The sequence below is a fragment of the Flavobacterium hercynium genome (assembly GCF_002217285.1).
Lineage (GTDB): Bacteria > Bacteroidota > Bacteroidia > Flavobacteriales > Flavobacteriaceae > Flavobacterium > Flavobacterium hercynium.
This window is the reverse complement of record NZ_MUGW01000029.1, coordinates 115,343-161,382: the sequence shown is the minus strand read 5'-3', so window position 1 is coordinate 161,382 and position 46,040 is coordinate 115,343. Positions and strand designations below refer to the sequence as shown.

Genomic DNA, 46,040 nt, shown 5'->3' with positions numbered 1-46,040 from the left:
GGAGTAGCAGTTACAGCAGCTAATACAGATGTAACACCAATCACAACAGGTCCATTAAGTATCAATGCAAATGGAGTTCTTACTCTTGCAGCCAATACAGCAAGTGGAACATATAGCATTACTTATGAAATTTGCGAAGCAGGTGCAAATCCATCAAACTGTAAAACAGCTTCAGCAGAAGTAACAGTTGAAAATGCTTTAGTAGCAAATGCAGATAACACTTACGCAACTCAAACATCAGGAAACACAGCGGTAAATGTTGGTAATGTAACAACAAACGATACTTTAAACGGAGTAGCAGTTACAGCAACAAATACAGATGTAACACCAATCACAACAGGTCCACTAAGTATCAATGCAAATGGAGTTTTAACTCTTGCAGCTAATACAGCAAGTGGAACATATAGCATTACTTATGAAATTTGCGAAGCAGGTGCAAATCCATCAAATTGTAAAACAGCTTCGGCTGAAGTTACAGTTGAAAATGCTTTAGTAGCAAACAACGATAATGCTTACGGAACTCAGACTTCAGGAAACACAGCAGTAAATGTTGGAAATGTAACGACAAATGATACTTTAAACGGAGTAGCAGTTACATCAGCAAATACAGATGTAACACCAATCACAACAGGTCCATTGAGTATCAATGCAAATGGAGTTTTAACTCTTGCAGCCAATACAGCAAGCGGAACATATAGCATTACGTATGAAATTTGTGAAGCAGGAGCTAATCCATCAAACTGTAAAACAGCTTCGGCAGAAGTAACTGTTGAAAATGCTTTAGTAGCAAACAACGATAACGCTTTTGCATCTCAAACATCAGGAAACACAGCGGTAAATGTTGGTAATGTAACAACAAACGATACTTTAAACGGAGTAGCGGTTACAGCAGCAAATACAGATGTAACACCAATTACAACAGGTCCTTTGAGCATCAATGCAAACGGAGTTTTAACTCTTGCAGCCAATACAGCAAGTGGAACATATAGCATTACGTATGAAATTTGTGAAGCAGGAGCTAATCCATCAAACTGTAAAACAGCATCAGCAGAAGTAACAGTTGAAAATGCTTTAGTAGCAAACAACGATAATGCTTTTGCAACTCAAACATCAGGAAACACAGCGGTAAATGTTGGTAATGTAACAACAAACGATACTTTAAACGGAGTAGCAGTTACAGCAACAAATACAGATGTAACACCAATCACAACAGGTCCATTGAGCATCAATGCAAATGGAGTTTTAACTCTTGCAGCTAATACAGTAAGTGGAACATATAGCATTACTTATGAAATATGTGAAGCAGGTGCTAATCCATCAAACTGTAAAACAGCAACAGCAGAAGTTACAGTTGCAAATGAAATTAAAGCTGTAGTTGATACACTAACTCCAATTAATGGAAATACTGGTGGTTCGACTATATCATTAACAGCAAATGATACTTTAAAAGGAAGTCCAGTTGTTATTGGAACTAATCCAGGAGAAGTTACTTTGAATATTGTAGGTACTCTTCCAACTGGATTAACATTAAATACAAATGGAACGATTACAGTAAATGCAGGAACTCCGCAAGGAAATTATAATATAGAATATAGAATCTGTGAAGTAGGAAGTACTCCAGCGAATTGTGATTCAGTGATTTCAGTTTTATCAGTTACAGGAGGGAATCTTGTAGCGAATACAGATATATTAGAAACTATCAATGCTAATCAAGGAGGAACAACAATCACTTCACTTGTAAGCAACGATACGTTAAATGGCAACCCAGTTGTAATTGGAACAAATCCAGGTCAGGTTAGTTTAAGTTTAGTTGGAACATTACCAACAGGATTAACACTAAACGCTAACGGAACTATTACAGTTGCTCCAAACACACCGGCAGCAACCTACCCAATTGAATACAGAATTTGTGAGATCACGAATCCATCAAACTGTGCTTCTGTTCAATCAGAAATCACGGTTACGGCAAGTTCATTAATCGCAAATGCTGATACAATTTCGGGAGCAATTGCTTCAAACGGAACACAAACGTTAGGAAACGCATTTGATAATGATACTAAAAATGGAGTTGCGTTAGTACCTTCAGATGTAAACATTACCATTGTTGCGGATCCAAAAGGATACTTAGTATTGAACCCTGACGGAACAATCACCCTTGGAGCTAATGCACCAGCGGGAGATTATGAAGTTGGATATACTATCTGTGAGAAACTGAACCCAACCAACTGTAGTTCAAATACAGTTAAAGTAACAGTAGCTGCAGGCGTACTTGTAGTTAATACAGATGTCTTAGAAACAATCAATGCAAACCAAGGAGGAACAACAATTACGTCACTTGTAAGCAACGATACATTAAACGGCAATCCAGTTGTAATTGGAACAAATCCAGGTCAGGTTAGTTTAAGTTTAGTTGGAACATTACCAACAGGATTAACATTAAATGCTAACGGAACTATTACAGTTGCTCCAAACACACCGGCAGCAACTTATCCAATCGAATACAGAATTTGTGAGATTACGAATCCATCAAACTGTGCTTCTGTTCAATCAGAAATTACCGTTACAGCAAGTTCATTAATTGCAAATGCTGATACATTCACAGGTGTTATTGCATCAGGTAATACACCTCAAACTTTAGGAAATGCTTTTGATAATGATACTAAAAACGGAGTTGCGTTAGTTCCTTCAGATGTAAACATTACCATTGTTGCGGATCCAAAAGGATACTTAGTATTGAACCCAGACGGAACAATCACCCTTGGAGCTAATGCACCAGCAGGAGATTATGAAGTTGGCTATACGATCTGTGAGAAACTGAACCCATCAAACTGTAGTTCAAATACAGTTAAAGTAACGGTTGCAGCAGGCGTATTAGTTGTAAATACAGATATTTTAGAAACTATCAATGCTAATCAAGGAGGAACAACAATCACTTCACTTGTAAGCAACGATACGTTAAATGGCAACCCAGTTGTAATAGGTACAAACCCAGGTCAGGTTAGTTTAAGTTTAGTTGGAACATTACCAACAGGATTAACATTAAACGCAAACGGAACTATTACAGTTGCACCAAACACACCGGCAGCAACTTATCCAATCGAATACAGAATCTGTGAGATTACGAACCCATCAAACTGTAAATCTGTTCAATCAGAAATCACGGTTACGGCAAGTTCATTAATCGCTAATACAGATACATTCACAGGTGTTATTGCATCAGGTAATACACCTCAAACTTTAGGAAATGCTTTTGATAATGATACGAAGAATGGAGTAGCGTTAGTTCCTTCAGATGTAAACATTACCATTGTTGCAGATCCAAAAGGATATTTAGTATTGAACCCTGACGGAACAATCACACTTGGAGCTAATGCACCAGCAGGAGATTACGAAGTTGGCTATACGATCTGTGAGAAACTGAATCCATCAAACTGTAGTTCAAACACAGTTAAAGTTACGGTTACAGCAGGAGTATTAGTTGTAAATACTGATGTTTTAGAAACAAACAATGCTAATCAAGGCGGAACAACAATTACGTCACTTGTAAGCAACGATACATTAAACGGAAATCCAGTTGTAATTGGAACTAGTGCAGGTCAGGTTAGTTTAAGTTTAGTTGGAACATTACCAACAGGATTAACATTAAACGCAAACGGAACTATTACAGTTGCACCAAACACACCGGCAGCAACTTACCCAATCGAATACAGAATTTGTGAGATTACGAACCCATCAAACTGTGCTTCTGTTCAATCAGAAATTACCGTTACAGCAAGTTCATTAATTGCAAATGCTGATACTTTTACAGGAACAATTGCTTCTAACACGACACAAACTTTAGGAAATGCTTTTGATAATGATACGAAGAATGGAGTGGCGTTAGTTCCTTCAGATGTAAACATTACCATTGTTGCGGATCCAAAAGGATACTTAGTATTAAATCCTGACGGAACAATCACTCTTGGCGCAAATGCACCGGCAGGAGATTACGAAGTTGGCTATACTATCTGTGAGAAACTGAATCCATCAAACTGTAGTTCGAATACAATTAAAGTAACAGTTACAGCAGGAGTATTAGTTGTAAATACAGATGTTTTAGAAACCATAAATGCAAACCAAGGTGGAACAACAATTACGTCACTTGTAAGCAATGATACATTAAACGGAAATCCAGTTGTAATTGGAACTAGTGCAGGTCAGGTTAGTTTAAGTCTAGTTGGAACATTACCAACAGGATTAACATTAAATGCAAACGGAACAATTACGGTTGCACCAAACACACCGGCAGCAACTTATCCAATCGAATACAGAATTTGTGAGATTACGAATCCATCAAACTGTGCTTCTGTTCAATCAGAAATCACCGTTACAGCAAGTTCACTAATTGCAAATGCTGATACTTTTACAGGAACAATTGCTTCTAACACGACACAAACTTTAGGAAATGCTTTTGATAATGATACTAAAAATGGAGTTGCTTTAGTACCTTCAGATGTAAACATTACCATTGTAGCAGATCCAAAAGGATACTTAGTATTGAATCCTGACGGAACAATTACCCTTGGAGCAAATGCACCAGCAGGAGATTACGAAGTTGGCTATACGATCTGTGAGAAACTGAACCCATCAAACTGTAGTTCGAATACAATTAAAGTAACAGTTACAGCAGGAGTACTTGTAGTTAATACAGATGTCTTAGAAACGATCAATGCAAACCAAGGCGGAACAACAATCACGTCACTTGTAAGCAACGATACATTAAACGGAAATCCGGTTGTAATTGGAACAAACCCAGGTCAGGTTAGTTTAAGCCTTGTTGGAACATTGCCAACAGGATTAACACTAAACGCAAACGGAACAATTACGGTTGCTCCAAATACACCGGCAGCAACATATCCAATTGAATACAGAATCTGTGAGATTACGAACCCATCAAACTGTAAATCTGTTCAATCAGAAATCACGGTTACGGCAAGTTCATTAATCGCTAATACAGATACATTCACAGGTGTTGTAGCATCAGGAAATACACCTCAAACTTTAGGAAATGCATTTGATAATGATACTAAAAATGGAGTTGCGTTAGTTCCTTCAGATGTAAACATTACCATTGTTGCGGATCCAAAAGGATACTTAGTATTGAATCCTGACGGAACAATCACACTTGGAGCTAATGCACCAGCAGGAGATTATGAAGTTGGCTATACAATCTGTGAGAAACTGAATCCATCAAACTGTAGTTCAAATACAGTTAAAGTTACGGTTGCAGCAGGAGTATTGGTTGTAAACACTGATGTTTTAGAAACAATCAATGCAAACCAAGGCGGAACAACAATTACGTCACTTGTAAGCAACGATACATTAAACGGAAATCCAGTTGTAATTGGAACTAGTGCAGGTCAGGTTAGTTTAAGTTTAGTTGGAACATTACCAACAGGATTATCATTAAACGCAAACGGAACAATTACGGTTGCACCAAACACACCGGCAGCAACATACACAATCGAATACAGAATTTGTGAGATCACGAACCCATCGAACTGTGCTTCTGTTCAATCAGAAATCACGGTTACGGCAAGTTCATTAATCGCTAATACAGATACATTCACAGGTGTTGTAGCATCAGGAAATACACCTCAAACTTTAGGAAATGCATTTGATAATGATACTAAAAATGGAGTTGCATTAGTACCTTCAGATGTAAACATTACCATTGTAGCAGATCCAAAGGGATACTTAGTATTGAATCCTGACGGAACAATCACTCTTGGAGCAAATGCACCAGCAGGAGATTATGAAGTTGGTTATACGATCTGTGATAAGTTGAATCCATCAAACTGTAGTTCAAGCACGATCAAAGTAACCGTTACAGCAGGAGCGGCAACAATTAAAGCAAACGATGATATACCTGGTTCTGTGAATCCACAAGTAGATTTAGATGCTAAAATAAACATATTTGATAACGACTTACTGAATGGAGTAAAACCAACAGCATCGAATGTAATTTTAACGATTTTAGTTCCAAATGCAAATCTGATTATAGATGCTAATGGTGCGGTAAGTGTAAAAGCGCAAACACCATCAGGACTTTACGAACTGACTTACCAAATCTGTAATCTGTCTAATACAGTTTGTAGCCAGGCAGTAGTAAGAGTTACTGTTAATAATAGTGGAACAACGGCACCAAATCTAATTTCAGCTGTAGATGATGGACCGATAAATGTAGACGGTATTAACGGAGCGCTTGAATTCATCAATATTTTAGATAATGATTTATTACTTGGAGTACCGGTTAATTCAAATGATGTAATAATTACGAGCACATCAGGTAACGCTAATTTCGAGTTTAACACTGATGGAACTGTAAATATCAGACCAAATACACCGGGTGGTACTTATGCATTAAGTTATCAGATTTGTGAAAAAGCAAATACATCTAATTGTACATCAGCAGTACTAAATGTCTTTGTAGAAGCACCGGCGGTAGCACTTATTAAGACAGCCGTATTTAATGATGAGAACGAAAACGGTTTTGCTAATGCGGGAGAAACGATTACGTATAAATTTACAGTAACCAATACAGGAAATGTTCCTTTAAGAGGTGTTACGATTTCAGATCCTTTACCTGGAGTTGTAGTTTCAGGTCAGGCAATTGATTTAGAAGTAAACGAATCTAACGAGTTCAATTTTACAGCTGTCTACAGAATTACACAAGCTGACATCAATAAAGGAAGCATAAGTAATCAGGCAATGGTACAAGCTCGAACTGCAAAAGGTGTAGTAGTAGAAGATCAGTCAGATGATCTAGGAGTAGAAGGCAATCGCCCAACAGTTACCAATTTAGAAGGTTGTGTAATTAAAGTCTTTAACGCGTTTTCGCCTAACGGAGAGCAAAACACAAGATTCTACATTAAAGGCTTAGAATGCTATCCTGATAATACGGTTGAGATTTACAACCGATGGGGAGTTCTGGTATTTGATATTGATCGTTATGACAATGAAGAAAGAGCGTTTAGAGGAGTTTCTCAAGGACGTACCACGATCAAACAAACAGACGGACTTCCGGCTGGAACTTATTTCTACATCGTGAGATACAAAGACAACGATTCGAATATGCACGAATTATCAGGATACTTATACATCAACAAATAAAAATGATATACGGCTTAGTCAAAAAGCTAAGCCGTTTAAAAAATATACTACATGAAAAAATTACTTCTAATTTGTATGTTGTTTTCGATTGTTTGCGAAGCGCAACAAGATTCGCAGTTTACACAGTACATGTATAATACAATAGAAATAAATCCGGCTTATGCAGGTTCTCGTGGAGCATTGAGTGTTTTTGGTTTGTATAGAACACAATGGGTTGGACTTGACGGAGCACCAGAGACAAGTACATTCTCTGTAAATACACCATTGAGAAATAGCAATCTTGGTTTAGGAGTTTCTCTTGTAAACGACAAGATAGGACCAACGAACGAAAATACATTGTCTGCTGATGTTTCTTATAGTGTACCAACATCAGAATCTTTTAAGCTGTCTTTTGGTTTAAAAGCGACAGCTAACATTTTTAATTTAGATGCTTCAAAGTTAAATTTTGAGAATCAGGAGAATAACCAGTTTCAGGATTTGAACAACAAATTTACACCCAACATAGGAGCTGGTGTGTACTGGCATTCAGATCGCTCGTATATAGGTTTGTCAGTTCCAAATTTTATTGAAACCAATCGTTATAATGACAATGATACAGCGATTCGTAAAGAAAAAATCAACTATTACTTAATGGGAGGTTATGTCTTTAATCTGGATCGTTTAGAATACATCAAATTCAAACCAGCCGTACTGGCTAAAATGGTAGAAGGAGCACCGTTGCAGGTTGATTTGTCAGGAAACTTTATGTTTAATGATAAGTTTGTAATAGGAGCAGCATATCGCTGGAGTGCTTCAGTAAGTGCTTTGGCCGGTTTTCAGATCACTAAAAACATGTATATAGGATACGGCTACGATCATGAAACAAGCAATTTAAGAAGATACAATTCAGGATCACATGAAATCTTTTTAAGATATGACTTCTTCAAGAATTATAACAAAATGACCTCTCCAAGATTTTTCTAATTTATATTAACTATGAGAATTAAAAGTTTAAGCTGCATAGCTTTATTATGTTGCTTTGTTTTCAACGCAACTGCACAGACATCATTAATTAAAAACGCGGACAAAAAGTACGATGAATATGCCTATGTAGATGCTATAAAAAGTTATGAAAGAATTGTAAGCAAAGGAAACAAAGAGGAAAGGATATTACAGCGCCTTGGAAATTCCTATTACTTTATAGGAGAATTTGTAAAAGCCCTAAAATGGTATGACAGGTTGTTTCGAGAACATCGTGAGCAAGAAGCAGAATATTTGTACCGCTACGCACAATGTTTAAAAACCAATGGGAATTATAAAAAAGCCGATGAAGTTTTACAGAAATACGAAGAAAAAGCAGCTGTAGAAAAAAGAGCAGTTTTAAGTAAAAAGGATAAAAATTATTTAGCATCAATAAAATTAAATTCAGGTCGTTTTCTTATTGCTGATGCCGGAATCAATACTGTTTATTCAGAATACGGAACGACAATTTTTGATAATAAAATAATTTTCACTTCTGCTCGTGACACGGGTGGCGTATTTCAGAGTAGTTTTAAATGGACGAATAAATCTTTTTCAAAACTATACAAGGCAGACTTAAATTCAGATGGAAGCGTTGGTATTCCGACATTGTTTAATAAAAAGAACAATCAAAAGTATAATGAGTCTACGCCAGTATTTACAAAAGATGGCAAGACGATGTACTTTACCAGAAATAATGTTAATGATGGAAAAAAAGGAAGCAACGATAAAGATATTACGCTTCTGAAAATATACAAAGCAGAGTGGCAAGATGGTGAATGGAAAAATGTAAAAGAACTTCCATTTAATAGCGATCAATATAGCGCAGCGCATCCGGCATTAAGCATTGATGAGAAAATTTTATATTTCGCATCAGATATGCCAGGAACACTTGGACAGTCAGATATCTATAAAGTGTCGATCAATGAAGACGGTACTTTTGGAACGCCTCAGAATTTAGGATCTGAAATTAATACAGAAGGAAGAGAAACTTTCCCTTTTGTTTCCGGAGATAACGAACTCTTTTTTGCATCAGACGGTCGTCCGGGACTTGGAGGTCTTGATATTTATGTATCAAAAATTAAAGAAGACGGTAGTTTTGAAGAAGTTGAAAATGTCGGTGAACCGGTCAACAGTAAAGACGATGATTTTGCTTTTATAATTAATGATAAAACTAGAAATGGTTTTTTTACCTCTAACAGAAAAGGAGTTGGTTTTGATGATATTTACCGTTTCAACGAAATAAAAAGATTGGTTTGCGAACAGCAATTAGTGGGCGTTGTAGTCGACGAAGAAACCAAAGAAGTACTTTCTGAAGTAAGTTTGATTTTATTTGATGAAACCCGCAACAATGCAGTTGAAGTGATCACAAATCAAAAAGGTGAATTTACTTTTCCGGGTGTAAAATGTGGTAAAAAATACTTTATAAAAACTTCAAAAACGGATTATGAGTTTAAAGAAGTTTCGGTTGAGATTAAAAGAGGTACTGATAAAACTAGTTTATCAATAGAGCTGGAAAAGAAATCAAAACCGATTTTGGTAAAAAACATAGAGATCAAAACATCGAAGATTAGTGCAGTAAAAGTAAAACCAATTAGTATGGGAACAGACTTAATAAAACTGCTTAATATTCCACTGAACTTTTTTGATTTAGGAAAATCTACCATCAAAAAAACATCAGAACCACAATTGCAGAAAGTGGTCGATATTTTAAAACAATATCCGAGTTTGTCACTGGATATACGTTCTCATACAGACAGTAGATCATCAGCAGAAAGTAATATGATTTTGTCTGAAAAAAGAGCGGAATCTACAAAAAACTGGTTAGTACAAAAGGGAATCGATGCAAGTCGTTTGACAGCCAAAGGTTTTGGAGAAACGCAATTAGTAAACAATTGTGCTGACGGAGTAAAATGCAGTGAGAAGCAACATCAGATGAACAGAAGAAGCGAATTTATTATTACAAGCTTGTAAAAAATACCATTTCGTTTTTCAGAAGATAAAAAAAGAAGCAGTCTAATTTTTTAGACTGCTTCTTCATTTTTAATAATAGTAAATGCCAATTATTTTAAAGCATAATTTAGATAACCACCATCAACTACCAGTTCTGTTCCGGTAATAAAACTTGCATCATCAGAAGCAAGAAATAACACTGCTTTTGCAACTTCTGAAGCATTTCCAATTCTTTGCATTGCTGTAGCAGCAGCTAAATGATGTCTGGCTTCTTCAGGAATCACACCTTCTAGCCCAGGGGTAGTAATTGGCCCAGGGCTAACAATATTGACACGGATTTTTCTGCCTATTAATTCATTTGCTGCAATCTGAGCAATTTTGTTTAATGCTCCTTTAGTAGACGAATAAATACTTGTGCCCAAATTGGTTGCTGTAGCTACTGTTGAAGAAGTAAATATAACTGATGATCCTTCAGCTAAATGAGGTATTAATTTTTGAAGCGTAAAGAAATGACCTTTAACATTGGTATTAAATTGAGCATCAAAATCAACTTCTGTTACTTCTTCTATAGAGGCAAATTTCGCTATTCCTGCATTCAGATAAAGAACATCTATTTTAGTATTTCCTTCTGAGAAAGTTTTTTCTAAAAGCGTCAGATCAGATAAATTAGCTGTATCTGCAACAATAGTTTTTAATTTTGAACTTCCGATTTCGGTAGCTGCTTTTTCAAGATTTGCAGTATTTCTGCCCGTGATCCAAACGTTGGCGCCAGCAGTAATAAATTCTTTGGCTGTAGCTAATCCAATTCCGGTAGTTCCGCCTGCAATCAGGACATTTTTATTTGTAAAATTCATTTTGTAAATGTTTATAGTTTATGAGGCAAAGCTAGTTTAGTTTTGTTTATTTTTGTTACTTTGTAACTAAAAGTAACAGTAACATTGGAGAAACAAAGTAACCTATGAGTAACGAGTGTAATATTGAACACAGAAAAGAAATCATGGCTGTACATGATACAATGGACATATTGAATGGAAAATGGAAAATTTCTGTTATATCGTCTATTTGTTTTCATAATAAAAGAAGATTCTCGGATATCTTAAATGATGTTAGCGGGATATCGAACAAAATGCTGAGCAAAGAATTAAAAGAACTGGAGATGAATAAACTGATCACGCGTACTGTTCTGAATACACAGCCCGTGTCCATTCATTATCAGCTAACAGATTACGGACTTACGTTAAAGACCATTATAAACGATCTTGCTGATTGGGGAATAAAACACCGACAGGTAATTATCGAAAGTGACTAAAATAGAATTGTGTGGGTTCCGTAAAAATGGATAAGTCTTCCTGACTTTTGGGTAAGCCTGTGCAATACTCGTTGTCTAATTTTGTACTAATAAATTAATATAAGTAACAAAAATAGACATGACAAAAACAGTTTTTATTACCGGAGCCTCTCGTGGTTTTGGTAAATTATGGACAACGGCTTTATTACAAAAAGGATACAATGTAGCAGCGACAGCCCGAAACATTGGCGTCTTAGATGAATTGGTTAAAGAGTATAAAGATCAAATATTACCATTGCAGCTGGATGTTACCAATCGAAATAGTGTTTTCGAAACAATAAAAAAAGCAAAAACACATTTCGGAAGCATTGACGTATTAATCAATAATGCAGGCTACGGTTTGTTTGGTGCTTTAGAAGAAAATACAGAAGAAGAAGTACGCCAGCAAATGGAAACGAATTTCTTTGGTTTAGTTTGGGTTACGCAAGCCGTATTGCCTATTATGCGCGAGCAGGGAAGCGGTCATATTATTCAACTATCAAGTGCTTTGGGATTGGTTTCTTTTCCAACATTAGGTTTATACAGTGCTTCTAAGTTTGCAGTAGAAGGATTAAGTGAAAGTTTAGCCGCTGAAGTAAAAGGTTTCGGAATCAATGTTACAATTGTGGAGCCAAATGAATTCTCGACCGATTGGGGAGGAGCATCAGCACAATCATCATCAGCATTAGCTGCTTATGATACTGTCAGAACCAATTTTTATGCAATGTTATCTGATGATATTGTTGGATTACCAGAAGCGACAGTTCCTGCTATGATTAAACTTATAGAAAGCGAAAATCCGCCACTTCGTTTGTTGCTTGGTAAAGCAGGACTTCCAATGGCGAAATATGGCTTTGAAACACGTTTAGCAACTTGGGAATCCTGGATAGATGTTTCTAATGCAGCGCACGGTAAATAAGCCAAAAGAAGTAAGCAAGAAGTAAGCAAGGAGAGAAATAGTAAAATAAAGTTTTAGTGAATCAGACTACGCCAGAGATGGCGTAGTTTTATAACATTTAAAAAATATGGAACATTTTAAGCATTTAGCAGATATGCACCGTCATCTCGGATTTCCTTTGCCGGAAGATCCTCTATTTAGTTTATTGCATTGTAACACGGTATGCACAATCTTTGCAAAAGAGTTTACAACAGATTTTTACATGATCGGACTTAAAGATCTTAAGGCAGGCGAAATTCTTTATGGACGAACCAAATATGATCATGATACAGGCAGTATGATGTTTTCAAAACCCAGACAGATTATCCAGTTCAATGAGGTAGAGCATGAAAAGGATGCGTTTTTGTTATTCATACATGAAGATTATTTTTTGGGGCATCATTTGCACAAAGAGATAAAAAACTATTCTTATTTTGATTATGAAACTAGTGAAGCTTTGTTTCTTTCACCAAAAGAAGAGAGCGTCATTTGGGATATTTTTCATAAAATGGAAATGGAATACCACGACAATGTCGATGATTACAGCAAAGATATTATCCTCACCTATATTGAATCGATGCTAAAATTTGCACAGAGATTCTACAAGCGCCAGTTTATAAACCGAAAAGAAATTTCAGGAAAAACAGTTTCGAAGTTTAACGAGATCTTAAGCTCTTACAAAAACAATAATCTTCTCAATTCAAAAGGATTGCCTACCGTGAGTGCTATTTCCGCCGCTTTAAATTTATCACCACGCTACATGAGTGATTTATTAAAACAAGAAACAGGTAAAACAGCAATAGAGCTTATTCATATCTATTTAATCAATGAAGCTAAAAATCAATTAAAAGCAAATGAAGAACTGACTGTCTCCGAGATAGCTTATGATTTAGGATTTGAAAGTTTACCTTCCTTTTCAAGATTATTCAAAAAAGAAACGGGTCTCAGCCCTAATGAATTCAAGAAGAGTTTTTTAAATTAATTTTATTTTGGGTTTTTCTTTAAAAATTTATTCAATTTTGTTTTTTAAAATAAACTTTTTGGTATATTTGTACTCTAATTTTGAATGCAATGCTGACAAAAGCCGAAAAGACCAAACAATTTATATTAGAAACTGCTATGCCTCTTTACAATGAAAAGGGCATATCAGGCGTGCATATAGATGATGTCTTGGCGGCTACAAAGCTTACCAAAGGCTGTCTTTATGGTCATTTTGAAAATAAAGAAGACCTTTCAGAACAAGTTATTGACTTGTCTCTGAAATTAATTTCGGATAAAATAAGGTTAGCAGTTTCCAAAGGCAAATCGGTTAAAGGTAAAATTTTTGCCTTTATGGATTTTTATAAGAATCCGATCCAGACTCAAATTCCAGGAGGATGTCCTATATTCAATAATGCAGTAGAATCCGATGATAATTATCCTCTTGTAAAACAAAAAATTGCTAAAATATTCAGAGCAGGTCAGGAAGAACTTACCGCATTGCTTCAGGAAGGAATTGATAACGGAGAATTTACCAGTAAACTCGAACCTGCTGTTTTCGCTTTTAAAATGGTAGCCGCAATAGAAGGCGGTATCGTCATGTGCAGGGTTATGGATACTGCAAAGCCTTTGCAAAGTCTTATAAAAAGTCTAAAGTCTGAAATAGACCAATATTCAACATGATTTTTTTTTGAATATAAATATACCAAAAAGTTTATTTTAAAATATACTAAAAAGTATAATTGTTAAAATAATAAATAAGAAAAACACATTTTTAATTTAAATATAAACGACAATGAAAACAACTGGAAATACAATATTTATTAGCGGTGGAAGTGCCGGAATAGGATTAGCTATTGCTAAAAAACTTAGTGAAGCAGGCAATAAAATAATCATTAACGGGCGTAGTGAAGAGCGTTTGCAAAAAGCATTATCAGAATTGAAGAATACTGTTGCCATACAAGGTGATTTATCAATCGAGGCAGACAGAATTCGTATTGCTCAGGAGCTGAAAGAGAATCACCCGGAAGTAAACGTGATCATTAATAATGCCGGACTTGCTTTTACGTATTTGCTTAATGAAACTTTAAATGCACATGAAAAAGCAGCAATCGAAATGAATACCAACTATTTTAGTGTGATTCATTTTACAGAACTCTTACTACCACATTTACAACAAAAAACAGAAGCCGCTATTGTAAATGTTTCCTCAATTGTAGTTTTTGGAAGTTATAAGGTATTACCAACTTATGGAGCTGCAAAAGCGGCATTGCATAGTTATACGACAGCATTACGTTCTACGTATGAAGAGGAAAAAAATCTTCAGATTTATGAAGTATATCCACCATTAGTTAATACTGAATTTTCAGCAGAAATAGGAGGTGAAAATGGTATTCCGCCACAAGAAGTTGCGGATGAGTTGTTTTTGGCATTAGAGAAAAATCAGTTTGATGTTCCGGTTGGTGATTCAAAACAATTTTTCAAATAATTAGTACTACTTAAAAGGTCAAAACAAAATGAATATAAAAGGTAAAACAATACTAATTACCGGAGGCGCTTCGGGTATTGGGTTAGAATCTGCCAGACAATTTTTAGCAGAAGGGGCAAAAGTGATTATTACAGGCAGAAATCAGACTAAATTAGATTTAGCTAAAAAAAACTTTCCAACACTAATTGCCATAAAAAGCGATGTGGAAAAGGAAGAAGATGCCGTGGCGCTTTTTGAAAAAGTTACTTTTTTAGGCGGAATTGATATTCTCTATAATAATGCCGGGGTTGGAAGCCCGGCACTAAATCTTGGCATAGGAAATAATCAGATTATAAATAATGCAGTCTATGAAATGAACGTTAATTATATAGGAGTTATTAGACTTAATACTCTTTTTATTGAAATGCTGAAATCAAGAAAGGAAAGTGCTATTATCAATACAACATCTCTGTTGAGTTTGGTTCCAGCCTTAGAAGAACCAACCTATTCTGCATCCAAAGCAGCTATTAGCTTTTATACCAAAATACTTAGGAAAAATTTAGAAATATTGGGTAGTACTGTAAAAGTGTTTGAACTATTACCACCTCTTGTAGCAACAGAAATGACAGCAAAAAGAAACGATAAAAAAATCACAACCGAAGATTTAGTAAAAGCACTAATTAGCGGAATAAAAAAAGATAAGTTTACGATTAGGGTAGGAGATACAAAAGTGATTTATTTTTTGAGTCGATTTTTTCCAAAAGTGGCTTTTAGTTTAGTTAATCCTAAAAAGATTTATGCGAGTTTACAATCCTAATTAGAATATAAAAGATGAAAGCATTCACAATTAATAAATATAGTAAAACAGAAAATTTACAGCTAGTGGAATTGTCTGTACCACAAATAAACAATTATGATGTTTTAGTTGAAGTGCATGCAGCAGGCGTTAATCTTCTGGATTCTAAAATAAAATCCGGAGAGTTTAAACTAATGCTGCCGTATAAACTTCCTTTAATTTTAGGACACGACGTTGCAGGAGTAGTTGTAAAAACAGGTAAAAATGTAACAAGGTTTAAAGTTGGCGATGAAGTGTATGCAAGACCTTCTGATCATCGTATTGGTACATTTGCAGAATTTATTGCAATAGATGAAAAAGATACCGCTCTCAAACCTAAGAATCTTTCTATGGAAGAAGCCGCATCTATTCCTTTGGTTGCGCTTACGGCATGGCAGGTGTTTGTTGAGAAAGGACAGACTAAAAGAGGAGATAAAGTTTTTATTCAGGCGGGCTCGGGAGGTGTAGGAACGGTTGCAATTCAATTGGCGAAATACTTAGGTGCTAATGTTGCCACTACTGCAAGTCCAAAAAGTTTTGATTTGCTTAAGAACTTAGGAGCTGATATTGTTGTCGATTATAAAAACAGTGATTTTGAAATCCAATTAAAAGAATATGATTTGGTTGTAAATAGTCAGGATAAAAAGACGCTCGAAAAATCTGTGAATGTGTTAAAATCAGGAGGTAAGCTTATCTCCATTTCAGGGCCTCCAACCCCTGATTTTGCAAAAGAAATAGGAGCTTCCTGGCTGATAAAAACGATTTTGTCTTTACTAAGTTCAGGAATTCGTAAGAAAGCAAAATCTAAAAATGTCGAGTATTCTTTTCTATTTATGAGAGCTGAAGGACATCAGTTAGGCGAAATTACAAAACTTATTGAAGCCGAAATAATTAAACCGGTCATAGATAAAATTTTCCCTTTTAACGAAATCAACGAAGCATTAGCTTATGTAGAGGGAGGTCGTGCTAAGGGCAAAGTAGTTATTAAAATAAAATAATAGCTTTATAAGAAAGCAGTTATTCCCTTTTACTTCAGGCAAGCACTTCTATTACTAAAAAAATCGCGATGTATTTTATACAATGCAATTTTGTAAAGTAATTTTAACGAAGACAATTTATTCTAATTTGAATTCGATAATAGCATTTAATTAATTAAAAACCAGTGCTTGTTTTGAAGTATTAATTCATAAACTTGTAATACTTTCAATAATTAGTTTCGATCCCTGATCGATAGCCTGCAATACAATTTCTTCAGGTGATCCCTTAAAGAAAAATTGGTGATTAGTTTTTTTTGTTGGTGTTATGATACAAAAGAAGATAGTTCCAACAGGTTTTTCCGGAGTTTCACTTCCTCCGGGAGTGGCAAGACCTGTAACGGCTAAAGTAATTTTTGCAATCTTTAACATGGAGAATGATATACTTTTTTCTCAGTCTGCAATTTTAAAAAAGTTAATTACAAAGTCTAAAATGCTATTGTTATTTTTAAAATTAATCTGTGCTTTTTCTATCGCTTTTATATAATTCGGCTCCGGTATTCTGTTACCGCTTTTATCCAGATCCCAAATACCACAATCGTAATAGCGTGAAACATCATCCCAGTCAGGTCTGTCCGTAACGGGATAAATACAGATGCCATTTAAATCGACTCCTCTTTTTTTTGCAATAACACATTCGGCAGTAATTTCTTCAATCCATTGTACTCTTCCGGAACCAAAATGTCCCGTTTCAGATAGAAAAATAGGTTTCTGATATCGTTCGTATGCCATTTGCAGTAAGTCGGCAAGAGGTGTTCTCTGTTTATAAATTTCAGGCCAGTCCAGTGTTGCACCGTTAAGCTGCCATTGACAGTTCCAATAATAATTAAAACCCAGAATATCCAGATAATCTTCGTTACCACCCAATTCAGGACACATTCTGCCGGCAATAATATCCATCGCCTGGAACTGATGCTCATTTGAGTTATACAGGTGATCGGCATCATCATCTTCACTTCCGTGAATTTTTATTAAAGGCTCAACCAAAATAATAACGCAATCCGGATCTGCTTCTTTTAAAGTTTTAATGCCCAAAATGGCTGCTTTACAAAGATGGTATTTAATATCCCATCCGCTGTTGACAGCAAAAGGTACAGTTCCTCTGACATCACCGGAATGCCATGATAAAAAACTAATTTCATTAATAGGAACCACATACAATTCCTGTTCTGAATTGGCATCGTAAAATAGAGCAAAGGCATTGCATAATGCAACAAATCGATCACAAAAATTAGGATGCGTTGGATAAATTCCGTCAGGATACCCAAAATGAATCAGATCCCAAATTTGCTGAATTCCAAATTCCTCCGCAGCCAGCATTCGGTTATAGACCTCTGAAAAGTCAAAAATGCCTGGAGAAGTTTCTACAGCGCTCCAGCAAATACCTTCACGAACTGTTGTAATGCCTATTTTTTCCAATGCTTCATAATCTTCTCTAATCCGAACATCGTGCTGAGTTTCTTTCAGGAGGTTGATGCGGTCGCCGGATCTGTTAATATGATCAGCACATTCAAAACCCCCGATAAAAAAAGAATTAAATATTTTCATTTTACCCTGCAGTCTTATAAGTTATGGTAGCATTCTTTTCCAAAGAATCAAATAAATCTAAGGCATTTTTAAAAGCCTGATCCATATTGAAATATTTGTAATTCGCCAGTCTGCCTACAAAATGAACATCCAGTAATTTTTCGGCTTCAGCTTTGTATTTTTTATAAATTTCTTCGTTTCGCGGATTAGGAACCGGATAGTAAGGTTCGCCTTCATCAACGGTGAATTCCCGCACAATAGTAGTTTTATCTGATTTTTGATTACCAAAATGTTTGTATTCAATTATTCGGGTAAAATCGACTTCGGTGCCAGGATAATTTATTACTGAGTTTTCCTGAAAAAAGGGAGCATCAATAGTATCACTAACAAAATTGATAGATCGGTATTCCAGTTTTTCCGTCAGGCTATGTTTAAAATCAAAAAAGCGGTCTACAGGACCTGTATAAAATAATTTTTCATATCCTGTATATTCTTCTTTAACATCAAAGTAATCTGTTTCGAGTAAAATTTCGATGTTAGGGTTCTTGACAATATTTTCAAATAACTGCGTATATCCTCCCTTTGGCAAAGCCTGAAAAGTATCTGAAAAATAACGGTCATCATAATTGTAGCGCACTGGAATACGATTCAGTACAGAAGCATCTAATTCGGCCGGGTATTTATCCCATTGTTTTTTTGTATAATGCTTGAACATTTTTTCATATAATACATTTCCAACCCGGTTTAACACTGCTTCTTCACCATTAGCCGGATTTTCAAAAGGAATGCGGTTTTCTTCCAGCCAGTTTTTCATTTCCTGTTCAGAAGTAATATTGGTTGAGAATAATTCGTTTACAGTTGTAATGTTTACAGGAATCGGAACCATTTTATCATCAACTCTTGCCATAACTTTATGTTCCCACGGATACCATTCTGAAAACTGATTTACATATTTCCAGACCGCTTCTTCATTAGTATGAAACAAATGTGCGCCATATTTTGAGACAAGTATGTTATTTTCATCAATAAAATCGTAACAGTTTCCTGCGATATGATTTCGTTTTTCAATGATGAGTACTTTTTTGCCTATTGAGGCATATCGTTCTGCTAATACTGATCCGGAGATTCCGGCGCCAATAATTAAAATATCTATTTGTTTCATTTTGAAAATTCTTTAATTATGGATAACATCTTATTTGCAGTAGCGTCCCACGAAGTATTTTTTAGAATATCAGTATATTTTCCAGCTGTAGAGGAAGCAGATCTTTTATCGAATAACAAAGTAATGGCATCGCAAAATTCGTCAGCAGTTTCAACAAGTTTTACACAGTTACTGTAATCCCGAACTACATCTTTAATTTTTGTTGAAATAATGGGTTTTCCTGCCGCCATATATTCCAGCGTTTTTGTTGGACTGATAAACTTTGTTGCATCGTTTATAGCAAATGGCATCATAGCAATATCAAAACCTTTTAGATAATGAGGCAGTTCAGTATAAGATTTCATTCCCAGATAATGAATGTTTTCTTCTTTCGGAAGATCGCTTTCGTCGATTTTCGCCAGAGGACCAATCATTACAAAATATACTTTGGGTAGTTTTAAAGCTGTTTCATGCAGTAATTTTAAATCAATTCGTTCATCAATTACGCCAAAATAGCCTACTACAGGAGCTTGAAGATTGGCAATATCTGCAGGAATTTCAATTCCGTTTAAAGCCTGTGCAAAATGAGATTCATCGACAGAACTCGGAAAACAGTAAACATTAGAATGATCTTGCTTTTTGGATTCGTACAAAGATTTCCCACCTGTAAAAACAATATCGGCATTGGCAATTAAATATTTTTCCTGATGAATTAAGTGTTCGGGAGCGCCCTTAAACAGCGTTAATTCATCCATACAATCATATACGATAGTTTCAAATTTGAATAAATCTAAAAGCGGAGTAAAGGAAGCAGAATAAAACCATCCAATCGATGCTTCTTTATTTGTAATATAATGTGGCAATAGTGCAGCAATAGACTCGATGTCTTTCACACGTGGCTGCAAAATGTGTAAAGTGTCAGAAATAACAAGAAGTTGAGCTGTGTTTTCCTGTTGTTCTTCATAACCTATTGGTTCTTCTATTAATAATACTTTCATGTTTTGAGACATTCGGCTGATCAGATGCTGCGGACGCTGATAAACAAACTGCCATCTTAAATGACAAAATACAATCATATCATAGCTTTGTGGTGGTTGGTTTTTTGGAGCAGAAACAGGAGTTTCTGCAGATCTTACTTTAGACCCGTGTAAATTTGTCTGCATGGAAATTTGTGTTTGAAGTGATTATTGAGTGCAATTAATTTACTGGATTTTGTAAATTTTTACTGACTCAAATGTACCTCTTAATCCAGAACGTAAATTATACAATTAGACGGCTTTGTTATACAATTAAAGGATTTTATTATCTGATTATCAGATATTTGAATATTACAACAATGAGAGGTAATTGTATAAGCAGAGTGCTTCATTCTCGGTCTACATTTGACTACACAATTATTAAAGAACTATTTATTATGAAAAATTCAAATACAAAGACAGCGGCAAAAAAAGAAACCGCTGCAAAATCATCATCAAGCACTTCTAAGTCAAAAACGACTGCGGCTAAAACACCAGCTTCTAAAGCACCGCTAAAAGCTAAATCATCTGCAGCAGATGGATTGAGAGCCTTATTTGTAGATTCCTTAAAAGATATTTACTGGGCAGAGAAAGCGCTGACGAAAGCATTGCCAAAAATGGCTAAAAATGCTACGTCACAAAATCTTATTGATGCCATAAATGACCATCTTGAAGTAACAAAAAATCAGGTTACCAGATTAGAAGAAGTTTTTGCATCAGTTGGAGAAAAAGCAGCTGCAAAAAAATGTGATGCTATGGAAGGTTTGATCAAAGAGGGAGAAGGAATTATGGAAGAAACGGAACTTGGAGCAGTTCGTGATGCCGGAATTATTGCTGCGTCGCAAAAGATTGAACATTATGAGATTGCTACCTACGGAACACTTGCAGCTTTTGCAAAAACATTGGGTGAAGACGAAGCGGTTTCTCTTTTAGTTCAAACGCTGAACGAAGAAAAAGAAGCTGACATTACCTTGACGGAAGCAGCTTACAATACCATCAATTTTGATGCTGTTGAAGAAGAAAAATAACAGTAACGTTTAGAGTTCTGATTTAACCGATACAAACTATTAAAAGCAATCATTTAATTAAACATCTGCAAGACTAATTTGCAGGTGTTTTTTTATGTATTAAAGTTTTAGTATGTAATGAAACTAAAGAAATAATTTGTAGATCAAAAATGCGGTAATTGAAAATATAATATGGGCAACAAAAAGCTGTAAATAATAGCCAATGAAATCTATATTAGGCTTTTTAGGAATTATTTTAAATAAGATGATCCAGCCAATGATTCCTATGATACCACTGATTACGCCCAGCAAAAAACTGGCAGACCAGGAGATCTCCAATAATTCATGAAACCATAAAAAATGATAGCCAATAACAAATCCAAAACCTATTAAAAAGTGTAATACCCAGCCTAAAATAATTTTTAGATTTTTTGTTGCTTCCAGATGAAATGAACTTAGTATATAGGCAAGCAATACAGGTTCTTTGTAAACTTCTCTGGCACTTGTTGATACAGCATAACTAAAAAGAGTCATTGCAGAAGTTGCTATAATAGAGTATATTAAAATTTGAAGTAGCGTGTAAAAGTCCATAAACATGATTTTAATTCGTAAGCAAAATGAAAATAAATAAGTAACATGCTCTGCTAAAGTTGTATTCTGTCCAGAGCAATAAGTAGTTTTAATATAAAGTCCTAAATACGCTAATAGATTCACGTATTTAGGACTTTATTATTTTCAAATGAAAATCATTATACAGCTGCTACAATATTTACAGCGTTTAGCGCAATATCATTTAGTAAACAGTCCGCTTCTTTTTCTTCAGCAAGCGTCTGTGTTAATAATTTTGCCGCATCATTTTCACCCAGCGTTTTGGCAAAAGCCACAAGCGTTCCGTAAGTTGCAATTTCATAGTGCTCAATTTTTTGGGATGCCGCAATAATTCCGGCATCACGAACAGCTCCGGGTTCTGTTTCTTCCACAATGCTGTCTCCTTCTTTTAGAAGTCCGGTCATGGCTTCGCACTTTTTACCTTCTGCATTTTCTCCCAAAAGATTAAAAACTTTTTCTAAACGCGCTACCTGATTTTTTGTTACGTCAAGATGTTCTTTAATAGCCGAAGCCAGAGCAGGAGAAGTAGCATTAGCAACCATTTTTGGCAAAGCACTTACCAAGGCATTTTCGGCCCAGTAAATGTCTTTAAGACTGTCAATAAATAATTCTTTTAATTCTTTAGCAGCACCATCAACGGGCTGAACTACAGCTTCTTTACTAACAGAAGCTTTTATATCGTTTGGTTTTTCTGAATTTTTCATAAAAATTATATTTAAAAATTAATTGTATAGGTTGGGTTCGCGATCCCAGAATCTGTGTTTGCCCATAGCAGCGATAAATGCTGTAGCAAAACTTTCGCTTGATACTTCACTTTCTACAATTAGACCCTGATCATCATTGGTGATTTTTGATGCAAAAGGTGCTGTGTCTAATAGGGCAGAAGCGGCTCCATCTACACCAATCACTTTGCAGTGTTTATAGGCATCGTTTAAAAATTCATTTACATCATCGCTTTCAGCAAGAATACTTATTCCTAATCCGTCAGGTACATATACAGCATCAAATAATACGGAAGATGCCGTTAAAAAACTAAAATCGACATGCAGTTCACCATCGGCATCGGTAAGGATTGTTCCTAAATTCGGAGCGATAATAAAACCTTTTGCATCTTCCTTCAATAAAGCATTTTTAATATTGGCGACCGCATTTTCAGAAACTCCGTCAGCCGCTAAGATGGCGACTTTTCGGGAGGCAATAGTAGGCGAGTTGGTAGGATTGTTTAGCATCGTCAAAGCATCTGATGAAGACACGGATGATTCAACTGTTTTAGGTTCCTGATTGCCATTTTCGTTTTCCGGAGAAACACCATGATTGATAGGAGTTTCTAAAACTGTCGGCACCGTCATTCCCAAACCAATCGCTACTTTTTCAGCCAGATCCTGTTCCACCTGAGACAATAAGCCAAGCATTCTAAGTCGGATTGCAGCAGTGTCAACCTTTCCAAGTTCAAAACGCAAAGCTTTGACAATATGACTTTTTTCTGTTTCGGTCTGACTGTTAAAAAACAATTTAGCCTGTCCGAAGTGATCCGCAAAACTTTCGCTTCTGCCTCGTACTTTATGAGCATCTACGCGTTCTTCAAAACTTGAGAATCCGCCTTCAGCTATTTTAGCCTGATAGGGACAGCCGCCTCCAAGCGAATTAGGATGATAACTTACACGACCTTTGTTGATTTCCTGACGCATGTGTCCGTCACGCTGATTGTTATGTACGGGAGCAATACTGCGGTTAATTGGAATTTCGTGAAAATTTGGACTTCCTAATCTTGATAATTGCGTATCAGTATACGAGAACAAACGTCCTTGTAAAAGGGGATCATTAGAAAAATCGATCCCGGGAACAACATGTCCGGGATGAAATGCAATTTGTTCTGTTTCTGCAAAGAAATTATCCGGATTTTTATTCAAAACCATTCGGCCAACAATAGTTACCGGAACAAGTTCTTCCGGAACCAGTTTTGTGGGATCCAGCAAATCAAATTCGTATTTTTCCTCATCTTCTGACGGAATAATTTGTACTCCCAATTCCCATTCCGGAAAATTTCCATTTTCAATGGCTTCCCAAAGATCTTGTCTGTGAAAGTCAGGGTTTTTTCCTGAAATTTTTTGAGCTTCATCCCAAGCCACAGCATGTGTTCCTAATTTAGGTTTCCAGTGAAATTTTACAAAAGAAGATTCTCCTGCTTCATTAATTAATCTAAAAGTATGAACACCAAATCCTTCCATCATACGATAACTTCTGGGAATCGCGCGATCAGACATTACCCACATAATCATGTGCATCGATTCCGGCATTAAAGAAATAAAATCCCAAAAGGTATCATGTGCTGATGCGGCCTGAGGAATTTCATTATGAGGTTCAGGTTTAACCGCATGAATGAGATCCGGAAACTTAGCCGCATCCTGAATAAAAAAGACCGGAACATTATTTCCTACCAGATCATAGATACCTTCCTGCGTGTAGAATTTTACCGAAAAGCCACGCACATCGCGTGCTAAATCTGTAGATCCACGTGATCCTGCTACAGTTGAGAATCGTGTAAAAACTGGAGTTTTAAGTCCTGACTCCTGTAGAAAACCGGCTTTGGTTAATTCCGGAATTGGGTTTGTTACTTCAAAAAAACCATGAGCTCCTGAACCTCTTGCGTGCACAATTCTTTCCGGGATTCTTTCGTGGTCAAAATGTGTAATTTTTTCTCTTAGTATAAAATCCTCTAATAATGACGGACCTCTTTCACCTGCCTTTAGAGAATTATTATCATCATTAATTCTGACACCCTGATCCGTTGTTAAAAACTTATTGGTGCCGTCAGATTTGTTGATAGACAGATCTCTCTGTTTTTCATCCTGCAAATTTTCCATAATGTGTAGTTATTAATAGTTATAAAAAAAAACCTGAAATAGAAGTTCCTTTAAAACTTTGCTTGTTGGGGCAATGGAAGTTAAAACCTCATACAATAATCAGGGTGGTCAAATGTAGTCTTACTTAGAGCGTTGGAGTTATACGATTCAGTTCGTGAATTATACAATTGCCAGTATTTTGTAATTACCTGTTTTTTAGTTTGTTAAGTTTGTTTTTTTACTATAAAAAAACAATTAATAATATAATAAAAGTGGATAATGATGTAAATAATCTGATACAGATCCAATTACTTTTAGTGTACAAAAATGCCACTTCAAGAATCCTTTATGGTTGCCCTAATATTGGTGTTTAATTATAGAAATGAATTTTAATAAATAACGAATAAGTATAAAGTTATGTTTACAATTGGTCAGCAAGTACAGCAGGAATTCGGAACTCAGGTAATGAAAATTATTGATTTTGAACCCGATTTAATAGAAAATGTAATTACACAATGGGAAGATGAAGAAGGTACAATTGTAACCGGAAAATTTATGGAATCACAGCTTTTGCCTGCAGAAGAATAGTATTTAGGTCTACACTTTTTTGGGAATTATTTTCAGTAAATCTTTCATATTATTAGGGATAATATGCAATTCGAGGTTAGTAGCATTTGAGGGTAAACCCTCAAATGCTATGGCGCCTAAATAGTGCTCATCAAGATCAAAACTGCGTACCTGCCAGTTTTGAGTATTTTTTATAAGTTTAAAATCTACAGTATGCTGTCCATCTGTACAGGGAATACATTTAAAATCCTTGTCAATACCTTTTCCTAGTGCCTTAACAAAGGCTTCTTTGCGTGTCCATAAAGTATAAAAAGCGTTTTTTTTATCTGTGGCATTTTGAATGATTAACCTTTGATCGTCTTCAAATACATCTGGAAGAAGGTCGCTGAATTTAAAATCTTCAGAAAGATGTTCGATATCAATACCCACTTTTTTGCGTGATATGGCAATAGCAGCAAAGTTTTCAGAATGTGAAATATTGAAATGCAGCCAGGGATGCGAAACTAAATAAGGTTTTTTATTGAAGTCATAATCAAGAAGGATATTTTTTACCTTTAATTTTGTGTAAGCTCCTAAAATAACTTTTAAAACAGATCGGTGTATAATGAACCTGTTTCTGTCTATTTCTTTGTAAAAACGTTTTACTTTTTTTATTTCAATAGAATTAAGAAATAGGTACAAATCAGATTTTAAGTCCATAAAATGGGGAATGTATACACTATAAATGATAATGTCATTAGTATTTAATACATATTCGTTACCAGCAAATTGTGAAATCCTCTTGATATTGGAAAAAGAAATAAAGAGTTTAGATATTTTCATGTTTTTCATCTAGGATATCTTGAATTAATCGCGCTAATATCTTGTCATTTGGCGGTGCCACAATGTCGAGATGAGTACCGGAAATATTATGAATAGTCACACCCTTTAGTGTGGCTTTTTTCCAACCTAAATGAGTGGGATCTAATTTATAGTTAATGTCATCTCTGGATCGAAATAAATCTAATTGGAAGTTTTGCGGTTTAAGGTGATAGCGGTCAACAATTTTTCTGACCAGAGCATCAGCTTCTACAAATTGCTTTAATACCAATGCTTCTTCCTCAGTTATAGTATTGTTTTTAGCAAAATACCTTTTCAAGATATATTCTTTTTTACCATTAATACGCATTTTAAAAGCTTTCCAGCTCAATAACATTTCTTTCAGAAAATCGAGTCTTCTATGTGTGATATCAAAATATCTTACTAATTGTTTTCGTCTGTAAGTACCATAATAATAAGAAGAATCAACATAGGAATCCAGTAAGGCTGTTAGACTTACGATTTTTCCCTGTTCTCTTAGCTGACGTGTCATTTCAAAGGCAACAATACCTCCAAAAGAAAAGCCGGCCAAAGCATAGGGGCCTTTTGGATTTACTTTTACGATTGCTTCAATATAATAAGCTGCCATCGCTTCTATTGACTCGTACCAGCCATCAAAACCTTTTGGCTTTATACCCTGAATACCATAAATAGGCTGATCAGTATCAAAGTGTTTACTCAAATTCATAAAATTTAATACATTGAGTCCCGCACCGTGTACGATAAAGAGCGGTACTTTGTTTCCAATAGGCTTTATGGGAACTAAACAATCTGAAAAAATTTCAGTTCCTGTGTTTAATAGTTTAGCAAATTTCTCTACCGTTGAGTATTTAAACAAGGTAGAAAGCGGAATTCGTTTGCCGGTATGTTTTTCTATTTCAATCATGACTTTTACGCCCTTGATAGAATGTCCGCCCATTTCGAAGAAATTACTAAAAATATCAATGTTTTCAATATTTAAACATTCTTTCCAGATAGCAGCTACTATATTTTCTTCTTCTGTTCGTGGGGCTGTATATTCGAGCTTTTCATTGATTGTATATTCAGATAATGCTTTACGGTCTATTTTGCCGTTTAGAGTTGTGGGGATTTTACTTATTACATTAAAATCATGCGGAATTAGTTGTACAGGTAATTTGAGTCCCAGATTTTCGCGCCACTGCGGTATCAGATCTTCTGCATCTTCGAGACTACAATCGGGTACAATATGCGCGACAAGAAAATTCGTATTGGCAAGTACAACAGCGTATTTTATGCCGTCAAGCATCAGCAATGCCTGTTCAACTTCACCGGGTTCAATGCGGTGACCTCTAATTTTAACCTGTTGATCCAAACGCCCCAGACATTCTATTTCATTGGTTTTAAGAAGTCTGCCTAAATCGCCTGTGCGGTAAAGAATATCTTTTTTAGCAGTAGAAAATCTATTTATAATGAATTTTTCAGCGGTAAGTTCGGGTCTGTTCCAGTAACCTTTTGCAACACCATTACCGCCAATTACGATTTCGCCAACCCTTCCCGGAGCTATAAGTTGTCCTTCTTCATCAATGATATAAAATTGAGTATTGGCAATTGGCTTACCAATAGTTATCAGTGAATCGTTAGCTTTTATTTGTTTTACAGACGACCAAATCGTAGTTTCAGTTGGGCCATATAGATTCCAAACACTAGAACATTTACTTATGAGTTCTCTGGCAAGATCTTCCGGCAATGCTTCGCCACCACATAATGCTTTTAGCGGTAATTTTTCTGACCAGCCGGAATCTAATAACATTGACCAGGTCGTTGGAGTAGCCTGCAGGAAATTGATATTTTCTTTTTTCAGCAATTCCAGCAATAGGCGTCCGTCTCTGGCGGTTTCCTCATCAGCTATTATTAATGTTGCTCCTTTAATAAGTGGTAAATACAATTCCAGACCTGCAATATCAAAAGAAATCGTAGTGATCGAAAGCACCCTGTCGGTTTTAGCAATGCCGGGTTTTAAAGCCATACTTAAAAGTAAGTTGACCAGATTTTTATGTGTAATAGGAACTCCTTTTGGATTACCCGTTGATCCTGATGTGTAGAGCACATACGCTACATTATCAGCGCTTGGAATATAAGGAAGCGGTAATGTAGAATATTGGTTTAAAGAATCGACAGCATCTTCAATAAAAATAGTATTTGTCCACGAGGGTAAAAATGCAAATAAAGTTTTACTGGTTAGTAGTGCTTTTGCACCGGAATCAGTAAGCATAAATTCTAAGCGTTCTTTTGGATACTCAGGATCTAACGGAATGTAAGCAGCACCGCATTGCATAATCGCCAACAAGGTATAGAGCAACTCCGGACTGCGGGACAAAGAAACAGCTATAAAATCACCGGATTGAATTCCTTGCGCTTTTAAATAATGAGCCAATTGGTTCACTTTTTCGTCTAATTCTATATAAGTAATTTTTAAATCATAAAATTCTAAGGCTATAGTTAGAGGTGTAGATTCTGCTTGTTTTCTGAATAATTTGTTTAAAGTCGCATTAGGAAACGCCATTTCGGTATTGTTGAGCGTGTGGTAATCTGCTAAATAGTTTCCTCCAAGTAAATCGGATAACGGCTTATTGACATTGGTAATGAGTTGATGCATTATTTCTTCCAGCGAAAGCATCATTTGTTTGATCGTTTCCGGCTTGAATAAAGTCGTGTTATAAGTCCATTGAAAGACTGGTCCGTTTTTGGATCTAAACAGATGTAGTTGAATTTCAAAAGTTCCGTATTGTCTTGGGTTAATTTTTAATTCATGAGAAAGACCTGTAAATGAAAACTCATTTTCGATAGTGCGATTCAAATCGACGGTTAATATAATAGGAACCAGAGGAATTCTCGAAGGATCTCTGACAACTGCAAAATGCTTCAGAAGATGACCAAAGCTAACGTGCTGATGTTCGTATGCATCCAGTAATTCAGAATTTCGTTGTTCTAAATAGGCAACAAAGTTAATTTTAGGATTAATTTTACTGCGAAGCGGAAGCAGGTTGGCACAGTCGCCAATCAGTTGCCGCATGTTGTACAACGTATTTCCGGAAGAAGGAAATCCTACAACCAAGTCGTTTTGATCCGTAAGTTTGCATAAAAAAACTTCAAAAACAGCCAGCAGCGTTGTCACCAAACTACAATTGGCACTTAGTCCAATTTTCCGGAGCGCATTTATAAGTTCATTGTCTACCGGAAAATCAAGACGATCACTTTTGTAGGTTCGTAAAGAGGGTCTATTGTAATCTAATGGTAATTCAATTACTGGAGCAGATTCTTTATAAAGATTCAGCCAGAAATCCTGTAAACTCTTGTATGCTGTACTTTCCATAAATGAATTTGTTTTTTGGGCAAATTCACTGAAACGTTCGGGAGCGGGTAGTTCCGGCTCAATCTCTTCAATATAAGCCGAATAAAGTACACCAAGTTCTTCTAATAAAATATCAAAACTCAGTCCGTCACCAATAATATGATGCATCGTTAGGGTTACCATATATTCAAAATCATCAATTTTAATGACATTTACCCTAAATAAAGGTCCATTGATAAGATCAAAAAGGGTATTTACTTCTTCTTTAATCCGGGTTTGTAAAGCGACTTCTTTTTTAATAGTAGAGTGTTTAGAAACATCATTATGCGTAATTTCGAAATCAATAGTATCAAAAATGATCATAAAGTGCCCGTCCGGACTCAAAACGGCCCTCAAACTTTCGTGACGCTCTATTACCGTTTTTACAGCCTGTTCGAATACATCGATGAGTAAATTACCCTGAAATCGAAGTGAAACGGATAAGTTATAGGCTTTACTGGCATCACTGCTTCCAAAAGCACAATCGCTCCATATTTCCTGTTGCGAATTTGTTGTACAGATTACCCGCTCGATTTCAGGTAAAAACGGATTGAATTCAATTTTACTGTCAGTTTGTATTTCAGGTTGATTCTTCACTACTATCATAATGTTAATTTTTAAATGAAATTGTAACGTTTTAAAGTATTGTTTTTAGTAGGTGTTAATCAGGTTTACTTAATTCCAGTAATTTGATCTTTGCAAATTTTCCTTTTTGGGCAACATCTTCAATAAACCAGGCCGGATTTCCGTTTTCATCACGCCCTAATTTGCTGTTTTTTACAAGAGGTTCATTGGCCATTGCCATATATTTATTGAGCACTTTAATGTTCTTTGCTGGTTCCGGAACAGCGACTTGTAAAGGATCGACAGCTGCTTCTGATTTGGTTGATATTTTTGTGTCAATTGTATTTTCAGTATCGAATGGAATTGAAGGTAAAAGCGCTGTTTTTGAGCTTACTGTAAAAGGATTTCGATTTCTGGAAGTTTGTGAATAATGTTGCAATTGTTCTACTTTTTCTACCAAAAGCTGCATTTGCTTTACAATAGTATCCAATGTAGTTTGACTTTCATTTGATGATAATTGAATATTCTTTAAAGTCTCAAAAGGAGGTGTTTGTTCTGCAAGTATTTCAGTTTCAGGAATAGCAGTAGAATGTTCTTCAGGAAGATGAAATTCTATATATTCAGCTAGAAGCAATGGTGTTTTACAGCCTTCGTTGAGCTGTCTGAACGTAATGGGTAAATCAAATTCTACTTTGAGTTTTCCTGATAATTGCGTTAGCGATAAGGAATCTAAACCTAGTTCTAAGAATGTATACGAAGCTGCATCAGCTTCATAAATTATTCCAGAGGCGTTTTTGATAATCTCTGAAATTTTAAAAAGTGTTGCGTCTTTTTTAGAATCTTTTGCAGCAATATCAGGAGCAGTTTCATTTAAAATTAAAGGTACATCTGAAACTGCAGTTTTTTGGGTAAAGGTTGTTTCAAAACTATTTAAAGGCTCAATCCAACAAGGTTTACGATCAAAGATATAACCCGGCAGATCGATTTTTTGTCTGTTTTGCTGGTCATAAAAAACTTTCCAATCAAGATTGATACCTCTAAGCCATAATTCGCCTAAGCTATTTAGTAATGTGGTATATTCATTTTCCCGTTCTTCTTTAGAAAAAGTGATACTGGGAAAAGCTGATATAATTTTACCTGCAGCTTGTTGGCGTGCCAATGTAGTCAGCGTAGTACCCGGCCCGACTTCCAGCAGAACAGCATCATCCAATTCAAATGCTGTGTCCATTGCATCAGCAAAGCGTACTGTGTTTTTTAAATGATTTACCCAATACATTGGATTAGTAGCTTCTGTGTCTGTAATCCATTTTCCGGTTACGGTTGAAATAATAGGCAATCGGGGAATGTTTAGTTTAATTTTTTCTAATTCATTTTTGAAAGAATCTAAAATAGGATCCATCATAAAAGAATGAAAAGCATGACTGGTGAGCAATATTTTATTTGGGATTTCCTGGGCATCGAGTTTGTGAATAAAAGCATCGATATCTTCTTTTATGCCTGAAACAACACAAAACTGATTTGAATTTATGGCAGCCACAGAAAGTGTGTCCGGAAGTAATTCATAGAGTTTTGCTTCAGGTACTCGTACGGCAAGCATAGATCCGCCGGGCAGTTCGCTTATCAATTGTCCTCTCACAGTAACAATATGTAAGGCATCTTCCAGATTTATAATTCCGGCTAAGTGTGCGGCTGTAAATTCACCAATGCTATGACCGCAAAGAAAAGTTGGTTTTATTCCCCAGCTCATCCATAATTGCGACAAAGCATATTCTGTAACAAACAGAGCAGGTTGTGTAAAACGAGTATTTTTAAGGCGTTCTTCGGCATTAACCGAATTATTTTCAGGATATAGTATCTGACGAATGTCTAATTTTAAATTGTCCAGTAATAATTCAGCACATTCATTTACTGCATCACGGTAAACTTTTTCGTTATCGTAGAGTGTTTTACCCATTTGCAAATATTGGGCTCCCTGACCGGGAAATAGAAATCCTATTTCGCTGGATTCACGCCTTAGCAGGGCAGATTTGCTACTTTTTCCATTTAGAGCAATTAATTTTTCAGCCGCTTCGGCTGTAGATTTTGCGGTTAAAAAACTTCTGTGATTAAAATCGTCTCTCGTAATATGCAGCGAATAGGCTATATCCGCTAATGAAGTACCTTTTGAAGTATCTATAAAATTACCCAATGCTTTTTCATAGCCCAATACACTATTTTGACTTTTCGCAGACCATATCAATAATTGAAGCGGTCTTTCTTTAGAAACGGGCTGAGATTCCATTTCATATTCTTCGACAATAACATGAACATTGGTACTGCCAATACCAAAAGAACTCACACCGGCTCTTCGCACGGTATCTGTATCCCAGTCAATTAATTTGTTGTTGATGTAAAATGGGCTATTTTCAAAATCTATAGTTGGATTTGGAGTGTTGAAATTTACCATTGGCGGAATTTGTTTATGGCGCATAGACAATACGGTTTTAATTAAACCTGCAACACCTGCCGCAGCTGTTGTATGTCCCATATTGCTTTTTATTGATCCCAAGGCACAATAATTGTTTTTTTCCTGTTTGCCGTACGCCATTTTGAGTCCTTCTATTTCTATGGGATCACCAATGGGTGTTGCGGTACCATGCGCTTCCAGATAACTAATTGTCGAAGGATGAATTTGAGCATCATTAAAAGCGTTACTTATTGCACCCGCCTGACCTTTGGCACTTGGCGCCATAAAACTGCCTTTTTCTCCGCCGTCATTGTTAACACCAACTCCCTTGATTACACCATATATGATATCACCGTTTTTTTGAGCTTCTTCCAGTTTTTTCAGCAAAACGACACCGGCACCGTCACTAAAAACGGTTCCTTGTCCGGAAGCTTCAAAAGAACGGGTCGATCCGTCCGGACTTTTGATAAATCCTTCATCGTACAGATGACCACTGTTTATGGGTGCTGTAACACTAGATCCTCCCGCAAGCGCTACGTCGCACATACCGGTTCTTATTGCTTTTACAGCTTCTGCAACTGCTAATAATGAAGTAGAGCAGGCGGAATGCACACTAACAGAAGGTCCTTTTAAATTTAAGTGATACGAGGTGCGGGGAGCAATAAAATCTTTACCATTTACAGTATAAATTTGCAGTTCACCTACAGCGCTTTTTAGTTCTTTGTTGTTGAATATATTATTTTCATAATACGTATTGATTTCACTACCGGAATATACGCCAATACTGCTGTTGTAGTGTTTAGGCAGATGTCCTGATTGCTCTAAAGCTTCAAATGAAATTTCTAAAAATATCCGGATTTGAGGATCCATTGCGGCCGCAAGCTGTGGATTTAATCCGAAGAAATTGGCATCGAATGTTTTGGCAGAACTTAAAACTCCTCTTGCACCTATATATAGCGGATCTTTGCGCAGGCTTTCGGGTAAACTGCCGTCTAATTCCTCTTTGGAAAAATGAGAGATAGTTTCTTTTCCTTCTTTTAGATTTTCCCATAGTTCTTCCAGCGAATCAGCACCGGGAAATCTTCCTGCCATACCAATTATCGCGATGTCTCCAGCTGTTGTTTGTTCCTTTTTTGTTTTAAATTCAAACAAATCCTCCTTGTTTTCTTTCTCTCCTAAAAGAGAGGCAAGTTCACGAATGGTAGGGTAAATATAAATTTTTGATACCGGTAATGTCAGCAATAAACGTTTTCCGATTAATGAACTTACTTTTTGCGCAAGAATAGAGCTTCCTCCCATATCAAAAAAATTATCATCGGTACCAATACTTGTTATTTGTAAAGTTTCACTCCAGATTTTTGCAATATCTTTTTCTAATGGCGTATTAGGTTTTCTAAAAAGTGGTGCAGAAATGGGTCTGTTATATTCTGGAGTTGGTAAGTTTTTTTTATCAATTTTTCCGTTTGGAGTAATCGGAAAGGTATCGATCCAAATGTATTTAAAGGGTAATAGTATTTCCGGTAAAATTTTAGAAAGAGCATTCCTAAGCAATTTTTCATCTTGAAACTGATCGCCGGATTGTATATAAGCCACAAGTTTGTCTTCATTTCCAAAATAATGACTAACGATTACAGAAGCTCTTTTTACGTTGGGAAGACTATTTAAGGCAGTTTCTATTTCACCCAATTCGATGCGGTGTCCTCTGATTTTTACCTGATCGTCTATGCGGCCTAAACACTGAAAGTCGCCATTTGGTAATACTTTGCCCAAGTCACCGGTGCGATAAAAAATCTCTTGTGATGTTGTCGAAAAGGAATCTGAAATAAATTTTTCAGCAGTAAGTTCCGGACGTTTCCAATACCCCTGAGCAACGCCATCGCCACCTATTACGATCTCACCAATGGTGCCGGGTGCAACAATTTGTCTCTGATCATCTAGTATATAAATTGACGTATTGGCAATAGGTTTTCCAATGGTGATTATGGCATCAGTAGCCTGAATTTGTTTTATAGCAGACCAAATCGTAGTTTCTGTAGGACCATACATATTCCAGAGTGTATCACATCTTGACAGAAGCTGTTGCGCAAGGTTCAAAGACAAAGGTTCGCCGCCACAAAGTGCTTTTAGAGACAGAGGGTTTTCCCAGCCGGAATCGAGTAATACTTGCCATGTAGTTGGTGTCGCTTGTAGTATAGTGATTTCTTTTTGTTGTAAAAGCTGAAGCAAAAGCTGACCATCACGTGTAGTTTCATAATCAGCAAAAACCACCGTGGCACCATTAAGTAGTGGTAAAAATAATTCTAAACCTGCAATATCAAAGGAAATGGTAGTAATAGACAATAATCTATCTTCTGCGGTGATACCTGGAATGATAGCCATGCTATACAGAAAGTTTATTAAATTTTTATGGGTAATCGTTACGCCCTTTGGATTTCCCGTAGAGCCGGATGTATACATTATATATGCGACTGCTTCGTGAGCAACAGAAACAGAAAGTGGTGTCGTAGAAAATTCCTCCATTGAAGTTATTACTTCTTCAATCAATAACGTATTAGAATGATGAGGTAGTGAAGCGGCAAAGGATTGTGTAGTCAGTAAAAAACTAGCTTCCGAATCGGCAAGCATAAAGGCTAAACGTGCTGCAGGAAATTGAGGATCTAACGGTAAATAAGCAGCACCACATTCTAAAATGGCAAGAAGGGCTGCAATTAACGCAGGACTTCGATCCATAGACACCGCAACAATTTGCCCGGGAGACACACCTTGAGCTAAAAAATAATGGGCCATTTGATGGGTCATTTTTGCCAATGCTGCATAAGTGAGCTGTTCTTCTTTAAATTCAACTGCTATTGAATTAGGATAGATTTCAGCCTGACTTGCAAAAAGCTCTTGTAGTGTACTTTTAGGATATGTCATTTTGGTGCAATTTATTTTGTTGACTATAGTGTTTTGGTTAGCTCTTTTCATTTAATTCTAATAAATTGAAGTGGAACAAAATGATATCATTATTGTTAAGCAGTCAAAAAGAGGAAGTAGCATATGCCATTGCTTAACAATTAAATATCTCAGAATGTAAATATCTTACCAATTTATCTTTCTGTTTTTTGTTTTTAAAGCCAATATTTCCTTTTTAAGACCAATTTCACCGTGAAAAGGATAATAGGTGAAAAAGAGCTCATAAATCATGTTTTTTGGATGTAAATAATTGATAATTAACTTATTAAATGTTAATTAAGTAGCAGATACTTTATTGTTGTACCGTATAATTATGAAATAAAATAAAATCCGGACTTATAGTGACAATTTAGTAAAACGCATCCTCCAATATATGGTAAGGAGTAAATAAGCGTTGTAATGTAGTATAATCTTCTTTATACGGAAAATACAAAATGTTTCATTTTTGCTATTTCATGACTTAAAAATTTGTCATTCTGATGCAGGAATAAAGGACAAAATAATCAGAAAATCTTATTTTTTATATAGGTAAATAGCTGTTAATGAGTTCGTTTTTGTGTCGTTTATCGGAAATAAAAGTACTTTTATCGGCTTTTATATCCTAATTAAATATTTTCGCGGTGTAAAAAAATAACCCCTAAAACTGTGAAGTATATCAATTTAAAAACAATTAACCTACTCATTATCACGCTCTTGTTTTTCTCTTTTAAAGGAATATGCCAAAATGCAGATAATATGACAAGTTTAGTAGCATCTGGCAGCACTGCAAGTGGAACTTCCGGATCTGTTACCTACACAATTGGACAGGTATTCTACACCTACATCGGAGAATCAGTCTACAATGTTGCTCAGGGAATACAGCATCAGCAAACGGAAAAAACTTTAGGAATGCCGGAAACATCTAGAGCAGAACTTTTTATTTTTCCAAATCCAACAACAGATTATGTTAATCTAAGCCTGAATGGGCTTGAGTTAGATTATGGAAAAAAGCACTACAAGCTTTATGACATGCAGGGAAGGCTGCTAAAGCAAAACACAATTACTGAATCTGAAACTCCAATTAGTTTAAGTACTCTTGGCTCCGCTATTTATATACTTACTGTATATATTGATGATCAGGTTTTGAAAACATTTAAAATACTAAAACGTTAAAACATGAAAATTGCGCTTACTATCCTATTATTATTCGTTACTGTTACTCTAAAGGTTTTTGCACAAGCACCGGAAAAAATGAGTTATCAGGCAATCATTAGAGCACAAGACAACAGTCTTGTGCTTAATTCTCAAATAAGTCTTAAAGTTATTATACACCAAGGCAGTTCATCAGGTACGAATGTTTATCAGGAAACGCACTCGGGTACTACAAATAACAACGGTCTTATTTCCCTTGAAATTGGAAAAGGAACTATTATTACAGGTGATTTTAGTAAAATTGCCTGGGAAAGAGGACCTTATTTTATAGAAACACAAGTCGATATAACGGGCGGATCCAATTATAACATTATAGGAATAACACAACTTTTGAGCGTTCCTTATGCATTACATGCAAAAACGGCCGAAAGATTAGTGGGTTCAGCAACTACAAATGTCAAAGCATTAATTGTATCCTTTAACACCAGCCGAAATATAATGGTTTCCGATGTCAACAATACAATCGAGTGTACCGCATCAGCAACATTAAATTTAACCGCTGATTTTAGGAATATGCAAGTAGGTGAAACACTTAATTTAGAAGCACATAACGGTGCAATTTTAACTGTAAGTGCAGCTTCTGGCGTACAACTTAATTATAATGATGCCGGTAGTGCCCACTTTAGCAGTGAAACTGGAGACGTACGATTTGGGTTTTTGAGAAAAACAGGTTTAAATTCATATATCATATCAGGACAATGAGAAGTCTAATTTATTTTTTACTATTTTCAACAGTAGCTTTTTCTCAAAACTACCAATATTCACTTGATGTAGCGGCAGGTAAACCTTCAGGAGCAAAAATAGCTGCAGGAGGTGTGAATAACCAATTGGAAGAGATTGAGTATTTTAAAGCCTACTTATTGCCTATTGCCCAAAAAGCCACTATTCAGGCTGCTATAAATAAATATGGTAGTGTACGATTGGAAAAAGGAGACTATACAGGTGTTGATATTGTTATGAAAAGCAATCAGCGACTTTATGGATATCCCTCTTTGACCAAAGTATCGAACATTACAATCGCAGCAGGAAGCAGCGGAGTTGTTTTAGAAAATCTACTGCCCCAAGATAAAACGATAACACTTCAGGCTGGAGGAGTAATTTCGAACTGTACCATAAAATCGATTAAATGGGCGACTTTGATGGCGACCAATGCAACGTTTGAGAACAATACGTTTATAAATTATGGAGGACGTATCATAATAGACTGCAGCAAGTCCGGTTATTTTAGAAACAATAAATTCATTAAGCATCAGTCAGGAGGTGTAACGACGGTACTGACGATGAAAGGAAATTCAACAACTCCAAGTTATGGTAATGTGCATTTGCATACCAATTTTCTAACACCGCACGGTGATACAAGCGATCTTAACAACTTAGCATCTGTAAATTTTGTTGGTATTGATGCAGAAGGCTGGAATCTTAAAGGAACAGGAACCAAGGCTATGTTTAAAACTACCAATATGGGAAATATCAAGATTACAGATTTTGGAGGTGGAAATTCTTATTCAGCAGTAAAAACGGGTGCTTATGACATAGATGCAGCCAATGTATCGATACTGAATAAAAAACTGTATACCGGGTCTGATGTAATAGCTACAAGAACCAACGTAATTATGGTAGCTGCTTTGGGCGGTTACAAGAGAACAAGCGGAACAGTTACAGGATTTGATTTGTGGGGAAATTTAGACAAAACGAATTCAGTAAAGTATAATAGTGCCGAACAAAGCGCTGCTATGTCTAGTACAACAACAGCTTCAAAACTAAGTTCTGCTATTTTAGGTACTAAATACAAGCCGTGGAGCAGACCATCGTGGGAAACATTGCCAGATCCAATGGGTGCAAACTGGAAAACAGACAGAGTGGGTAAACCGGATAGTACTACCTATATTCAGAATTTAATTAATAAGTCCGGTATTGCAGAACTTCCGGAAGGTATTTTTTATATTAATTCTACTTTAAAAATTCCTCTCGACAGTAAACATGGAATTGTTGGAAAAGGTACAGGTAAAACTGTTATTGTAGGTCTTAAAGACAACTTTCCATTGATAACGCTTACCGGTGGTCAGGATGCTAATTTTGTATTAGCACACTTAACACTGCAAGGAGGAAGTAAAGGAATTTATTCTTCGCAAAACTTCGGAACACAACACATGGCGTATGTGTGGTTAAAGTATGTTGTGTTTAGAGATCAGTCAAATGGTATCCATTTAGATAAAATGAAAGGATTTGATAATAATTTCCTGGACAATATTTCATTTGTAAACTGCAGTAAAGGATTTTTTCAGGAGCCGCTTGTGGGTGGTGTTTCTGATAATTCCAGCTTTGTCGACAAAACAATGTTTTACAGAAGTCAGTTTATAAATTGCAATACGGGTGTTTCTATGCTGGCAACACGACCGGATAACTTAGATGCCTGGGTAGATTGTAAATTTAGCGGAGGACAAACTGCCCTTCATCTCGCTGAAAATAATTATCCGATAGCGGCTAATTGTGATTTTACAGGTTTTACAGGAAAGCACATTATAATCAGTGGTGATATTTCTTTATATAGTAGTAATTTATACAATAATAGTGTTACAGTCTCCACGATTAAGGCAACTAAGTCTTATATTGAAGGTTCTACCTTTTCGGATGCAAGTTCATTATTTTCATCTGTAAAGTACAATACTGTAAATGCTTATATTTTAAATTCTACCGTAACAGGAAACATGACCACTCTGAAAACAGATATAGATTATAATAGTAAATACTCCGGAGTATTTATGAATAATACGTTTAAAGCAAATTCCTCGCTTAGTAAACAATTAGTAAATATAAAAGAGGGTACAGCAACTGTAATTATAAATACAGATTCTAATCCTTATCCTCAGCTTTTGGTAACGCAATAAGCGAAATAATTCAATACATAATCCTTAAGATTTCTAATTGTTCCTAAAGAATAAATTAGTGATTTTAAGGATTTTTTTTGTAGGGTGTATTTTGTCTGACCGTCTCACGTTAACCCTACAAATAATTTTAGATTATTCCTTATTCAGGAGAATAAAATTATACAGATTAATCCACTTTTTTTATTCTTACAAACAGTAATTTGCCATTAGATGTACTTAATCGGTTTTAAAAACACGTTAAACCGATTTGTTGCAAAAAAATAAATTTATTAACTACATTTAAATAAAAATCAAAAAGAATCATAATAAAAATAATATTTATTTTAACAGATGTTAAAAATTAACATTAAAGTATAGAATAAAAGAGCTCAGGTAGTTAATAAATATTTTGGTCATAGGAGTTTAAAATAAGAATTAGTAATATTTTGGTTTTATGAAATATAGCGTATACGAAAATATTAGAAAGATAAGAGAATTGAAAAATTTAACCAGAGAATATGTGGCAGCCGAATTAAAAATGAGTACCAGCGGTTATGGCAAAATTGAAAGAGGAGATGTCGATTTAACAGTTTCTAAATTGATTGAAATTTCAAAGGTTTTACAAGTGTCAATTGAATTTATATTTAAATTTAATGTGGCACTTTTTTTTAATGAGACAAAAGAGAAAATGAAGGAATAGCATAATACAATAAGCTTTAAATTAATTAAAATTATAATTAGAAATACGGCTATGGAAAAGTTCTACTTAAAAATAAAAGAGTACCGATTGCAAAACAATCAAAGTCCTGAATATGTTGCCATTCAAATGGAAATTAGTATAAAAAACTATGAAAAAATTGAAAAAGGAATGGTCGACCTTAAATTATCAAAATTAGACAGACTCGTCAAGATTATAGGAATAAAAGAAAGCCAGGTTTTCCACTTAGAAAATTGAAATTACAGATCATAATTCCGGGACTTTCTTCATAAAAAAGTTAAGATCTGTAAATTTTTAAAACATATTTATTTTGTTTTTTATTTATGTTTTATTTTTAAAACATACCCTAATGACTCCAGAATCAAAACATAATGCGTTTTTGTAATGTCTTTAACTACAGCGGTGTGATCACAAAACGGACCGGAATTCAAATGTATCTTATCTCCAATCTGGTACTGCATCACCATTATTTCCTGAGCAGTGTCTCCGTTATTTAGCCATTCTTTAATAGTCTCAATTTCATGATCTTTTACGATAGCGTGTTTTCCTAACCAAAATAGGTAGCGCAAAACTCCCGGAGACTGAAATACCATATTTCTATCCTTTTCCAGTAATTGCACAAATATATAATGATTGAACAATGGAACTTCGACCTTTATTTTTCGATCCGATCTTTGTTGAATTTTTTTAATCAGCGGACAATAACAATTTATATTGAACTTTGTTAATTGCGCTGCGGCTCTTTTTTCCCATTTGGATTTCGTGTATACTACATACCATTTCATAGTGTTTCTTTTTTTTAAAATTAAAATGCGTTGTGATGTTTTTTAGTAGGATTTACTTTTTCTTTATTCAATCCTGTGGAAAGTTTTTTAAAGGAGAAATAGCTGCATTTTAATTTTCTGTCAAAAAGAAATGTTTCGTCAATTTAGATAAGAGATCGTGTTTTCAACATTTTTTCTACAGTTTCAGCGGTATTTTTATGCTAAAAACATATTGTCAATGTAATTTGTAATTCACTAAAATTTTATTGTTTTTTATGTTAAATTCTCCTTATTTAGGATATTTAGCAACGAAAATGTAGTATTTACTCTATTGTTTCGCTATAATTTTAACATAAATTAACGTTGTTGCTATAACCACAAAATTGATTCTGATTTTTTGCAGTTTGTTTTAGATTTTGAAATCATTTTCTCTTGAGTAAGAACAATAACCTTCATTCTTTTTTACCCTTTATTTTTTCCTTTAAGAATAGTTAAAATGCAACTATTGATGGGGAACCCGTTTTCGATTTTCAAAAAAACATTGAAACCAGACAAAATGGTTAACAATGTTTTTATCGATACCATTCATAACAAACTTATTAACCCAAAACAGTAATCACATGAAAATTGGAATAACCTTTAGTGCTTTTGATTTGTTACATGCAGGGCACGTAAAAATGCTTGAAGATGCAAAATTGCATTGTGACTATCTAATAGTTGGTCTTCAGACTGATCCTACTCTGGATCGCCCAACAAAAAATAAACCAACCCAAACTGTTGTCGAACGCTACATACAATTAAAAGCGTGCAGGTTTGTAGATGAAATTGTTCCTTATGCCACAGAACAGGATTTAGAAGATATCCTCAAAGCCTTTACTATTGATGTGCGCATTGTTGGCAAAGAATACAAAGAGCGCGATTTTACAGGCAGAACCTATTGTGAGGAAAAAGAAATCGAATTGTACTATAATATAAGAGACCATCGATTTTCGAGCACCAATTTGCGTCATGAAGTATATCAGAAAGAAATTTTAACACAAAGTAATGGCAATTAGTATCTCTGTTACTCATGTCGTTTTAACTGGAGGAATTGGCAGCAGATTGTGGCCCCTTTCCAGAAAAACATTCCCTAAACAATATCTCGAACTTTTTGACGGACATTCTCTTTTTGAAAAAACAATTACACGCAGTGAAAATGTTTGTAATAAAACAATCGTGGTGGGGAATATTGAAAATTATAAAATGAGTAATGCCATTATGGCCAAAATCAAAAGACCTTTTACTCATATTGTCGAAGCGGTTCCCCGTAATACAGCTGCAGCAATTGCCTTTGCAGCTTTTGCATCGAAACCGGAAGATATTTTACTTATTACACCTTCCGACCATATTATAGAAGGTAATAATTTGTACAATACTGCTTTACAGAAAGCCATTGTATTGGCTAATCAGGATTATCTGGTGACTTTTGGTATAAAACCCACGAAACCCGAAACAGGCTATGGTTATATTGAATTCGAAAATGAAAATGTAATTGCATTTCACGAAAAACCGGATTTCGATACAGCAGCGTCTTATCTTGACAAGGGAAATTACTTTTGGAATAGCGGACTTTTTTGTTTTAAAGCCAGTACGTTTTTGGCAGAACTCGAAAAACAGGAACCAGCCGTTTATCTGGCTTCAAAAATAGCTTGGGAAGCAAATCATAATGGTTTTCTGGATTATGAATTGTCACTCAACATTCCTTCCATAAGTATCGATTATGCCGTAATGGAACGAAGCAGCAGTATCAAAGTAATTCCTGCGCATTTTGAATGGTCAGATCTGGGTTCATTTGAATCCGTTTATGATTATTTAGTTCAAAAAGGCCATCCGATCGATGTTAATAGAAATATTGTCATCGGCACTTCACTGCACACCACTTTTATAGGCGTTAAAAATTGTATTTTGATATATACTTCCGATGCTTTAATGGTGCTGCAAAAAGAAAATTCACAAGAGGTAAAACAAATTTACCAGCAATTAGAAGCAATTGCTTCTCCCTTATTATAATAGATTTTTAATTTTTTTAAAAACTCCAGCCATGATCGATAAAAATGCTGCAATATATATTGCCGGACACAAAGGAATGGTCGGAAGTGCCATTTGGAGAACCTTATATGCGAAAGGTTACCATAATCTCATAGGAGCTTCAAGCAACGAACTGGATTTAAGAGAACAAGAGGAAGTACATGATTTTCTTCGAAAAGTAAAACCCGATATTATTATAGATGCTGCTGCAAAAGTGGGCGGGATTTTGGCTAATAATGATTTTCCTTATCAGTTTTTGATGGAGAATATGCAGATTCAAAACAACTTGATTAGCGAAGCGCATAAGTTAGGAGTGAAAAAGTTTATCTTTTTAGGTAGCTCGTGTATTTACCCAAAATTAGCGTTACAGCCTCTAAAAGAAGAATATTTACTAACAGCTTCCTTAGAAAGTACAAATGAGTGGTATGCTCTGGCTAAAATTACAGGAGTAAAATTATGTCAGGCGATACGCAAGCAATACAAAAAAGATTTTGTGAGTTTGATGCCTACCAATTTGTATGGTACTCATGATAATTTTGACTTAAGCAGTTCTCATGTTTTGCCGGCTATGATTCGTAAATTTCATGAAGCCAAAGAAAATAACAATGCATCCGTTATACTTTGGGGAACAGGTAAACCCATGCGTGAATTTCTATTTGTAGATGATATGGCAGAAGCAGTAGTTTTTGCTTTAGAAAATCAGCTTCCGGGGCATTTGTATAATGTGGGTACCGGAGAAGATTTAAGCGTAAAAGAGCTGGCCGTTACCATTCAAAAAATTGTTGGACATACCGGACAGATTATTTGGGACGACAGCAAACCGGACGGAACACCACGAAAATTACTAGATGTTGCCAAAATGCACAACATTGGATGGAGGCACCAAATTGATCTAGAAAAGGGAATCCAAAAAACCTACAATTGGTTTTTAGAGAATATTGAAAATCTAAAAGAAAAGGTTTATCAATAACACTTCATTTACCACTATCTAACCTTCCTTTAAAAACTTATCGTTACAAATTTATAAACCTTGCGACTTTGCAACACAATGCCTTTGTGCCTTATACGAACATTATGAATCCAATACAAAAAACTGCTTTTATTACGGGTGTTACAGGACAAGACGGCGCCTACTTAAGCGAATTTTTACTTGAAAAAGGCTATATAGTACACGGATTAAAAAGACGTACTTCTTTATTCAATACAGATCGAATAGATCATTTATACCAGGATCCTTATGTAAAAAACAGAAATTTCATTTTGCATTATGGTGATATGACGGACAGTACAAATCTGACCCGATTGATTCAGGAAATTCAGCCTGATGAAATTTATAATCTGGCTGCTATGAGTCACGTAGCTGTTTCGTTTGAAACTCCTGAGTATACAGGAAATGCAGATGGATTAGGAACTTTGAGACTTTTGGATGCAGTTCGTTTGCTGGGATTAGAAAAAAAGACCCGAATTTATCAGGCATCGACCTCAGAGCTTTATGGCAAAGTACAGCAAGTTCCTCAAACCGAAACAACACCATTTTATCCGCGTTCGCCTTATGCAGTGGCCAAAATGTATGCGTACTGGATTACCGTAAACTATAGAGAAGCGTATGGAATGTATGCCTGCAACGGTATCTTGTTTAACCATGAATCACCCATTCGGGGAGAAACTTTTGTAACCCGCAAAATTACCAGAGCCGCTTCGAGAATAGCTTTGGGACTACAGGACAAATTATACTTAGGAAATCTGGATGCTAAACGCGATTGGGGACACGCCAAAGATTATGTACGAATGATGTGGATGATTTTACAGGCGGAAGAAGCTGAAGACTGGGTCATTGCTACCGGAGTTACAACTCCCGTTCGTGAATTTGTGCGCATGAGTTTTGCCGAAGTAGGTATTGAAGTAGAATTTAAAGGTATAGGCGTTGCCGAAAAAGGCTTTGTAAAATATTGCAGCAATCCTGATTATCAGCTTGAAATTGGTAAAGAAGTGCTGGCTGTAGATCCGCAATATTTTAGACCTACAGAAGTAGATTTATTAATTGGTGATGCTACAAAAGCCCGAACTAAGCTGGGATGGGAGTGTCAATATGATTTGCCCGCCTTGGTAAAAGAAATGATGCAATCTGATTTAATAGTCATGAGAAAAGAGCAGCATCTTAAAGAGTCCGGTTATACTGTTCTGAATTATTTTGAATAACCCGCGAAGCGAAGTAGTGAACCCATTTTTTTGCATTAAAAATAATTTTAAATGAAAATAAAAAATATCTGTTGTCTTGGTGCCGGCTATGTGGGCGGGCCAACCATGTCTGTTATTGCATTAAAATGTCCTGAAATTAAAGTGACTGTGGTAGATTTAAATAAAGAGCGAATTTTAGCATGGAATGACGAAGATCTGGATAAACTGCCTATTTATGAACCCGGACTTGCCGATGTAGTTCGGGAAGCAAGAGGTCGAAATTTGTTTTTTTCAACAGAAGTAGAATTGGCAATCGAAGCTGCAGATATGATTTTTATATCGGTAAACACGCCAACCAAAACCTATGGTGAAGGTAAAGGAATGGCGGCGGATCTAAAATTTGTCGAGTTATGCGCCAGACAAATAGCGAGAATTGCAAAAAACGATAAAATTATAGTCGAAAAATCAACGTTGCCGGTGCGAACAGCTGAAACGCTGCAGACCATTTTAGATCATACCGGCAACGGTGTAAAATTTGAAGTACTTTCTAATCCCGAGTTTTTGGCAGAAGGAACCGCAATCAATGATTTATTTTATGCGGATAGGGTTTTAATTGGAGGAAAACAGACAGAAAGTGGTCAAAGAGCTATTCAGTCTCTCGTCGATATTTATGCACATTGGTTGTCA

General features: G+C 35.6%; 34 protein-coding genes (1 of these 34 cut by a window edge). 22 read left to right on the top strand and 12 right to left on the bottom strand.

Annotated elements, in window-relative coordinates; translation table 11 throughout:
• From B0A66_RS14830 to B0A66_RS14820, 3 genes are all read left to right on the top strand, one after another.
• Positions 1–7,152: gliding motility-associated C-terminal domain-containing protein (locus B0A66_RS14830; RefSeq protein ID WP_123868247.1), on the top strand; the 7,152-nt coding region annotated here is incomplete at its 5' end.
• A gap of 51 nt (positions 7,153–7,203) precedes the next feature.
• The gene (locus B0A66_RS14825; RefSeq protein ID WP_089050630.1) at positions 7,204–8,115 is read left to right on the top strand and encodes a PorP/SprF family type IX secretion system membrane protein; all 912 of its coding nucleotides are present in this window, start codon (positions 7,204–7,206) and stop codon (positions 8,113–8,115) included.
• A 12-nt stretch (positions 8,116–8,127) separates the two neighbouring features.
• Positions 8,128–10,125 carry an OmpA family protein gene (locus tag B0A66_RS14820; protein WP_089050629.1) on the top strand — a complete coding sequence of 666 codons (1,998 nt, stop codon included), beginning with the start codon at positions 8,128–8,130 and terminating at the stop codon, positions 10,123–10,125.
• A gap of 89 nt (positions 10,126–10,214) precedes the next feature.
• Here B0A66_RS14820 and B0A66_RS14815 read toward each other — a convergent pair whose 3' ends face one another.
• Positions 10,215–10,958, bottom strand: coding sequence for an SDR family oxidoreductase (locus B0A66_RS14815; protein ID WP_089050628.1), 744 nt, complete (start codon positions 10,956–10,958; stop codon positions 10,215–10,217).
• Positions 10,959–11,062: 104 nt separating this feature from the next.
• Here B0A66_RS14815 and B0A66_RS14810 point away from each other — a divergent pair, with 104 nt between their 5' ends.
• From B0A66_RS14810 to B0A66_RS14780, 7 genes are all read left to right on the top strand, one after another.
• Complete coding sequence (locus tag B0A66_RS14810) at positions 11,063–11,413, top strand: winged helix-turn-helix transcriptional regulator (RefSeq protein ID WP_089050627.1); 351 nt, start codon at positions 11,063–11,065, stop codon at positions 11,411–11,413.
• Between the two features lie 118 nt (positions 11,414–11,531).
• On the top strand, positions 11,532–12,350 hold the full coding sequence (locus B0A66_RS14805) for an SDR family NAD(P)-dependent oxidoreductase (protein ID WP_089050626.1): 819 nt from the start codon (positions 11,532–11,534) through the stop codon (positions 12,348–12,350).
• A gap of 106 nt (positions 12,351–12,456) precedes the next feature.
• Entirely contained in the window at positions 12,457–13,350 is an 894-nt protein-coding gene (locus B0A66_RS14800) for a helix-turn-helix domain-containing protein (protein WP_089050625.1), read from the top strand.
• Between the two features lie 89 nt (positions 13,351–13,439).
• Positions 13,440–14,030 carry a TetR/AcrR family transcriptional regulator gene (locus B0A66_RS14795; RefSeq protein ID WP_089050624.1) on the top strand — a complete coding sequence of 197 codons (591 nt, stop codon included), beginning with the start codon at positions 13,440–13,442 and terminating at the stop codon, positions 14,028–14,030.
• 112 nt (positions 14,031–14,142) lie between these two features.
• Entirely contained in the window at positions 14,143–14,835 is a 693-nt protein-coding gene (locus tag B0A66_RS14790; protein ID WP_089050623.1) for an SDR family oxidoreductase, read from the top strand.
• Between the two features lie 28 nt (positions 14,836–14,863).
• Complete coding sequence (locus tag B0A66_RS14785; protein ID WP_089050622.1) at positions 14,864–15,631, top strand: SDR family oxidoreductase; 768 nt, start codon at positions 14,864–14,866, stop codon at positions 15,629–15,631.
• A gap of 14 nt (positions 15,632–15,645) precedes the next feature.
• On the top strand, positions 15,646–16,647 hold the full coding sequence (locus B0A66_RS14780; RefSeq protein WP_089050621.1) for an NADP-dependent oxidoreductase: 1,002 nt from the start codon (positions 15,646–15,648) through the stop codon (positions 16,645–16,647).
• A 186-nt stretch (positions 16,648–16,833) separates the two neighbouring features.
• Here B0A66_RS14780 and B0A66_RS14775 read toward each other — a convergent pair whose 3' ends face one another.
• Genes B0A66_RS14775 through B0A66_RS14760 form a run of 4 tightly spaced genes read right to left on the bottom strand, consistent with a single transcriptional unit; the run spans position 16,834 to position 20,514 of the window.
• A complete protein-coding gene (locus tag B0A66_RS14775) occupies positions 16,834–17,055 on the bottom strand; it encodes a CinA family protein (RefSeq protein WP_089050620.1) in 222 nt (73 codons plus the stop codon).
• Between the two features lie 21 nt (positions 17,056–17,076).
• Entirely contained in the window at positions 17,077–18,231 is a 1,155-nt protein-coding gene (locus B0A66_RS14770; RefSeq protein ID WP_089050619.1) for a hypothetical protein, read from the bottom strand.
• 1 nt (position 18,232) lies between these two features.
• The gene (gene glf, locus B0A66_RS14765) at positions 18,233–19,372 is read right to left on the bottom strand and encodes a UDP-galactopyranose mutase (protein ID WP_089050618.1); all 1,140 of its coding nucleotides are present in this window, start codon (positions 19,370–19,372) and stop codon (positions 18,233–18,235) included.
• Positions 19,369–20,514, bottom strand: a complete 1,146-nt coding sequence (locus B0A66_RS14760) for a glycosyltransferase (protein WP_089050617.1) — start codon at positions 20,512–20,514, stop codon at positions 19,369–19,371. Before B0A66_RS14760 ends, glf begins: the two co-directional genes overlap by 4 nt.
• Positions 20,515–20,765: 251 nt before the next feature.
• Between B0A66_RS14760 and B0A66_RS14755 the strand changes: the two genes are divergently transcribed.
• On the top strand, positions 20,766–21,395 hold the full coding sequence (locus B0A66_RS14755; RefSeq protein ID WP_089050616.1) for a YciE/YciF ferroxidase family protein: 630 nt from the start codon (positions 20,766–20,768) through the stop codon (positions 21,393–21,395).
• A gap of 123 nt (positions 21,396–21,518) precedes the next feature.
• On the opposite strand, the gene B0A66_RS14750 is transcribed toward B0A66_RS14755, so the two are convergent.
• From B0A66_RS14750 to B0A66_RS14740, 3 genes are all read right to left on the bottom strand, one after another.
• Positions 21,519–21,965 carry a hypothetical protein gene (locus B0A66_RS14750; protein WP_089050615.1) on the bottom strand — a complete coding sequence of 149 codons (447 nt, stop codon included), beginning with the start codon at positions 21,963–21,965 and terminating at the stop codon, positions 21,519–21,521.
• A gap of 158 nt (positions 21,966–22,123) precedes the next feature.
• On the bottom strand, positions 22,124–22,687 hold the full coding sequence (locus B0A66_RS14745; RefSeq protein ID WP_089050614.1) for a YciE/YciF ferroxidase family protein: 564 nt from the start codon (positions 22,685–22,687) through the stop codon (positions 22,124–22,126).
• A gap of 18 nt (positions 22,688–22,705) precedes the next feature.
• A complete protein-coding gene (locus B0A66_RS14740) occupies positions 22,706–24,847 on the bottom strand; it encodes a catalase (RefSeq protein ID WP_089050613.1) in 2,142 nt (713 codons plus the stop codon).
• A 396-nt stretch (positions 24,848–25,243) separates the two neighbouring features.
• Here B0A66_RS14740 and B0A66_RS22900 point away from each other — a divergent pair, with 396 nt between their 5' ends.
• Entirely contained in the window at positions 25,244–25,414 is a 171-nt protein-coding gene (locus tag B0A66_RS22900; RefSeq protein WP_165766624.1) for a hypothetical protein, read from the top strand.
• A 9-nt stretch (positions 25,415–25,423) separates the two neighbouring features.
• Here the strand turns inward: B0A66_RS22900 and B0A66_RS14735 are convergent, their stop codons facing one another.
• The 3 genes from B0A66_RS14735 to B0A66_RS14725 are packed head-to-tail and all read right to left on the bottom strand — an operon-like array spanning position 25,424 to position 35,529.
• On the bottom strand, positions 25,424–26,215 hold the full coding sequence (locus B0A66_RS14735; RefSeq protein WP_165766623.1) for a 4'-phosphopantetheinyl transferase family protein: 792 nt from the start codon (positions 26,213–26,215) through the stop codon (positions 25,424–25,426).
• Positions 26,202–30,209, bottom strand: coding sequence for a non-ribosomal peptide synthetase (locus B0A66_RS14730; protein WP_089050611.1), 4,008 nt, complete (start codon positions 30,207–30,209; stop codon positions 26,202–26,204). The genes B0A66_RS14735 and B0A66_RS14730 overlap by 14 nt, the downstream gene beginning before the upstream one ends.
• 55 nt (positions 30,210–30,264) lie before the next feature.
• The gene (locus tag B0A66_RS14725) at positions 30,265–35,529 is read right to left on the bottom strand and encodes a polyketide synthase (protein WP_165766622.1); all 5,265 of its coding nucleotides are present in this window, start codon (positions 35,527–35,529) and stop codon (positions 30,265–30,267) included.
• A 774-nt stretch (positions 35,530–36,303) separates the two neighbouring features.
• Here B0A66_RS14725 and B0A66_RS14720 point away from each other — a divergent pair.
• The 5 genes from B0A66_RS14720 to B0A66_RS14700 all read left to right on the top strand — a co-directional run bounded on the left by B0A66_RS14720 (position 36,304) and on the right by B0A66_RS14700 (position 40,581).
• On the top strand, positions 36,304–36,720 hold the full coding sequence (locus tag B0A66_RS14720) for a T9SS type A sorting domain-containing protein (RefSeq protein ID WP_089050609.1): 417 nt from the start codon (positions 36,304–36,306) through the stop codon (positions 36,718–36,720).
• A 3-nt stretch (positions 36,721–36,723) separates the two neighbouring features.
• Positions 36,724–37,461 (top strand): hypothetical protein, encoded by a 738-nt coding sequence (locus tag B0A66_RS14715; protein WP_089050608.1) that lies wholly within the window; start codon positions 36,724–36,726, stop codon positions 37,459–37,461.
• A complete protein-coding gene (locus B0A66_RS14710) occupies positions 37,458–39,647 on the top strand; it encodes a hypothetical protein (protein ID WP_089050607.1) in 2,190 nt (729 codons plus the stop codon). The genes B0A66_RS14715 and B0A66_RS14710 overlap by 4 nt, the downstream gene beginning before the upstream one ends.
• Positions 39,648–40,080: 433 nt before the next feature.
• Positions 40,081–40,326 carry a helix-turn-helix domain-containing protein gene (locus B0A66_RS14705; RefSeq protein ID WP_089050606.1) on the top strand — a complete coding sequence of 82 codons (246 nt, stop codon included), beginning with the start codon at positions 40,081–40,083 and terminating at the stop codon, positions 40,324–40,326.
• Positions 40,327–40,377: 51 nt separating this feature from the next.
• Positions 40,378–40,581, top strand: coding sequence for a helix-turn-helix domain-containing protein (locus tag B0A66_RS14700; RefSeq protein ID WP_089050605.1), 204 nt, complete (start codon positions 40,378–40,380; stop codon positions 40,579–40,581).
• 80 nt (positions 40,582–40,661) lie between these two features.
• On the opposite strand, the gene B0A66_RS14695 is transcribed toward B0A66_RS14700, so the two are convergent.
• Positions 40,662–41,129, bottom strand: a complete 468-nt coding sequence (locus B0A66_RS14695; RefSeq protein WP_089050604.1) for a UpxY family transcription antiterminator — start codon at positions 41,127–41,129, stop codon at positions 40,662–40,664.
• A 599-nt stretch (positions 41,130–41,728) separates the two neighbouring features.
• Between B0A66_RS14695 and B0A66_RS14690 the strand changes: the two genes are divergently transcribed.
• The 5 genes from B0A66_RS14690 to B0A66_RS14670 all read left to right on the top strand — a co-directional run.
• The gene (locus B0A66_RS14690; protein WP_089050640.1) at positions 41,729–42,163 is read left to right on the top strand and encodes an adenylyltransferase/cytidyltransferase family protein; all 435 of its coding nucleotides are present in this window, start codon (positions 41,729–41,731) and stop codon (positions 42,161–42,163) included.
• Positions 42,153–43,157 carry a mannose-1-phosphate guanylyltransferase gene (locus B0A66_RS14685; RefSeq protein ID WP_089050603.1) on the top strand — a complete coding sequence of 335 codons (1,005 nt, stop codon included), beginning with the start codon at positions 42,153–42,155 and terminating at the stop codon, positions 43,155–43,157. Before B0A66_RS14690 ends, B0A66_RS14685 begins: the two co-directional genes overlap by 11 nt.
• A gap of 31 nt (positions 43,158–43,188) precedes the next feature.
• On the top strand, positions 43,189–44,145 hold the full coding sequence (locus tag B0A66_RS14680) for a GDP-L-fucose synthase family protein (protein WP_089050602.1): 957 nt from the start codon (positions 43,189–43,191) through the stop codon (positions 44,143–44,145).
• Positions 44,146–44,249: 104 nt separating this feature from the next.
• Complete coding sequence (gene gmd, locus B0A66_RS14675) at positions 44,250–45,374, top strand: GDP-mannose 4,6-dehydratase (protein ID WP_089050601.1); 1,125 nt, start codon at positions 44,250–44,252, stop codon at positions 45,372–45,374.
• Between the two features lie 51 nt (positions 45,375–45,425).
• Positions 45,426–46,040, top strand: partial view of a UDP-glucose 6-dehydrogenase gene (locus B0A66_RS14670; protein WP_089050600.1) — the 5' end (the start) only. 798 nt of this gene lie beyond the right edge of the window; only the first 615 of its 1,413 coding nucleotides appear in the window; it begins with the start codon at positions 45,426–45,428; its stop codon lies off the right edge, out of view.

Excerpts from the sequence above, each read along its gene's own strand:
- B0A66_RS22900 (WP_165766624.1), top strand. The coding sequence starts at position 25,244 with ATGTTTACAATTGGTCAGCAAGTACAGCAGGAATTCGGAACTCAGGTA.
- B0A66_RS14740 (WP_089050613.1), bottom strand. The coding sequence starts at position 24,847 with ATGGAAAATTTGCAGGATGAAAAACAGAGAGATCTGTCTATCAACAAA.
- B0A66_RS14805 (WP_089050626.1), top strand. The coding sequence starts at position 11,532 with ATGACAAAAACAGTTTTTATTACCGGAGCCTCTCGTGGTTTTGGTAAA.
- B0A66_RS14800 (WP_089050625.1), top strand. The coding sequence starts at position 12,457 with ATGGAACATTTTAAGCATTTAGCAGATATGCACCGTCATCTCGGATTT.
- B0A66_RS14815 (WP_089050628.1), bottom strand. The coding sequence starts at position 10,958 with ATGAATTTTACAAATAAAAATGTCCTGATTGCAGGCGGAACTACCGGA.
- B0A66_RS14790 (WP_089050623.1), top strand. The coding sequence starts at position 14,143 with ATGAAAACAACTGGAAATACAATATTTATTAGCGGTGGAAGTGCCGGA.
- B0A66_RS14685 (WP_089050603.1), top strand. The coding sequence starts at position 42,153 with ATGGCAATTAGTATCTCTGTTACTCATGTCGTTTTAACTGGAGGAATT.
- B0A66_RS14725 (WP_165766622.1), bottom strand. The coding sequence starts at position 35,529 with ATGACATATCCTAAAAGTACACTACAAGAGCTTTTTGCAAGTCAGGCT.
- B0A66_RS14775 (WP_089050620.1), bottom strand. The coding sequence starts at position 17,055 with ATGTTAAAGATTGCAAAAATTACTTTAGCCGTTACAGGTCTTGCCACT.
- B0A66_RS14810 (WP_089050627.1), top strand. The coding sequence starts at position 11,063 with ATGAGTAACGAGTGTAATATTGAACACAGAAAAGAAATCATGGCTGTA.
- B0A66_RS14820 (WP_089050629.1), top strand. The coding sequence starts at position 8,128 with ATGAGAATTAAAAGTTTAAGCTGCATAGCTTTATTATGTTGCTTTGTT.
- B0A66_RS14755 (WP_089050616.1), top strand. The coding sequence starts at position 20,766 with ATGAAAAATTCAAATACAAAGACAGCGGCAAAAAAAGAAACCGCTGCA.
- B0A66_RS14770 (WP_089050619.1), bottom strand. The coding sequence starts at position 18,231 with ATGAAAATATTTAATTCTTTTTTTATCGGGGGTTTTGAATGTGCTGAT.
- B0A66_RS14710 (WP_089050607.1), top strand. The coding sequence starts at position 37,458 with ATGAGAAGTCTAATTTATTTTTTACTATTTTCAACAGTAGCTTTTTCT.
- B0A66_RS14705 (WP_089050606.1), top strand. The coding sequence starts at position 40,081 with ATGAAATATAGCGTATACGAAAATATTAGAAAGATAAGAGAATTGAAA.
- B0A66_RS14700 (WP_089050605.1), top strand. The coding sequence starts at position 40,378 with ATGGAAAAGTTCTACTTAAAAATAAAAGAGTACCGATTGCAAAACAAT.
- B0A66_RS14680 (WP_089050602.1), top strand. The coding sequence starts at position 43,189 with ATGATCGATAAAAATGCTGCAATATATATTGCCGGACACAAAGGAATG.
- B0A66_RS14780 (WP_089050621.1), top strand. The coding sequence starts at position 15,646 with ATGAAAGCATTCACAATTAATAAATATAGTAAAACAGAAAATTTACAG.
- B0A66_RS14745 (WP_089050614.1), bottom strand. The coding sequence starts at position 22,687 with ATGAAAAATTCAGAAAAACCAAACGATATAAAAGCTTCTGTTAGTAAA.
- B0A66_RS14730 (WP_089050611.1), bottom strand. The coding sequence starts at position 30,209 with ATGATAGTAGTGAAGAATCAACCTGAAATACAAACTGACAGTAAAATT.
- B0A66_RS14695 (WP_089050604.1), bottom strand. The coding sequence starts at position 41,129 with ATGAAATGGTATGTAGTATACACGAAATCCAAATGGGAAAAAAGAGCC.
- B0A66_RS14825 (WP_089050630.1), top strand. The coding sequence starts at position 7,204 with ATGAAAAAATTACTTCTAATTTGTATGTTGTTTTCGATTGTTTGCGAA.
- glf (WP_089050618.1), bottom strand. The coding sequence starts at position 19,372 with ATGAAACAAATAGATATTTTAATTATTGGCGCCGGAATCTCCGGATCA.
- B0A66_RS14760 (WP_089050617.1), bottom strand. The coding sequence starts at position 20,514 with ATGCAGACAAATTTACACGGGTCTAAAGTAAGATCTGCAGAAACTCCT.
- B0A66_RS14750 (WP_089050615.1), bottom strand. The coding sequence starts at position 21,965 with ATGGACTTTTACACGCTACTTCAAATTTTAATATACTCTATTATAGCA.
- B0A66_RS14715 (WP_089050608.1), top strand. The coding sequence starts at position 36,724 with ATGAAAATTGCGCTTACTATCCTATTATTATTCGTTACTGTTACTCTA.
- B0A66_RS14720 (WP_089050609.1), top strand. The coding sequence starts at position 36,304 with ATGACAAGTTTAGTAGCATCTGGCAGCACTGCAAGTGGAACTTCCGGA.
- gmd (WP_089050601.1), top strand. The coding sequence starts at position 44,250 with ATGAATCCAATACAAAAAACTGCTTTTATTACGGGTGTTACAGGACAA.
- B0A66_RS14690 (WP_089050640.1), top strand. The coding sequence starts at position 41,729 with ATGAAAATTGGAATAACCTTTAGTGCTTTTGATTTGTTACATGCAGGG.
- B0A66_RS14735 (WP_165766623.1), bottom strand. The coding sequence starts at position 26,215 with ATGAAAATATCTAAACTCTTTATTTCTTTTTCCAATATCAAGAGGATT.
- B0A66_RS14785 (WP_089050622.1), top strand. The coding sequence starts at position 14,864 with ATGAATATAAAAGGTAAAACAATACTAATTACCGGAGGCGCTTCGGGT.
- B0A66_RS14795 (WP_089050624.1), top strand. The coding sequence starts at position 13,440 with ATGCTGACAAAAGCCGAAAAGACCAAACAATTTATATTAGAAACTGCT.